53 protein-coding genes and 1 riboswitch (2 of these 54 cut by a window edge) are annotated in these 57671 nt (G+C 38.3%); of the genes, 45 read left to right on the forward strand and 8 right to left on the reverse strand.

Translation table 11 applies throughout. The features are described from left to right. From MLOOGBEN_RS17665 to MLOOGBEN_RS17695, 7 genes are all read left to right on the forward strand, one after another. A protein-coding gene (locus MLOOGBEN_RS17665) for a DMT family transporter (protein ID WP_179159591.1) crosses the window boundary here: on the forward strand, window positions 1-288 show its end. 636 nt of this gene lie to the left of the window's left edge; only the last 288 of its 924 coding nucleotides appear in the window; the start codon falls outside the window, past its left edge; its stop codon occupies window positions 286-288. A 136-nt stretch (window positions 289-424) separates the two neighbouring features. Then, complete coding sequence (locus MLOOGBEN_RS17670; protein WP_179159592.1) at window positions 425-2782, forward strand: FdhF/YdeP family oxidoreductase; 2358 nt, start codon at window positions 425-427, stop codon at window positions 2780-2782. A gap of 31 nt (window positions 2783-2813) precedes the next feature. Further along, the gene (gene fdhD / locus MLOOGBEN_RS17675; RefSeq protein WP_256989147.1) at window positions 2814-3632 is read left to right on the forward strand and encodes a formate dehydrogenase accessory sulfurtransferase FdhD; all 819 of its coding nucleotides are present in this window, start codon (window positions 2814-2816) and stop codon (window positions 3630-3632) included. Between the two features lie 278 nt (window positions 3633-3910). Continuing rightward, complete coding sequence (locus tag MLOOGBEN_RS17680; protein WP_256989148.1) at window positions 3911-4231, forward strand: ribonuclease E inhibitor RraB; 321 nt, start codon at window positions 3911-3913, stop codon at window positions 4229-4231. A 24-nt stretch (window positions 4232-4255) separates the two neighbouring features. Beyond that, complete coding sequence (locus tag MLOOGBEN_RS17685; RefSeq protein ID WP_179159595.1) at window positions 4256-4702, forward strand: DMT family transporter; 447 nt, start codon at window positions 4256-4258, stop codon at window positions 4700-4702. Between the two features lie 385 nt (window positions 4703-5087). Next, a complete protein-coding gene (locus MLOOGBEN_RS17690) occupies window positions 5088-5657 on the forward strand; it encodes a dihydrofolate reductase family protein (RefSeq protein ID WP_179159596.1) in 570 nt (189 codons plus the stop codon). Between the two features lie 62 nt (window positions 5658-5719). Beyond that, window positions 5720-6151: a DinB family protein gene (locus MLOOGBEN_RS17695; RefSeq protein WP_256989149.1), complete on the forward strand. Its 432-nt coding sequence runs from the start codon at window positions 5720-5722 to the stop codon at window positions 6149-6151. 65 nt (window positions 6152-6216) lie between these two features. Here the strand turns inward: MLOOGBEN_RS17695 and MLOOGBEN_RS17700 are convergent, their stop codons facing one another. After that, on the reverse strand, window positions 6217-6561 hold the full coding sequence (locus tag MLOOGBEN_RS17700) for a hypothetical protein (protein WP_179159598.1): 345 nt from the start codon (window positions 6559-6561) through the stop codon (window positions 6217-6219). A 342-nt stretch (window positions 6562-6903) separates the two neighbouring features. Here MLOOGBEN_RS17700 and MLOOGBEN_RS17705 point away from each other — a divergent pair, with 342 nt between their 5' ends. From MLOOGBEN_RS17705 to MLOOGBEN_RS17740, 7 genes are all read left to right on the forward strand, one after another. After that, a complete protein-coding gene (locus tag MLOOGBEN_RS17705) occupies window positions 6904-7710 on the forward strand; it encodes an RQC domain-containing protein (protein WP_218781237.1) in 807 nt (268 codons plus the stop codon). 178 nt (window positions 7711-7888) lie between these two features. Continuing rightward, entirely contained in the window at window positions 7889-9460 is a 1572-nt protein-coding gene (locus MLOOGBEN_RS17715; protein WP_179159751.1) for a spore germination protein, read from the forward strand. Between the two features lie 42 nt (window positions 9461-9502). Further along, a complete protein-coding gene (locus MLOOGBEN_RS17720; protein ID WP_179159599.1) occupies window positions 9503-10663 on the forward strand; it encodes a GerAB/ArcD/ProY family transporter in 1161 nt (386 codons plus the stop codon). Then, the gene (locus MLOOGBEN_RS17725) at window positions 10656-11852 is read left to right on the forward strand and encodes a Ger(x)C family spore germination protein (RefSeq protein ID WP_179159600.1); all 1197 of its coding nucleotides are present in this window, start codon (window positions 10656-10658) and stop codon (window positions 11850-11852) included. Before MLOOGBEN_RS17720 ends, MLOOGBEN_RS17725 begins: the two co-directional genes overlap by 8 nt. After that, window positions 11849-12073, forward strand: coding sequence for a hypothetical protein (locus MLOOGBEN_RS17730; protein ID WP_179159601.1), 225 nt, complete (start codon window positions 11849-11851; stop codon window positions 12071-12073). The genes MLOOGBEN_RS17725 and MLOOGBEN_RS17730 overlap by 4 nt, the downstream gene beginning before the upstream one ends. 43 nt (window positions 12074-12116) lie before the next feature. After that, window positions 12117-13226 carry a GerAB/ArcD/ProY family transporter gene (locus tag MLOOGBEN_RS17735; RefSeq protein ID WP_179159602.1) on the forward strand — a complete coding sequence of 370 codons (1110 nt, stop codon included), beginning with the start codon at window positions 12117-12119 and terminating at the stop codon, window positions 13224-13226. 235 nt (window positions 13227-13461) lie between these two features. Continuing rightward, window positions 13462-13689 (forward strand): hypothetical protein, encoded by a 228-nt coding sequence (locus MLOOGBEN_RS17740; RefSeq protein WP_179159603.1) that lies wholly within the window; start codon window positions 13462-13464, stop codon window positions 13687-13689. A gap of 123 nt (window positions 13690-13812) precedes the next feature. Here MLOOGBEN_RS17740 and ppsA read toward each other — a convergent pair whose 3' ends face one another. Beyond that, window positions 13813-16437 carry a phosphoenolpyruvate synthase gene (gene ppsA, locus MLOOGBEN_RS17745; RefSeq protein ID WP_179159604.1) on the reverse strand — a complete coding sequence of 875 codons (2625 nt, stop codon included), beginning with the start codon at window positions 16435-16437 and terminating at the stop codon, window positions 13813-13815. A 488-nt stretch (window positions 16438-16925) separates the two neighbouring features. On the opposite strand from ppsA, the gene MLOOGBEN_RS17750 reads away from it, so the two are divergent. Then, window positions 16926-18035 carry an FtsZ/tubulin family protein gene (locus MLOOGBEN_RS17750; RefSeq protein WP_179159605.1) on the forward strand — a complete coding sequence of 370 codons (1110 nt, stop codon included), beginning with the start codon at window positions 16926-16928 and terminating at the stop codon, window positions 18033-18035. Between the two features lie 510 nt (window positions 18036-18545). On the opposite strand, the gene MLOOGBEN_RS17755 is transcribed toward MLOOGBEN_RS17750, so the two are convergent. Then, a complete protein-coding gene (locus MLOOGBEN_RS17755; RefSeq protein ID WP_179159606.1) occupies window positions 18546-19445 on the reverse strand; it encodes a LysR family transcriptional regulator in 900 nt (299 codons plus the stop codon). A 192-nt stretch (window positions 19446-19637) separates the two neighbouring features. Here MLOOGBEN_RS17755 and MLOOGBEN_RS17760 point away from each other — a divergent pair, with 192 nt between their 5' ends. The 9 genes from MLOOGBEN_RS17760 (at window position 19638) to MLOOGBEN_RS17795 (ending at window position 28927) form a co-directional block, all read left to right on the forward strand. Further along, window positions 19638-21203 (forward strand): long-chain-fatty-acid--CoA ligase, encoded by a 1566-nt coding sequence (locus MLOOGBEN_RS17760; protein WP_179159607.1) that lies wholly within the window; start codon window positions 19638-19640, stop codon window positions 21201-21203. Window positions 21204-21239: 36 nt separating this feature from the next. Next, a complete protein-coding gene (locus MLOOGBEN_RS17765; RefSeq protein WP_179159608.1) occupies window positions 21240-22040 on the forward strand; it encodes an enoyl-CoA hydratase/isomerase family protein in 801 nt (266 codons plus the stop codon). A gap of 22 nt (window positions 22041-22062) precedes the next feature. Further along, complete coding sequence (locus MLOOGBEN_RS17770) at window positions 22063-22719, forward strand: carboxymuconolactone decarboxylase family protein (RefSeq protein ID WP_179159609.1); 657 nt, start codon at window positions 22063-22065, stop codon at window positions 22717-22719. Between the two features lie 41 nt (window positions 22720-22760). Beyond that, the gene (gene dctP, locus MLOOGBEN_RS17775) at window positions 22761-23837 is read left to right on the forward strand and encodes a TRAP transporter substrate-binding protein DctP (protein ID WP_179159610.1); all 1077 of its coding nucleotides are present in this window, start codon (window positions 22761-22763) and stop codon (window positions 23835-23837) included. A 118-nt stretch (window positions 23838-23955) separates the two neighbouring features. After that, entirely contained in the window at window positions 23956-24420 is a 465-nt protein-coding gene (locus tag MLOOGBEN_RS17780; protein WP_179159611.1) for a TRAP transporter small permease, read from the forward strand. A gap of 14 nt (window positions 24421-24434) precedes the next feature. Beyond that, complete coding sequence (locus tag MLOOGBEN_RS17785; protein ID WP_179159612.1) at window positions 24435-25745, forward strand: TRAP transporter large permease; 1311 nt, start codon at window positions 24435-24437, stop codon at window positions 25743-25745. Between the two features lie 261 nt (window positions 25746-26006). Then, window positions 26007-26096 (forward strand): putative holin-like toxin, encoded by a 90-nt coding sequence (locus MLOOGBEN_RS29735; RefSeq protein WP_368737798.1) that lies wholly within the window; start codon window positions 26007-26009, stop codon window positions 26094-26096. 591 nt (window positions 26097-26687) lie between these two features. Further along, complete coding sequence (locus MLOOGBEN_RS17790) at window positions 26688-26885, forward strand: DUF6199 family natural product biosynthesis protein (protein WP_179159613.1); 198 nt, start codon at window positions 26688-26690, stop codon at window positions 26883-26885. 254 nt (window positions 26886-27139) lie between these two features. After that, the gene (locus tag MLOOGBEN_RS17795) at window positions 27140-28927 is read left to right on the forward strand and encodes an acyltransferase family protein (protein WP_179159614.1); all 1788 of its coding nucleotides are present in this window, start codon (window positions 27140-27142) and stop codon (window positions 28925-28927) included. 75 nt (window positions 28928-29002) lie between these two features. On the opposite strand, the gene MLOOGBEN_RS17800 is transcribed toward MLOOGBEN_RS17795, so the two are convergent. Continuing rightward, window positions 29003-29308, reverse strand: coding sequence for a hypothetical protein (locus MLOOGBEN_RS17800; RefSeq protein ID WP_179159615.1), 306 nt, complete (start codon window positions 29306-29308; stop codon window positions 29003-29005). Window positions 29309-29755: 447 nt separating this feature from the next. Between MLOOGBEN_RS17800 and sstT the strand changes: the two genes are divergently transcribed. From sstT to MLOOGBEN_RS17815, 3 genes are all read left to right on the forward strand, one after another. After that, window positions 29756-30994 (forward strand): serine/threonine transporter SstT, encoded by a 1239-nt coding sequence (sstT, locus tag MLOOGBEN_RS17805; protein ID WP_179159616.1) that lies wholly within the window; start codon window positions 29756-29758, stop codon window positions 30992-30994. 144 nt (window positions 30995-31138) lie between these two features. Then, window positions 31139-31242: riboswitch (TPP riboswitch) on the forward strand. Between the two features lie 107 nt (window positions 31243-31349). Further along, window positions 31350-32036, forward strand: coding sequence for a thiaminase II (gene tenA, locus MLOOGBEN_RS17810; protein WP_179159617.1), 687 nt, complete (start codon window positions 31350-31352; stop codon window positions 32034-32036). Between the two features lie 126 nt (window positions 32037-32162). Further along, a complete protein-coding gene (locus MLOOGBEN_RS17815) occupies window positions 32163-32600 on the forward strand; it encodes a universal stress protein (protein WP_179159618.1) in 438 nt (145 codons plus the stop codon). Between the two features lie 45 nt (window positions 32601-32645). On the opposite strand, the gene MLOOGBEN_RS17820 is transcribed toward MLOOGBEN_RS17815, so the two are convergent. Next, window positions 32646-33230 carry an HAD-IA family hydrolase gene (locus MLOOGBEN_RS17820; RefSeq protein WP_256989151.1) on the reverse strand — a complete coding sequence of 195 codons (585 nt, stop codon included), beginning with the start codon at window positions 33228-33230 and terminating at the stop codon, window positions 32646-32648. A 221-nt stretch (window positions 33231-33451) separates the two neighbouring features. Here MLOOGBEN_RS17820 and MLOOGBEN_RS17825 point away from each other — a divergent pair, with 221 nt between their 5' ends. The 7 genes from MLOOGBEN_RS17825 to MLOOGBEN_RS17855 all read left to right on the forward strand — a co-directional run bounded on the left by MLOOGBEN_RS17825 (window position 33452) and on the right by MLOOGBEN_RS17855 (window position 42207). Next, window positions 33452-33886, forward strand: coding sequence for a hypothetical protein (locus MLOOGBEN_RS17825; RefSeq protein ID WP_179159619.1), 435 nt, complete (start codon window positions 33452-33454; stop codon window positions 33884-33886). Between the two features lie 57 nt (window positions 33887-33943). Beyond that, window positions 33944-34900 (forward strand): MBL fold metallo-hydrolase, encoded by a 957-nt coding sequence (locus tag MLOOGBEN_RS17830; protein ID WP_179159620.1) that lies wholly within the window; start codon window positions 33944-33946, stop codon window positions 34898-34900. Window positions 34901-35221: 321 nt separating this feature from the next. Next, window positions 35222-35548 (forward strand): heterocycloanthracin/sonorensin family bacteriocin, encoded by a 327-nt coding sequence (locus MLOOGBEN_RS17835; protein WP_179159621.1) that lies wholly within the window; start codon window positions 35222-35224, stop codon window positions 35546-35548. 169 nt (window positions 35549-35717) lie between these two features. After that, window positions 35718-37637 carry a putative thiazole-containing bacteriocin maturation protein gene (locus MLOOGBEN_RS17840; protein WP_179159622.1) on the forward strand — a complete coding sequence of 640 codons (1920 nt, stop codon included), beginning with the start codon at window positions 35718-35720 and terminating at the stop codon, window positions 37635-37637. Beyond that, window positions 37634-39580 carry a TOMM precursor leader peptide-binding protein gene (locus MLOOGBEN_RS17845; RefSeq protein ID WP_179159623.1) on the forward strand — a complete coding sequence of 649 codons (1947 nt, stop codon included), beginning with the start codon at window positions 37634-37636 and terminating at the stop codon, window positions 39578-39580. Before MLOOGBEN_RS17840 ends, MLOOGBEN_RS17845 begins: the two co-directional genes overlap by 4 nt. Before the next feature lie 24 nt (window positions 39581-39604). Continuing rightward, the gene (locus MLOOGBEN_RS17850) at window positions 39605-41179 is read left to right on the forward strand and encodes a SagB family peptide dehydrogenase (protein WP_179159624.1); all 1575 of its coding nucleotides are present in this window, start codon (window positions 39605-39607) and stop codon (window positions 41177-41179) included. A 113-nt stretch (window positions 41180-41292) separates the two neighbouring features. Beyond that, the gene (locus MLOOGBEN_RS17855) at window positions 41293-42207 is read left to right on the forward strand and encodes a patatin-like phospholipase family protein (RefSeq protein WP_179159625.1); all 915 of its coding nucleotides are present in this window, start codon (window positions 41293-41295) and stop codon (window positions 42205-42207) included. Between the two features lie 176 nt (window positions 42208-42383). On the opposite strand, the gene MLOOGBEN_RS17860 is transcribed toward MLOOGBEN_RS17855, so the two are convergent. Further along, window positions 42384-42944, reverse strand: a complete 561-nt coding sequence (locus MLOOGBEN_RS17860) for a MerR family transcriptional regulator (protein WP_179159626.1) — start codon at window positions 42942-42944, stop codon at window positions 42384-42386. A 259-nt stretch (window positions 42945-43203) separates the two neighbouring features. Here MLOOGBEN_RS17860 and MLOOGBEN_RS17865 point away from each other — a divergent pair, with 259 nt between their 5' ends. From MLOOGBEN_RS17865 to ftsZ, 3 genes are all read left to right on the forward strand, one after another. Beyond that, on the forward strand, window positions 43204-43374 hold the full coding sequence (locus tag MLOOGBEN_RS17865; RefSeq protein ID WP_179159627.1) for a hypothetical protein: 171 nt from the start codon (window positions 43204-43206) through the stop codon (window positions 43372-43374). Between the two features lie 171 nt (window positions 43375-43545). Continuing rightward, window positions 43546-46716, forward strand: a complete 3171-nt coding sequence (locus MLOOGBEN_RS17870; protein ID WP_179159628.1) for an ATP-binding cassette domain-containing protein — start codon at window positions 43546-43548, stop codon at window positions 46714-46716. Between the two features lie 549 nt (window positions 46717-47265). Then, the gene (gene ftsZ, locus MLOOGBEN_RS17875) at window positions 47266-48516 is read left to right on the forward strand and encodes a cell division protein FtsZ (RefSeq protein ID WP_179159629.1); all 1251 of its coding nucleotides are present in this window, start codon (window positions 47266-47268) and stop codon (window positions 48514-48516) included. Between the two features lie 80 nt (window positions 48517-48596). Here the strand turns inward: ftsZ and MLOOGBEN_RS17880 are convergent, their stop codons facing one another. After that, window positions 48597-48833 carry a hypothetical protein gene (locus MLOOGBEN_RS17880; protein WP_179159630.1) on the reverse strand — a complete coding sequence of 79 codons (237 nt, stop codon included), beginning with the start codon at window positions 48831-48833 and terminating at the stop codon, window positions 48597-48599. 314 nt (window positions 48834-49147) lie between these two features. Here MLOOGBEN_RS17880 and MLOOGBEN_RS17885 point away from each other — a divergent pair, with 314 nt between their 5' ends. The 4 genes from MLOOGBEN_RS17885 to MLOOGBEN_RS17895 all read left to right on the forward strand — a co-directional run bounded on the left by MLOOGBEN_RS17885 (window position 49148) and on the right by MLOOGBEN_RS17895 (window position 51460). Further along, window positions 49148-50044, forward strand: coding sequence for a TIGR01777 family oxidoreductase (locus MLOOGBEN_RS17885; RefSeq protein WP_179159631.1), 897 nt, complete (start codon window positions 49148-49150; stop codon window positions 50042-50044). Window positions 50045-50190: 146 nt separating this feature from the next. Continuing rightward, the gene (locus MLOOGBEN_RS29740; RefSeq protein WP_368737802.1) at window positions 50191-50247 is read left to right on the forward strand and encodes a hypothetical protein; all 57 of its coding nucleotides are present in this window, start codon (window positions 50191-50193) and stop codon (window positions 50245-50247) included. A 318-nt stretch (window positions 50248-50565) separates the two neighbouring features. Next, window positions 50566-50703 carry a hypothetical protein gene (locus MLOOGBEN_RS17890; RefSeq protein WP_179159632.1) on the forward strand — a complete coding sequence of 46 codons (138 nt, stop codon included), beginning with the start codon at window positions 50566-50568 and terminating at the stop codon, window positions 50701-50703. 340 nt (window positions 50704-51043) lie between these two features. After that, window positions 51044-51460: a DUF1284 domain-containing protein gene (locus MLOOGBEN_RS17895; protein ID WP_179159633.1), complete on the forward strand. Its 417-nt coding sequence runs from the start codon at window positions 51044-51046 to the stop codon at window positions 51458-51460. A gap of 513 nt (window positions 51461-51973) precedes the next feature. Here the strand turns inward: MLOOGBEN_RS17895 and MLOOGBEN_RS17900 are convergent. Continuing rightward, on the reverse strand, window positions 51974-52648 hold the full coding sequence (locus tag MLOOGBEN_RS17900) for a response regulator transcription factor (RefSeq protein WP_256989153.1): 675 nt from the start codon (window positions 52646-52648) through the stop codon (window positions 51974-51976). 166 nt (window positions 52649-52814) lie between these two features. On the opposite strand from MLOOGBEN_RS17900, the gene MLOOGBEN_RS17905 reads away from it, so the two are divergent. The 4 genes from MLOOGBEN_RS17905 to MLOOGBEN_RS17920 all read left to right on the forward strand — a co-directional run. Then, window positions 52815-53759, forward strand: coding sequence for an alpha/beta hydrolase (locus tag MLOOGBEN_RS17905; RefSeq protein ID WP_256989154.1), 945 nt, complete (start codon window positions 52815-52817; stop codon window positions 53757-53759). Window positions 53760-53805: 46 nt separating this feature from the next. Continuing rightward, complete coding sequence (locus tag MLOOGBEN_RS17910) at window positions 53806-55446, forward strand: flavin-containing monooxygenase (protein ID WP_256989155.1); 1641 nt, start codon at window positions 53806-53808, stop codon at window positions 55444-55446. Window positions 55447-55923: 477 nt separating this feature from the next. After that, entirely contained in the window at window positions 55924-57021 is a 1098-nt protein-coding gene (locus MLOOGBEN_RS17915) for an NAD(P)H-dependent flavin oxidoreductase (RefSeq protein WP_179159636.1), read from the forward strand. Between the two features lie 210 nt (window positions 57022-57231). After that, a protein-coding gene (locus tag MLOOGBEN_RS17920) for a copper resistance CopC family protein (RefSeq protein WP_179159637.1) crosses the window boundary here: on the forward strand, window positions 57232-57671 show its 5' portion. It continues 154 nt past the right edge of the window; the window shows 440 of its 594 coding nt (coding positions 1-440); the start codon lies at window positions 57232-57234; the stop codon falls past the right edge of the window.

Consider the following 57671-nt stretch of genomic DNA (forward strand, 5'->3'; position numbering starts at 1 on the left):
GGTGTTGCTTGGGGATTATTAATTTTCTCTGGTTTTGTTGCCACTGGATTAGGCTACTTAATTGTGAATTCTGCCATCCAACAGGTTGGAGCTGGAAATTCTGCCATCTTCCTAAATCTTTCTCCATTTTTCTCAGTGATCTCTGCCTATTTTGTTTTACATGAAAGTATTTATATGTCTCACTGGGCTGGATTTGGTTTAATCGTAATCGGTGTTCTACTAGGTGCTGAAATCGGGCAAGTCAAACCAAACAAAGAAAGTACAGTAGGAACCACCATAAAGGCATAGTATCTTAATTGGTACTTGACTTCGAGCCAGTTAAAGACTATCCACCTTGGAGAATTCCCCTAAGCATAAGAGGGACTCCTTGGTGGTTTCTTTATTGGATTCGTTAAACTTTTGAAAGTTTAAGGAGGAAATATAAATGGGAAATACACTACATCCAGGACCACAAAAAAAGGAAAAATTGCCTGCTCCTGAGCATTGGGTAAGTCCTATTCCTTTTGGACTCGGAAAAATAAAACCAAAACATATTCGTGATACGATGAAAATCGCTTGGGATAACCGAGATAATTTAGGCTATGCAGCCAATATTATAACAAAAGGTGTTTGTGACGGATGCGCACTTGGTGTGTCTGGTTTATATGATCAGACATTGGAGGGACTGCATGTTTGTACGACACGTATGAATGTACTTAGGTTAAATACAATGCCTGCCATTATGCCTGATATTCTTCATGCGGATATTGAGGAATTAAGAAAATATGATAGCACTGAGCTCCGTAAGCTTGGTCGGATACCCTATCCAATGATTCGCAGAAAAGGAGAACGGAATTTCTCCAGGATTAGTTGGGATGAAGCTATGGATTTCATAGCGGACAAAATGAAGAAGTTAAATCCAAAGCAATATTCGTTTTATTTAACTGCTCGTGGAATTACCAATGAAAGCTATTATGTTGCCGCAAAGGTAGCACGTTTTCTTGGGACCAATCATATTGATAACGCTTCCCGTATTTGTCACGCACCAAGTAAGACGGCCTTAAAACGTTCGATTGGTGTAGGGGCTTCCACCTCTAATTATTTGGATTGGATCGGAACCGATGTCTTATTGTTTTGGGGGAGTGTGGCTTCAAACTCTTCACCTGTATCTTCAAAATACATGCTTGAAGCAAAGAAGAAAGGCACCAAAATCATCGTTGTAAACCCATACCGGGAGCCAGCAATGGATAAATATTGGATTCCCTCAAATCCTGAGTCTGCACTATTCGGAACGAAAATTGCCGATGATTTCTACCAGGTCAATATCGGCGGCGATATTGCTTTTATGCACGGAATTATGAAGCATTGGTTTGATATGGAAGAAAATGAATACGGATCCGCAATAAATCATCAGTTTGTTAAAGAACATGTGAACGGGTTTGAAGAACTAACGAATAAAGTACAAGAGCAATGTTGGGAAGAAATTATTGAATCTTCAGGCGTTTCAAAAGGACGGATTATTGAATTAGCGGAACTATTAGCAAACAGCAAAAACGCTGTCTATGCTTGGGCCCTTGGACTAACTATGCACTCTTTTGCAACAGACAATATATCACAAGTGGCAAATTTGGCACTGCTTCGTGGCCATTTAGGGCGTAAAAATGCAGGTCTCATGCCATTCCGCGGACACTCAAGTGTTCAAGGGAGCGGCGAAATGGGGGCAGATCCCTTCGTGCTGCCTGGTGGTGGCTGGGATACCCAGAATGTAGATAGGATCGAAAAACTTTGGGGATTTGATCTTCCGAAATGGCAGGGAGATATCGTTGGGGTGACATTGGAAAACATTGTGCTTCCCGAAGACCATGAACGGAAAGTGAAGCTTTATTACTTATCTGGCGGTAACTTCATAGAGACGATGCCGGACCCAGACTTCATTGAATATGCCTTATCAGAGCTTGATGTTCGGGTGCACCAAGATATTATTCTAAATACCTCCACATTAGTCGATGCCAAGGAAGCAGTTATCGTACTACCAGCGAAAACCCGTTATGAGCAAGAGGATGGCGGGACCAGCACGTCTACTGAACGTATGGTTTATTACTCACCTGAAATTACAGGTAACAAAAACAAAATCGAAGAAGCACGTATTGAATGGAAGGTATACATTGACCTCGCAAAGCGAGTAAAACCTGTGACTGCACACTTGGTTGAATTTGCCGATGGTTTTGCGATTCGAGCAGAGATTGCGAAAGCAAACCCAGATTACGATGGAATCCAACACTTGAAAAAGCAAGGGGATGTTTTTCAGTGGGGCGGTGCTTGGTTATGTGAAGATGGAATTTGTCCAACGCCAGATGGTAGAGCAAACTTAATTCCAGTTGAAATTCCTGATCTAAATAAAAAGCCAGAACAGTTTATCATTACTTCCCGCCGGGGCAAACAGTTTAATTCGATGGTTTATAAAGAAGTTGACCCATTGAACGGTGCAGGCCGCTATGATGTACTAATGAGTCCTGTTGATGGTCAAAAATTAAGTATCGCTGAGGGAGAAGGAATCGTTGTTTACAACGGATTTGGTATCTTCCAAGGTACTGCGAAGTTCGTTGATATTGCACCTGGGAATTTAGAAGTGCACTTCCCAGAAGGTAACTTCTTGCTGCCGCGTGGCAGGTACGAGAAGTTTGCTGGAATCCCAGATTACAATATTACGGTAAATGTTGAAAAGGCCGAGCGGTATAACGCACGTAAAGACACTCAATATGCGGAAAAGCCTATTGCAGATCTTGAAACCGAAGTTGGTTAATAGAGTGAAAATATTGGGAGGGGGGACAATATTGTTAAAGGAAATTACAACTTCTCAAAACATTGTCAGGTATAATGGACAAAGCTTTTTCGAGGAAGAGGATGACATTGCGGTTGAAACAGCATTAACAATTATTCTAGATGGTAATGAGTTTGCCACTATGGTTTGTACTCCATCAGAATGGTACGAATTGGTGGTCGGCTTTCTTGCATCCGAGGGTGTTATTCGCTTTTATCAAGACATCGAATCCCTCCACATCGATGAAGAAAGGGGATTCGCATATGTTGAACTTTTGAAAAAACATTGTATTCAAAAGGATTTACACTCAAAGCGATTTATTGGTTCTTGCTGCGGAAAAGGACGGCAATTTTACTTTCATAATGACATGAAGACCGCAAAGACAGTGATGACGAAATTGACAATTACACCGGAACAATGCAGGGACCTAATGAAGCAGCTGCAGGAGAGTTCATCACATTTCCAACAAACCGGTGGTGTTCATAATGCTGCATTATGCACCAGTGATGGAATCGTTGTATCTAGAACAGATATTGGACGCCATAACGCCCTAGATAAACTATTTGGTTATTGTATAATGAATCGAATTCCATTAAAGGATAAAATCATTGCCTTCAGTGGTCGAATTTCTTCTGAAGTTTTATTAAAGGCAGCTAAGATTGGTGTTGGAATTATCCTCACTAAATCGGCTCCTACCAATTTAGCCTTAGATTTAGCAGAGGAACTTGGCATTACGGCAGTTGGGTTTATACGGGGAAACGGATTCAATGTATACACCCATCAGGAACGGATTCAAGGGTTTGAATATAATCGGCCATCTTCTATCTTATAATTATTTATCCGTTCTATTTGAATACAAAAGACGGCACTTTTATATTCATAGAAAGTTTCGACATTTATATTTTTCTATGTAACGGTGCGAGTATAATGGCACCGTTTTTTTATTTAGAATATATTTGGGATTTTAACAATCCTTGAATTTTTTGTACTTCCCGAATTGCCGTTGTTGCTTTTATTTTTTTTGAACAATAAAGATTTATGGTTGGTCGAAAAGAAATAAGTGAATTATAATGAAAAGAATAAATGTACTAGAATATGGAGGAAAAACGAATGAAATTTCCAAATGATGCTGATGGAGATGCTTTACATAGTCTATATAAAGATGGATTAGATTTTAAAAAACAACAATCAGTTGACTTTTTTGTTGCCGTGCCTGATAAAGCAACAGGTGAAGAATTAAATCAAGTACTAAAAGGAGAAGGATTCAATTGTTTCTTAGAGCAAGACGACGAAACGGAAGAGTGGGCATGTTGTTGCTCTAAAAGAATGTTATTAAATTATAATGAATTAATTAAAATACAGAATAAATTAAATAACTTAAGTAAACCACATGGTGGGTATTCTGACGGTTGGGGCGTTTTTGTAGACTAAAAGGATTATCAAGGTGGTAAAAAGATGCAGATGTTTATTTACTTATTATTAGCCATAATTGGCGGGACTTTTATAGGAACACAAGCGGGGATAAATGGTGTTTTAGGCAAAAAAATTGGCGTAATTGAAGGCAGTTTTGTTTCGTTTTTTATCGGAACAATCATTCTCTTATTACTTGCTATTTTTCTAGGTAAAGGAGATTTATTAAAAGTAACAACCGTTCCGAAATGGCAGCTAATAGGTGGAGCCCTTGGTGTTGGATATGTAACGATTATGGTCGCCGTAGTACCCAAAATTGGAGTAGCTTCAGCTATAACAGCTGTAATTGTTGGACAGTTATTAATAAGCGTGACACTTGATCACTTTGGGATCTTCATCAAACAACCGATACCCATTGATTGGTACCGCGTTACAGGTTTAGTTTTATTACTTATCTCGCTATTTTTGATATTCAAGGGGAATATTAAATAGTTTTGATAATACCTTTTCATGTTATGTATTATAAGGTAAATGGTGCGGTGGTCTGTATAAGAGCGAGACTGATATATATAAATCAAGGCTCTATTAAAACTGAATGTTGATTTCACTGTGTTTAGAAAATAAGCGGAGAATTTCCGTTTAAATTAGGAAATAACTATATATCCTTAAAAATAAGCGGAGAATTTCCGCTTATTGTATCCAAATCCATCGATTTTGTCTTATTTAATGCAGTTAACCGGAATACCTCCGCTTATATCACCTTCTTACGCTTGCTCTATATATAATAGCCGGAAATTCTCCGCCTATGAATTCTCAACCCTACACGAAAATCAACCATGAATAATCACAGAGCCAAAATCAAATAGGAGGTAAAGCCATGTCTATTGAGGTAAAACAAAGAAAAATAATTTTAGATTTAGCTGTTTCGTTAGATGGATTTATTGAAGGGAAAAATGGAGAAATTGATTGGTGCATTATGGATTCGGAAATGGGGTTTACTGATTTCTTACATCAAATTGATACAATTTTATATGGGAGAAAGAGCTACGAGTTATGGGGGCAATATACACCAGAAACAGAAGTGGCGGAAACTGAAAGTGAATTGTGGGAGTTAGTACACAGTAAACAGAAATATGTGTTTTCCAGAACGCAAAAAGGGACAGATGATAAAGTAATATTTATAAATGACCAGATTCTTGAAGAAATCAATACATTAAAGAATACGCCTGGTAAAGACATCTGGTTATATGGGGGAGCCAGTCTAATTACTACTTTTATTAAATTAGGGCTTGTGGATGAATTTAGATTATCTGTTCACCCTGTAGTCTTGGGAGAAGGTAAACCGTTGTTTATGGATATTCAAGAGAGGGTAAATTTGAAATTGGTTAACACCAAATCATTCTCCTCAGGAGTTGTCCAGCTAATCTATCATTTGAATAGGGATTAATAATATTTCGCCTATAAATTTTTAGATAAGGGATGGTGCTTTTTTTGGAAACACTCCAATCGATGTTAAAGCATTTACATTGGGCTAATCAACGGATTCTTGAAACCTTACAAAACGGTGCGATGGAGAACAAGCAGGCAAATAATCTCTTCTCACATATTCTTCATGCAGAAAAAGTTTGGTTTACTAGATTAATTGGCGCGAATAGTTCACATTTACCGATCTGGGCAGAGGTTAGTTTAGAATCCTGTGTAGAGATGGTTAATCAAAATCATCAAAACTACGCTGATTTACTTTCAAAGTTATCCAATACGGACCTTGATCGAGCATTCTCCTATAAAAATAGTAAAGGTACAGAGTTTCACAATACAATTAGAGAAATCCTATCTCATGTCGCTCTTCACGGTCAGTACCATCGAGGACAGATTAATCAACTTCTAAGAACAGCAGCACTCGAACCTATTAATGTTGACTTTATTACGTTTAAAAGGTGATGTGTAGTTATAGCAAAATAAAAGAGGCATCGATTCCTTCCGATGCCTCTTAAACATAACAAGTATTATTTTTGTATTGCTTCTGCATTCGGTGTTTTTATAAATGAAAATTTAATTAAACCAAGGATTAAAAATAACATACTGATTGCCCAAAGAACCCCGGATATACCAAGACGCAAAGATATTTCTTCTGATGCCATTGGATGATTTACATCAAAACTGATTGCACTTATGGCTTGGCTGACAGCCCAGCTGAAGAATAGTAAAAATCCTATTACCAATGTATAGGCCATGCGATATGGTTTCCGTTTTTTTGAAAACAACAATACTAACACGATCATAAATGTAACACCTATTATGATAGAGAAACCACCTATTAACATTCCCATTGTTTCCTGTTCCATCGGCATTACTATTTACACCCCCAAAATACCATTATTGTTAATATTAACATAAAATTCCATTACCATAAAAATTTTTCATTTGAATGAGACCCTTGTAGAGAAGTAGGAGACTAATATAAAAATTGAGGACCTTTATAGGAATTTAATGATAAAATTAATTACTAGAATAATTAGGGAGTGTGAAACACTATTGGGTTAGTAGCTGGATTCATAGTTGAATATTTAAAAAAGGGTTTTCCACTGGCGATTACAGGGTAAAATCCTTTTTGTCTTCCGGTTAAAACAATATTATCCCGGCAATACATGTAATAGAAAATGACATGATTTTAGATTAAATGGGGGAGAGGAATGGGTAAAAAAGTAAAGCGAGTTGGATACGAACTTAATGCTGATGGAATAGAGTCTTTGCCTGATAGTGAAATTAAATCAATTTTACGGGGAGCAGACGATTTGATTATGAGCGGAGGCCGTGCGATGCTTGCTAAAATCTTAGCGGGTTCAAAGGACAAAAAGCTTCTGGAGCTAAACTTGGATCAAAGTCCTGTCTACGGGGCATTTAAAGGTATTTCTCAAAAAGAAATTCTTGCAAAAATTGACTGGATGATTTTGCAAGATTATTTAGAAATTGAATATAATTACAGACTTCCACTGCTTGTTTTTACGGAAAAGGGCTGGGAGATTGAACGGGAGATCTATGCAGACGAACTAATGGAAAAGTTGATAGAAGCCGCCGAAAATCATACATATGAATTTGTTGAAACATTAAAAGAGAGAAACAGGGGTATGATTCTCTTGTTGTTAGATAAAATTGCAGAATCAGGCAATAAGGAATTAATCACCATACTTAAAGCATGGCAAATGATAGAATTTAAAAAGGTTAAAGCAAAAATCCAGGAAGTTATGGATGTATTAGAGAATGGAAAAGATCAACCTAAAACGGAAAACAAACAAGAGGTTATCTCGTTTGGTGCAAATAAAAAATGGTTTGCCATCCCAGCGGCTATTCGCAAAGAACTTGAACGTAATGTTTGGTGCAGTCATTGTACGGAAGTTGTACAAATTGTAGACTATATCGTCAAAGATTCACCACCAGGGATTGTCTTAGAAGGTAAATGTCGAAAATGCGGTAAGGATGCCGCAAGATTTATCGAATAAAAAATGAGTGCCAGTACCAATCAGTTGATCGGTGCCAGGCACTCATTTTAGTTTAAAAAACCATAAGAACCGTCCCCATGGTCCCTATTTATATTTTCCTTTTTAGGTATAAAATTCCTTTTAAAAACAAACCTATTAGATAAGGTTTTAAACGATTTTACGGGGAAAAAGGGTGAAGATGATGAGGGGTATGAGATGGAAGCTTTCGAAAGCTAAAATGGCGACAAAAGCCTCAGCTGAGAGAACATTTACTCAAAAACAGGATCTGCTAGCTGATAACTTAATAGGAAATGAAAACAGGCTCCGATCTATTTATAAAGATTGTTCAGATGTTATCTTTCGCTCTTTTTTCATAGGTAGAAAAGATAAGGCACTTTTGATTTATATTGATGGTCTGTCGAATATACAAGAATTAGATGACAATGTTCTTTCTCCACTGATGCAGATAACAGAGGAGGAATTGTTTAACATAAAGAGTTTAATTGAAACAAAAATATCTGTATCCAGTGTCAAAGAAGTCAGTACATTTTCTGAGGTCCTAAAAGAAATTTCCTCAGGAAATCCAGTGATACTGATAGATAAGAGGAAAACAGGTTTTTCACTCGGACTCCCTAAATGGGAGACGCGTTCAATTGAAGAAGCGTCAGCAGAGATGGTTGTCAAGGGACCTCGTGAAGCATTTGTTGAAACTTTAAGGGTAAATACATCGTTACTCCGAAGAAAAATAAGAAGCCCCGAACTAAAAATTCAATCTATGGAAATTGGCCGTTACACCAAAACAAATGTTGTGATTTCCTATTTGGAGGGAGTAGCGGACAAGGAATTAATTGAAGAAGCAAAAAACCGATTAAGCAGGATAGACATTGACGGAATATTGGAAAGTGGCATGATCGAAGAATTTATAGAAGATAACCCGTATTCTCCTTTCCCACAGGTTTTGTCAACCGAGCGTCCAGATGTCGTGATCGCGGCTTTACTTGAAGGGCGTGTGGCTATACTCGTTGACGGAACTCCCTTTTCAATCATTTTGCCTACGACTTTATATTCTTTGTTACAATCAGCTGAGGATTATTATGGACGATTCATGATTGGGACAGTGATACGCTGGCTTCGTTACCTTTTCCTTGTGATTTCTTTACTTTTGCCCGCTTTGTATGTGGCCGTGATCACCTACCACCAGGAGATGGTTCCGACTACACTTTTGATTAGTATGGCTGCTTCACGTGAGCGGATTCCATTTCCAGCTCTCGTTGAGGTATTAATCATGGAGATCACATTTGAAGCACTTCGTGAAGCTGGACTAAGACTTCCTAAGCAAGTTGGAGCAGCGGTAAGTATAGTAGGGGCACTCGTTATAGGAGAAGCAGCTGTTTCTGCTGGAATTGTTTCTGCTCCGATGGTGATTGTCGTCTCGATTACAGGAATAGCTTCATTTACGATTCCACGCTATTCAGCTGCTATCGCGATTCGAATGCTGCGCTTTCCGATGGTTTTATTGGCTGGAACGCTTGGACTACTTGGTATAATGCTCGGGATTATTACCATTATCATTCACTTATGTACGCTGCGTTCTTTTGGTGTACCATACCTTAGCCCAATGGCTCCAATGCAAGGCGGGGAGTTGAAGGATGTTCTTTTTCGTGCACCATGGTGGAAGATGAATTCAAGACCTCACTTTACTGGGAGGCATAACAAAAATCGACAATCCCCTGGGCAGAAGCCTGATCCCACTATAGGGGACGAAAAATAGTGAATTGTGTCTTTCATGAATGAATGAATGAGGTGAAACAAGATGATTGAAAAAGGAAGAATAAGCTCTTTGCAGATGGCTATCATGATGCTGCCGACTATTATTGCTACGGGCATTCTCTTAGTGCCAGCTATTACTGGGAAATTTGCAAAACAAGACATGTGGATGTCACCGGTTTGGGCTTCATTAGCTGGCTTTCTTATTGTCTATATTGCCTATCATTTACATACCCACTATCCAAAAGAGACGGTCATCCAATACAGTGTGAAAATTATCGGGGCAGTTCCAGGAAAAGTCGTAGGCTTTCTTTACTTATTCTTTTATTTACATATAAACGGAATGGTTTTAAGAGAATACGGAGAGTTTGTCGTGGGGAATTTTCTGATAAAAACACCTATGCTCGTCGTGATTGGAAGTATGGCATTTGTTTGTGCGCTCGCAGTACGCGGCGGAATTGAAGTATTAGCAAGAACTGCACAAATTTTTGTACCGGTAGTAATCATTTTACTCTTTTTTATTGCCATTCTCCTTCTACCTGATCTAGAACCTAAAAAGATGTTTCCAATAATGGAAAAAGGCGTGCTGCCCTCTTTAATGGGGGCAATCGTACCCTCATCTTGGTTCACTGAATTTTTTCTACTGTCTTTCTTACTTCCATTTTTAGGACAAAGAGAGAAAGGATTAAAATGGGGCATAATCGCAGTGTTTGCGGTAATGCTTCTGATGGTGATAACAAGTTTAGTTTCACTTCTTTTATTTGGGGGAATCACAGCTACGTTCACTTATCCGGTTTTTAGTGCTGTACGGTATATCAGCATAGCCGATTTTCTTCAACATCTTGAGTCAATCGTGATGGCGATTTGGGTTGCGGGCACATTTGTGAAAGTTTCTGTTTTTTTTTATGTTCTAGTGATTGGCACCGCCCAATGGTTAGATCTGTCTGATTATCGATCGCTTGTTCTGCCGATAGGGTTTTTATTGGTGACAGTTAGTTTTTGGGTGGCACCAGATTTACAAACTTTAGCTCTTTTCCTTAGTACTAGTAGTCCTTTTTATTTATTTTTAATCCAATTCCTTCTACCAACGCTACTGTTAATTGTTTCCGTTATTCGGAAAAAAAATCGCCGAAATCGGGAAAAGGTTCCCAGTAACATAAACAATCTCACGGCAGCGGTACCTGAAAGTGGGAAGATGAATGAATAAAATGTTTTTAATCAAAGCAAAGAAAATGACTCTAATCTTTACTTTCTGTCTTTTTCCCCTGTTGCTTACAGGCTGCTGGGACCGTGTAGAAATCAATGATTTAGCAATTGTGTTGGCAACAGGTATTGATCTAAGCGAGGAAGGAGAAATTGAGCTTTCCGTTCAGTTGGCCATTCCAAAGGCAATGGGAGGAGGGCAGGGATCAAGTGGTGGCCAAGGGGGGGATCAGCCGACGACAGTTGAAAGAGTAACTGGCAGAACGATCTTCGATTGCCACTCCAAGCTTCAAACAAGTGCTTCCCGCCGTCTTTTTTGGGGACATAACCGAGTGGTCATTATTGGGGAGAAATTAGCTGAAGATGGGATTCAGAAACACATAGATTTTTTTGCCCGTCACCCAGAACCGCGGCTCAGAGCGTATGTATTTGTCAGTAAAGGCAAGCCAACTGATATTTTGAAAGTAGTTCCTGATTTTGATGACAGTTCATCTGAAGTCGCAAGAGAAATAGCAAAATTTGAGATTGGAATGAGCGTGACCTTGAAAGAATTAATAGAGATGTTAAGTGGGGATGCAGGAAATACGGCACTGCCTTGGATTGAAGTTGAAAAGGAAGTTCAAGGGAAAGGAGGGGTACAAGTGAATGGAACGGCTGTTTTTAAGAAGGATAAAATGATTGGTCGAATGGATGAGGAGCTATCACGAGGGATATTATGGCTAAGAAATGAAATTAAATTGGCTGCCGTAACCATCAAACCAGAAGATGCTGAAGGTCAGATTTCATTTGATCTCCTTCGTTCTCGTACGGAGTTGATCCCGAAAATTGAAAACGATAACTGGAAAATGACGATTAAGGTTACAACAGAAGATGATGCAGTGGAAAATGAAACGAAGTTAAATCTAATGAATCCAGAGGTTGTGAAAAAGCTTCAAAGACAAATGGAAGCTGAAATCAAAGAGCGAATTCGCTTGGCACTTGAACAGGTTCAAAAAGAGATGAAGGTTGATATTTTGGGTTTTGCAGATATATTTCACCGTCAATATCCAGATCAGTGGTCAAAAGTAAAGGATCAGTGGGAGGAGAAATTTCCGGAAATAAATATTGAAATTCAAGCGAAGGCGTATATAAAGAGACCTGGTTTGTCCACTTCACCTCAGGGGATATCGGAAGAAGAGGTACGAGAAAAATGAATATAGCGTCAGTATTCGGGATTACTGTTGTGGTTATTCTTATGGCATTATATGAATGGCCGAAAATGGAAAAAAACAAAAAAAGGGAAAAACGGACCTTTATAGTGTTAACGATGGCAGGATGGCTGTTGGCTGTCCTTCTCGTTTATTTTCCGGATATGCCGGGACCCAATCAATTTATTGATAAGATTTTTAGGCCTCTAGGAATGCTGCTTCAATAATATGTAATAGAAATTTTATTACCTTAATGAATAGGTGAAGAAAATGATTGAAAAAGGAAAGATTTCAGCCCAACAGATGGGAATCATGATGTACCCTGTAATCGTTGGGACAGGAATCATATCTGTTCCGGCAGCTACGGCGAAATATGCCCATAACGACCTCTGGCTCTCGCCGTTTTGGGCATCCTTCTTAGGTTTTATTCCAATTTATATCGCCTTTCAGCTACATAAGTTTTATCCAAAGCAAACCATTATTCAATACAGTGAACAAATTACTGGAAGAATCCTTGGTAAGATTCTCGGATTTATATATTTGGTCTTTTATATACAAATGAATGGCGGGGGGATTAGAATTTATTCGGAGTTCATTAATGGAGCTTTTTTACCAAAAACACCGCAAATTTTGGTTAGTTTAACGATGGTTCTCGTTTGTTCCTTTGCCGTAAGGGGAGGGATAGAAGTATTGGCTAGGGTTGCCCAGTTTTTCATTCCACTTTATGTATTATCTATAGTAATCCTTATCATATTGCTTCTTCCTGAATTAGATTATAAAAATATGTTGCCAATTTTGGAGAATGGGCTTATGCCGTCATTAAAGGGATCTATCGTACCAGGCGGATGGTTTGCTGAATTTTTACTCGTTGCATTTCTATTTCCCTATTTATCTGACACTGAAAAAGGAAGAAAATGGGGAAAAATCTCTGTATTTTCTGTCTTGATCACATTTATCGTAACAAACTTTCTTATTCTTTTTCTATTTGGGGGAACTACATCAAGGTATTTATATCCACTATTCTCAGCATCTCGGTATATTAGTGTTGCTGGCTTCTTGGAACATCTAGAGTCAATCCTCATGGCGATGTGGGTAGCGGGGACGTTCATCAAATTCTCAGTCGTCTTATATGCCATTGTATTATGTGCGGCTCAATTGCTGAACTTATCCGATTACCGGCCAATTGTATTTCCGTTAGGTTTTCTGAATATATTGTTCTCCATGTGGGGAACTCCTAACAAAATGGTTGAAAGCGAGTATAATTTTATCGTATTCCCTATTTATTCTTTTTTTGTACAAATCCTTATTCCACTAATGCTGCTTATAATAGCAGTTTTACGGAAGAAAAGGTATCCTACTTCCAGGGGTTCTGGGAGTTGAACGTGGAAAAGTGAAATGGAATAAGGTCTTTCCCCAATAATGAAATCAAAAAGATTTTCCGGGGACCTGAGTGCCAGTACCAATCAGTTGATCGGTGCCAAGCACTCATTTTAGTTTAAAAAAACCATTAGAACCTTCCCCATGGTCACCCTTGGTCACATGGTCATGAAACCTTATTCTGTTGAATATAATTTAACAAGTTGTGATTGTGTAATAGGGAGGGACGGTAGGTAATTTGGATAAGTTAAGATATAGGCAATTGAAGGCATTTGTAGAATTAGATTATAAGGGCAGACATGATGATATTCCTCAATTCCATTTTCATCGAGAAGATTTAAAATGGTTATTTGAAATGGCAGAAAAAGCAGAGATTTATGAGCGATCCTTAAGAACAATCGCACAAGATAATGGGAAGGAATCTAATGAATTAATTGAAATGGCAAGTAAGGCATTAAGAATTTAGAGGCACTTTTTAAGGTTTAAAATGAAACAAAACATGCAGCATTTAGTATCATTTCAATAGCAGCACCGCTCTTGGTAATCACATGAGCGGTGCTATTATTTTATATTTAGACTTATTCAGCGATTACAATATTTCGATATACCCATCTGTTCCATGTACACGAATTCGCTGCCCATCTTTTATTAGTTTGGTAGCATTTTCCACTCCAACAACTGCCGGTAAGCCATATTCACGTGCGATAACTGCTCCATGGGTCATCAGTCCGCCAACTTCTGTGACGAGACCTTTTATGGATACAAATAACGGTGTCCAGCCAGGGTCTGTAAAAGAGGTGACTAAAATATCTCCATCTTCTAAATCAGCATCTTCCATGTTTAAGATGACACGTGCCCGTCCCTCTATTACTCCGGAAGAAACAGGCAGGCCTACGATCGCCTGTGCTGGGAGATTTTCTCGTTTGTACTGTCCTGTAATGATTTCACCATCAGATGTGATCACACGTGGGGGAGTTAGTTTTTTATAAAATTTATACTCATCTTTTCGTTTGTTGATAATCTGTCTAGTCGCAAGCTCTGCTTGCTGCTCGACCATGCAACCCGGGTAATCCAGTTTGTTTGTACGTACGACTTCTTGAAGCTCTTCAAAAGTGAGATAGTAGATATCCTCTTTTTCATGAATAAGCTTGGATTGCACAAGTTGTTCGGCTTCTTTCAGTAAAGCCTGCTTATAAACGAAGTAGCGATTAATCATACCGTATTTAGGATATTCACGATATCCGATGGAATTCCGTAGCAGACGAATCATTTGTTTTGCCTCTTCGGCTTTTTGTTCACCATCCGGTAATTGCTTCAATCGATCTACTAACTCTTGTTCTTTTTCCAAAGCAACTTGCAGCCCATGCTCAAATTTTCGTTTGCCAGCACCAGGCTCATCTGTTTTAATGTTACTGAGAATCAATGGGACAAGTGTTAAAGGTTTTTCACTCCAACGTGTTTTCGTCAAATCGATTTCTCCTGCACATCGCATGCCGTATTTCTTGAGATAAGCGATTATTGCATCGTGGCTTTCCTGTCCACCATCAAACTTGACCAGTTCATCCAAAAAGGTATCATCTTTTACCTGCTGTAAATAAGCAATTACTTCTGGATAAGGACGAATCACATCTGCAACATCCAATAACGCCAGACCCATTTCCGAAGTAATATTGTTTGATACAGATAGAGTAAGTGTGTCTGCTGCGTTTTTTTCACCTAACCACTCGTTCATTTTTTCATTGATCCATGATGAAGCATTGAAAGCAGCCATGATCACAGCAGAACTTTGAGGGTCAAATAAAATCTTCTTTAATTGCTGGATATCTTCAAGAATGAAATCTAATAAATCCGTTCCTGATTTCGTTTGGATGTTTTGTTTTAACTCATCTATTGATGCTTGATTACTCTTAATTAAATCAGAAACAATGGTCGGAATGTTTTCAATTTCTGCCAGCATATTTGTATTGTTTCTGCTTGGACTCGGTGCTTTTCTATCATTTGATACTGATTTTACGAAATCTCCGCGCTCTAAAACAGTCATCAGTGCGTCTTTTATGAGCGGATCGTATTGACCCAGAGTATTTACTACCATTTCCAACATAGGTGTGACATCAACAAACAACCTTCCACCAGCTGTACGCATCGGTGCAGGAGTCGTTAACAGGTAAAAAGACAATCCCAATGGACTCATGGGGTCGGTCATCATTTGTTGATGGCCAACAGATACATAGACGTGCTTTTCTTGATCGTTCACTTCGGGAATGGGGTATAAGGTAGTAATGGGACGACTTTGGACGATATAAAAGGTATCATCAACCAAACACCATTCAATATCCTGTGGGCTGCCAAAATAAGCTTCGATCTGTCTTCCAATCCGTGCCAGTTGTAAAATTTGATTTTCGGTAAGTGTTTGAGTTTTTTGTTGATCAGGATCAATCTGCTTTGTCTCTGTTCCGCCTTCTTTTACTCCATAGATAGCCAATTTTTTGGCTGCTATCCGTTTATCGACAATTTTATCTTCCTGTACTTTATAACAATCGGGGGAGACCAAGCCAGAGACCAACGCTTCTCCAAGTCCAAAACTGGCATCGATGGATAGAATCTTTCGGTTTGAAGTAACCGGGTCAGCGGTAAATAATACCCCTGATGCCTGTGGGAAAACCATTTTTTGAACGATAACGGATAAATAAACTTGTCTGTGGTCAAAGCCGTTGTGCATACGATAGATGACCGCACGATCCGTAAACAGAGAAGCCCAGCATTTGCTGATATGCTCCAAGATTGCTTCTGGTCCGATGATATTTAAATAAGTGTCTTGCTGACCAGCAAACGAGGCATGTGGTAAATCCTCCGCAGTCGCACTAGAACGCACGGCATAAGCATGTTCATCGCCAAACTGGGAGAGATAGTGAGTAACTTCTTTCACAACATCGGATGGAATGTCTACTTCTATAATGAGTTGTCTAATTTTCCTGCAGATTTCACCTATTTGATTTCGATCCTCTACTTTTAACAGTGTTAGTTGATCCAACATTGCTTGAAATGTTTCGTTTTGTTCGATGGCTTTCTGATATCCCAGTGTTGTTACACAAAATCCTTCTGGTACTTGGATTCCTTTAATTTTTGATAATTTTCCTAAATTTAACCCTTTTCCGCCAACGAGCGAAAGTTGTGTATTTTCCATTTCCAGAAAACCAAGAACCAATGAACTCATTCTACATCTCTCCTAAGTAATCGTTTTACTTAAATCGAATCAATGATTCCTCCAACCAAATCTAAAGTTCTATTGCATTTTAGCAGTAGTAAAGTGGAATAAACAGTCTATTTTGCCCATATATTATCTGTTATAATTAAAGTAGGAAGAGTTCAATCTTCAAAAAAATTGCTATACCTTACCAGACAGTAACCCTGTTGCCCCGGTACATCCCTTTGAAACTAACTCACATACTATAACCCCAAATGAATATGTTTAAATCACTTTTTTTCATTATTTTTGAATATATGATGCCAATTGACAGTGCTAGTACTGTCATGAAAATAGATATGGCTAATATAAAGGGCAGCTACCGATATTGGTCATAATCTCTCCATCACGATAGTAAAAATGGTATAAGGATTGTTTTTTCCATAACAAAGATGTGGTAAAAAATTCTTCTAAATTTTCAACTGAGATAAGCTTTTAGCTTAGAAGGAGGAGTTTTGGTGAAATCAATTGGAATCTTGGGTGTAGGTCAAGCCGGTGGGAATATAGCGGAAATTGCATCAGCCTTGAATTTTCCTACAGCTCTCATTAATACGAATCAAAGAGATGGTGTTGTAAATACTCGAGTAGAAAAAAAGTTTTTTGTTCCAGGATACAATGGTGCCGGTCAGGATCGTTCATTAGGATTACGTGCGCTTCAAGAAAATTATAAGGAGATTATTGATTTTGTTAACAGCTCCTTTAAAAACATCAAACTCCTATTAGTGGCTTTTTCAACGGACGGAGGCACGGGTTCTGGGATGAGTCCGATGTTAATTGATCTGTTAATCGATCAACTGCCTGGTATCAAAGTGGGAGCGATAGCGGTTATCCCTGAACGGAATGTATTAGCGGGAAATCGCATTAATACCGCGGAGTGCATCGAGGAACTTTCCAATATCGAAGGCATTTCTTCTGTATTCCTCGTCGATAACGATCAAATGCGTAAATTGAAACCACAATCCAGTAAACACGAAATTTACCTTTCTGCTAATCTTCAAGCTATAGAGTCTATTAACCATCTTCTGAAAATAACGAAGAAGAGTTCCTTCTTTGGAAATTTTGATGAAACAGACTTAATGAATATCCTTGGATCCAGAGGTGTCACGATTATTTCTTCCGCTCCTATTACGGAAGCGAAAAATACCTCGGAGGTCTCAAAGAAAGTACAGGTTTCATGGGAGAACTCGATTTTCTGCCCTGTTGAATCACAAGGAGTCATTCGTGCTGGGCTAATCTATGAAGGGCCAGAGAGTATTTCAAAGCTGATAAATGTACCATCCATCTTTGAAAGGGTGGGGGAACCGCTGCAATTATTTGAAGGAACGTATATCTCGGAATCCGACCCTACCATCACAACCATCCTTGCTGGACTATCCTTCCCAACTCGCCGGATGCTCGCGGTAGAGGAATCAATAGAAAAGAATAAAGAACGCTTACAGAACCTTGTGAAAAAAGAAGATACTCAAAATTACGAGTCTGGAATCCGTTGGGCCTCCAACTTAAAACTGATCAAACAGGAAAGAAAGCCAGTATCGATGACTTCCAAATTAAATAAGTATCAAAAGTAGTAACCATGAGTGAAAAAAACACAGTCTCCGAAAGACATTACGAATGCTTTTCCTAGATTTACGTTAGCCATAGTGATTTAACCAAAAAAAATAATCCAACCTTGAGTTAACGGCTCTGGTGGATCATCCCTTAAACAAAGCCGATCCCATTAAGGGACCGTTTATTGCCGGACCGAACATGTTTACACCATGTTCGGTTTTTTAAATTTATTCAATACTAATTTTATAATAACCGAAATGAGATAAAACAATTGTATTAGGCCGAACACTAAAACATGAGAATAACATACTTAAAACGATAATAAATGTAATTCGCATTATTATTGAGAAACTCCCTATTAACATTCCCATCGTATCCTGCTCCATGGGCATTTCTATTTACACCACCTATTGATTATATGGCAAAAATTTATACTTAAGTGGTATTCCTTGAATACATTGAGATGTTTAATCCGTAATTTGTTTCATATTCATTCATTTCTTTCCCGCTTCCAACTCCACCAACTATTTCTATGATAAGTTATTGACTTCTTTAAACAATTCATCATATACACCTAGAAAGGTGTCTACAAGTGGTGAATCTTCATTTTTTCTCCAGGCTAACGAAAGATCCATAGTTGCCGTATCATCTATAAGTGGCCTGAATACAACCCCTGGGTTACCATAGTCAAGTGCCATATTCGTAACAAGAGAAACTCCCAAACCTGTGGAAATAAGGGTAAGAATCGTAAATATTCCTTCCGCTTCTTGGATAACATTTGGACTGAAACCTGCCCGATTGCAGATAGAAATAATGGTATCATAATATCCTGGCTCATTTTTCCGATGAGTCATGACAAAAGGTTCATTTTTAAGTTCTTTAATATCTAATGGTGATGTATCCATTGCTAAGGGATGGCTTGAGGGTAAGGCTGCTACAAAAGGAGCATAGCCAACTAACCGAGAATTCAATATGCTGCTGTCAATCGGTGGGCAAACAAAACCGAGTTTTATCTTATTATCATATAAGTATTGGAATTGATTTACCGAAGACAGAAATTGTAAAACGACTTCTACTTTTGGATATCTAGAACGATACGTTCGAATTAAATTTAATATAAGTTTATTCAAAAATCCTGTGTAACCTATTATTAATTGACCTTTTTCTCCTTGATGGATTTTTCGAACATCCATAATGGTTCGATCAAGTTTATTCATAATATCATACGATTGTTCAAGAAAAAACTTACCTGCAGGTGTTAATTCCGTACTCCGTTTTGTCCTATAGAATAACTCCACACCCAGCTCTTTTTCTAATTGTGCAATTTGTTGACTGAGGGGTGGCTGACTCATATTTAATCTTTTAGCTGCTCTGCCAAAATGGAGTTCCTCCGCAACTGCAACGAAATATTGTATATGTCTAAACTCCATCATGATCTCCTTATTTTCGTAGAATAATATTTTTTGAATATTAATACTATTATATCATATATTAGACCATTAATAGAGGGAGTGGTAGTATCAATGTAATAAAAGAATAATTATTCAGATTTTTCTAACGATTAAACCGTGAGGTAAATCTAGCTTACTGTCAAAAATATTTATACAAAGGGGAGGACTCCGGTGTATCAAACTATCTTAACGTTAAACGATTTCTTCAACAATCTGTTTCAAAATCATGGAGACAGAATGGCTGTCCATTTTCCATCTCAATCCTTTACCTATCGTGAATTACACAGAAAAGCAAACAGGGTTGCTCATGGATTGATAAACTGTGGGGTAATAAATAATACCAGGGTTGCTCTGCTTTTATCCAACACTCCTGAATATCTGATAAGTGAAGTAGGAATCTACTTTGCAGGTGGAACAAAAGTCCCCTTAAACAACATGTTGGGGGAGAATGAGATTCTTTACATCTTAAATGACTCTGACGCAGAAGTCTTAATCGTTGAAGAACCATTTTTTTCTGTTATTCAAAATATCCAAATGGAATTGCCAAAAATCAAAACCATTGTTGGAGTTGGCAGTAAAGAAAATTTACCGGATTCATTCATTTCATGGGAATCTTTTCAATCTAATGAATCAGAGGCTGTGTTAACAGTTTCAACTAACCCTGCTGATCTCTCATTAATCCTTTATACAGGTGGAACCACTGGACAGCCCAAAGGAGTCGTACATAATCACCAAGGAAGCGTTTTAACTTACCTCTCAATAGCAATTGAGACGAATATGCAAGAAGATGAAAAAATCCTATTGACAACACCACTCCCGCATGCAGCTGGACTTTATTTATACGCAGGTATGATAAAAGGAGCACAAATATATATAGAAAGTAAATTTGATCCTGAGAACGTATTGGAACATATTGAAAAAAATAAGCTTACGTTCCTAAGTACTGTACCTACCACACTGTATCGTTTGTTTGATTTTATGGAAGATAAACAATTTGATGTTAGCTCCATTCGCACCATTCAATATGGAACAGCACCGATAGCAGCAGATCGATTAGGGCAGGGCTTAGAAATGTTTGGTCAAGTATTTCTTCAAATTTATGGATTGACTGAGACTCAAAGTGCTGCAACCTGGCTAAAGAAAGCGGATCACCGAACCGATGAGGAATATCAAAAAATATTACAGAGCTGTGGTAAATCGGCGATTATGAGTAGAATTAAAATTGTTGATGAAAATGGAAATGAAGTCAGCCGCGGTGAAGAGGGTGAAATTTCTGTCAAAGCTCTGACAAATTTGATAGGTTATCATAAACTTCCTGAAAAAACAGCTGAAACCCTACAAGATGGCTGGTTACATACTGGAGATGTGGGGGTGATGGACGAGAAAGGATACGTTTATCTGCTGGATAGGAAAAAAGATATGATCATTAGCGGAGGCATGAATGTTTATTCTTCGGAAGTTGAGAATGTCATCCAAAAACACCCCGAGGTACGTCAAGTAGCCGTTATTGGTATTCCAGACACGGATTGGGGAGAGGCTGTCACAGCCTTTATTATTCCTAAAAATAATGCAATAGATGCTGAAAACATTATGCACTATTGTAAGAAAAACCTATCAAAATATAAGGTTCCAAAAGCGATTAATATAGTCGAAGCTCTGCCATTAACCCCTTACGGAAAAGTGGATAAAAAAGCGTTACGGGCACCATACTGGGAATTCGCAAGTAGAAAAATTTAAGCGTTTACAAAATTTTGATATTTAAGGGGGATGCTGATGGAAGCCTACAAGACTATTTTAGTAGAACGAAACAAACCGGTAGTAAAGATTACGTTTAATAGACCGGATAAAGCGAATGCAATGAATAAACAAATGAATGAAGAATTGGATGAAATTATTTCTGAGATACGAAGAAATTCAGATTATAAATTCATTGTATTTACTGGGAATGGAAAGATCTTTTCAGCGGGTGCAGATATGAATGAGCTATTGAACGAAATAGAAGATCATTCTTTAAGTTCTTCTTTTATTCGGGAAGATCAAATTGCACGACATGAGTTTTTAAGAAAATTTGATGCACTCGATCAAATTACCATTGCATCGATAAATGGACCGATGTACGGTGCTGGCTTCGCCTTAGCGATGGTTTGCGATTTTCGTATTATGGCAGATAACGCAACAGCTTGTCTTCCAGAAGTGGAACGGGGGTTATTCTTTTCTGGTGGAGGTACACCGCGATTAGTCAATCTAATAGGACCAGCGAAAGCAAAGGAATTAATCATGTTATGTGAAGTAATAAATGCTGCCGAAGCTGAAAAAATTGGCTTGGTTAATAAAGTAGTACCGTCTCAGGAATTAACGTATGCTACGGATGAATTAATAAATAAGTTGAACAGGAATCCTTTTTCAGCCATAAGGGTAACAAAAAAAATAGTCAATGCAGCAACTCCGAGATTTGAAAATCTACTTTTCTATGAGCCAGAATTACAAGAACATATGATGCTGCACGGAGAGGCTAGGAATGAAATCGATAAATTTGTTGCCATTCAGAAAGAAAAAAGTACTCAAAAATATTAAATAAAAAAGGGAGGAAGCAAATATGAGTTATGAATCTTTATACCAAAAATCATATTTTTCACGTTTAGGAGAATTTAGCGACTTAACACCTGATACTTTTAAATATTTTATCAGATTTGATCATTATGCCTTAAAGGGAGGTGCCATTCCTGCAAAATTAAAGGAGTTAATTGCGATAGCTGTCGCCCATACCACTGGATGTCCCTACTGCATTGACCTGCATGTACAAAAAGCAAAATCTTTAGAGACTTCTAAAGAAGAAATGGCTGAAGCCATAATGGTAGCAACTGCCTTAAAAGCGGGATCAGCGCTAGCACATGGGGTGAACGCTCTCAACAGTTATGATAATATTGACGATGAAGAGTTGTATAAAAAATCATATTTTAATAGATTAAAAGAGTTTTCCAATTTAAATGGGAATGTTTTCAAAGCCTTTGTGGATTTTGATCAACAAGCTTTGAAACCTGGCTTACTCAGTGTTAAGGAAAAGGAACTAATAGCGGTTGCTGTGGCCCATACCACTGGATGTCCTTATTGCATTGATATTCATACAAAGGGCGCAAAAAGAGAAAAAGCGGTTAAGGAAGAAGTTGCTGAGGCGATTATGGTCGCAACAGCATTAAAAGCGGGTTCTGCTTTGGCTCATGGCGTGAATGCTTTAAATGCTTTTGATGAATAAAATGTCTTTCCCAATTTTTTATTAAAAGGAGAAAAACAATCATGTCAAAAAAACTTTTCTTATTGATTGCCCTAATGTTGAGTATTTCACTTGCTTTACTTGGTTGTGGGAAATCTGCTACTAGTTCAGAAAAAACATCAGGAGATGATGATGTATACAAACTTAGCTTTAATGTTCAAATTCCAGCTACCCATAAGTTTCATACAGATGTTGTTAAACCATGGGCGGACCTAGTAGAAAAAGAAACCAATGGCAGAGTTCAAATTGAAATCTATAATAGTGGTGCTCTTGGAACGCTTGCTACCGCTTATGATGATATTAAGGGCGGTCTATATGATATTGGATATGTAAGCCCATTGTTACATCTTGATAGTGATTTGTACCCGCTTACGATAGGTGATTTACCTTTTGGTATTACTGATAGTGGAGTTAAGGCGAGGGTTTTAGGTAAGCTTAAAGACAAATATATGATGGATGCATTTAATGAATCGACTCTCCTTTCAATATCGTCTACGGATTCCTATCAGCTATATAGTAAAGAACCTGTAGAGTCTATTACAGATGTTGAGGACACTAAGATCATCGTTCAAGGGGCAGAGAGAATCGAAACCGTTAAAGGATGGGATGCAGTACCTGTATCGCTTGGCCTGGAACAAATCTATGAATCATTAGAAAAAAATACCGTTGATCAAACAACGTATACATCGGTTGGTGCGCTTGGACTTAAATTATATGAGGTAGCTCCTTACTTAACTAAAATTGATTTAGGCGCAACAACTCTTGTGTTTCTACAAAATTCTGACTCGCTTAATAAAATGCCTGATGATCTTAAGCAACTTTTTGTTGAAGAGTTGGGTCCTAAATTAGGAGAAATGACTGGGGAAATGTACAAAAGTGAAGCAGAGAAAGCTATGAATGAATATGGTGAGAAAGTTAAAGGTCAAGGTGGTAAAGTCATTACTTTAGATAATGCTAAATTAAATGAATTTAAAAAACCTTCCAAGAAAATATGGGATGCTTGGGCAAAAGAGGCTAATAAAAAGGAATATCCAGGCGATGAAATATTGGAGGAATTTAAGAACTTAATAATAGAAGAGGGCGGCACTCTACCTTATTAAACATATTTATAATATTTACGAACTAAAAACTAGATAGGGATCTTTTGAATATGATTAACAAGATTATTCAAAAGATCCTACTATATTTTCTGAATTTCTAATGAAAGAAGGCAGAGTAATGGACTATATTTTAAAATTTATACAGTTTATTACCAACATTAACAAATGGATTGCTTATTTCACATTAGTTGTTATGATGGTAGCTGTTACTTTTTTTTCTATTTCTAGGAGTTCAGGTCAACCAGTTATTGGAGATATAGAGTTAGTTCAGTTTACAATGGTGATCCTAATAATGGGGTCATTGGCCATAACGGAACAATCTAATTCACATATTTCAATCGGACTCATTGTTGATAAATTTTCTCCACGTATACAAGCGGCAATAAACTGTATTTCTCAATTATTAACACTCTTGTTTTGTTTTTTAGTTTGTTGGGTTTTTATTTCTAAAATGAACTTTATACAGACTTCTGATTTGCTAAAAATTCCCTTTTATCCCGTAAAGATTTTATTAATTATCGGGTTCATTGGCTGGGGGCTAGAAGCAATTCTAAGATTGTATAAATCAATTCGGAGCTTTTAATAAGGAGTGAGATAATGTCAGTAGAAGCCGTTGGAGTAATAGTAATTATTTCTGTTTTTGTCCTTATGTTTCTAAGGATCCCCATTGCCATTGGTATGGCAATTCCTGCAAGTTTAGCAATCTTCTATTTAAAAGGATGGGACACACTAATAACAGCTATTGATAGTATCGTATGGTATCAAAGTTATAGTTATACACTTAGTACAATCCCATTATTTGTCTTGATGGGGCAGTTTTTATATACCTCTGGAATTAGTGAGGAGTTGTTTGATACCTTTCGGAAGTGGTTTGGTAGATTAAAAGGAGGATTGGGACTTGCGACTATCGGTTCGTCTGCTATGTTTGCTGCAGCCTCAGGTTCAAGCGTTGCCAACACTGGGACGATGGGTGTTATTGCGTCAAAGGAAATGCTGAAAGCAGGTTATAGTAAAAGTTTAACAGGTGGTTCGATCGTTGCTGGTGGTGCTTTAGGCATATTGATCCCGCCAAGTACCACTTTTATTATTTATGGGATGATAACAGAACAATCCATTGGTGCGCTGCTAACAGCAGGAGTCATTCCAGGAATATTGTTGACCATTTTTTTCATGCTAACTATTGTGATCGTTGTTATTGTAAAGCCAAGTATGGTTTCAAATGCAGTTGAACCAAGTGTAAGTTGGAAAGAGCGATTTATTTCACTAAAGTCTAATATTAGTATAATTATCATGTTTATAGTCGTTGTAGGTGGTCTTTATCTAGGTTTTTTCACAGCTACTGAAGCAGCTGGGGTAGGGGCTTTAGGTGCATTTCTGATTGGCATTATACGTAAAAAATTAACCTTAAAAGGTTTTTCTGAAGCCATTATCAGTACAATCAAGACTACAGGATTTATGTTTGCTATTCTTTTGGGCGCATTTATTTTAAATTATGTTTTGGTGATCACTCGCCTTCCATACATGCTAGCAGAATTCCTATTTGATAAGAATCTTTCCCCAACCATGATATTTATCCTAATCATTGTTATGTATATTGTTTTAGGGGCACTCATGGATACCTTAGCTATGATGGTTGTAACCATTCCTATTCTTATGCCAGTACTACAAATGGCAGGATTTGATTTAGTTTGGTTTGGGGTAATCGTTGTCCTTGTAGTAGAAATGGCGTTAATTTCACCACCTGTTGGTATGAATTGTTTTGTGTTAAAAGGGGTTTCAGAGGATCTAGAATTGGTAGATATCTTTAAAGGGGCCTTAATATTCATAATACCAATCCTACTTCTAATCGTACTAGTTTACATTTTCCCAGAGATTGCTCTATTCTTACCAAATACCATGCGGTCGTAAGGAAGAATATATACCCCGGATTCATGAATGAATCTGGTGCTTTTTATACCACAAATATTATTAGAGAATTAAGATTATAAAATATTTATGTTTGAAATGGTTTAAAATATTGTATGGTTCCTGCTGCAGTTTTTATAATAAATAAATTATTGATAAAACAAAGAACATTTGTTCTGTATTTGGTTATTATGATATACTAATAGTGCAATAGAATAGGATATCTCAAGGGTGGTCGGCACACCTCCAATTAGAAAGGAGGTGATGCTGAATGACAGTTTTGAAACGTTCATGATTACGATTGCTTTTGCTAGTTTAATCGTAGCGATACTGTCATTTAACCAAAAAAAATAAGCCACCCTTGAGTTAGAGGCTCAGGTGGATTATCCTTCAAAGAATACCGATCCCCATTAGGGACCGTCAATTGCTGGACCGAACATGTTTACTCCATGTTCGGTCTTTTTAATTTATTCAATACTTAATTTTATTATAACCGAAAGGAATAAAAATAAAAGTACTTATTTTATTTCATCTTGTTAAATGAGAAAAAGAGATATCCCATTTTTAAGATTCCAAGGTACCTTGTACATTTTTCTATTTAGATGGAGTTTAAGTCACTATTCTCAAGGTGTACTTTCTGATATCCAGATACTGCAATCTTTATGAACGCTCGACCAACTTGTCCTGTAGCCCCTAAAATAAGGACCTTCATATTTACAAGCCTCCCATAATTACTAATTTACTTGAAAAATAGATATATTCATTTTTACTATTGATTGGTTCACACTAACATCGTATAGGGTTTTACAAATATGTAAAATTTGAAGTAAATGTATACATGGCCAAAGTTCTTTTAGGGAAAATTTCTCTTTTATTTAAAGATGAACTAAATACGTGTTTTGACGTATGTTTTAGTATAGGGGAATTTTAAAGGGGGATGTAAATTTGTTAGCGCTTGGAATATTTCTAATCATTATAGGTGTTAGTATGGTTATTGAACCTTCACTTTTTTGGTTATTGACCGAAAGGTGGAAATCCAATGATGGCACAGAGCCTTCCAGGTTGTATAGTTTGTCAACCATGTTTGGCGGTATCATTATTACGGTTGTCGGTTTCTGTTCGGTTATTGTCGCTTTCCTTTAACCATTTCACCTCTTCTTAAAAAAGCAAGACCTCCGGGCTTATTAGCACAGGGGTCTTGTTCATTTTTTTAGGGCCATTTTCCCGAACTGTATAAAAGAGTGTGAAATGTTCCTATAGACTATGCTTAAAATTCATAGACTTTTACTTAAAAGCATACTCATTAATAGTAATCGACCCTTAAGGCGGAATAGAAAATGCACATGTTTTTCAACGTATACCCATCTTTTTTCTAAAATGAATTTGGAGAGGATGCAATGTCAATCTCAAGCAACAATAAACGCAGATATATGCCGGGGATTGATGGACTTAGAGCTGTTGCTGTCATGGGTGTTATTCTCTACCATCTCAATATCCCTTGGTTTCAGGGCGGGTTTTCAGGTGTAACGGTTTTCTTTGTTTTGTCAGGTTACTTGATCACAGACATTCTTATTGATGAATGGAATAAAACGAATAAAATTGACTACCTTCGCTTTATGATTCGCCGTTTTCGCAGACTGGCTCCTGCCGTATTGGTGATGATTTTTACCGTTACCTTATGGGTGATATTTTCGAATCATCCTTCGTTTGACAAATTACGCTCAGATTTTTTGCCTTCACTTCTTTATATGACAAATTGGTGGTACATTATCCATGAAGTTTCCTATTTTGAAAGCTTCGGTCCTGCATCACCCTTTACGCACCTATGGTCACTGGCCATTGAGGAGCAATTTTATCTAATATGGCCGCTGCTGATGATTCTTGGTTCTACTTTTATAAAAAAGAAAAGGTTTCGTGTGTTGGCTGTACTGGCCGGGGTCGTCATTTCTGCTTGGTTAATGGCATTCCTTTATATACCTGGAGAGGATCCTTCCCGTGTCTATTATGGAACAGACACAAGAGCTTTTTCACTTCTTCTAGGAGCAGCACTTGCCTTCGTTTGGCCAAGCCAGAGATTATCTAAAACTTTACCAAGGCATGCTAGTATCGTTCTTGAGATTGTAGGAATAACAAGTTTATTGCTGATTATCACACTATTTGTGGTTACATCGCAATTTGACCCGTTTCATTATCAGGGTGGCATGCTTCTATTATCTATATTTACCACTTTAGTAGTAGCGGCATTAGCTCATCCAGCTAGTAAGCTCGCAAAATGGCTCAGTGTAAAGCCTCTCCAATGGATGGGGGTTCGATCCTATGGCATTTATTTGTGGCATTACCCGTTTATTATCTTAACAACACCGATTGTGAATACAGATGGATTAAACCTTTGGAGAATCACCTTACAGATATTTTTCACATTGATACTATCAGAGTTATCCTATCGATTTGTGGAAGTACCGATTCGGGCGGGGAAGTTAAAAACGCTTCTAACAGGTTTAAAAGGTCTGCCAATCAATCATCAAAGGATCGTTTTAGGAAGCTGTGCTGCATTGCTTGCATCATTTGTAGGAATATGTGTGGTATTTGCTTCGAAAACAACTGTCGTGGTTCCGCATCAAGAAGCCTTAACAATAGAAGCATTCAATGAAATAGAATTTAACGATGATGATCCAGCCAAAGTGCCTGAAGCTGAAGAGGAAATAACGAAACCAGAGCCTGATTTGAAGACCATTACGGTTATTGGAGACTCGATTCTTCATGAAGTCGCTCCATACTTTAAAAACCATTACCCCGAAGCGACAATTGATTACCGTGTCGGCCGGCAAATGTCAGAGGTGCCAGAGGTGATTAAGATGCTGGAGGGAAGTGGGCAATTAGGGGAGTATGTATTTATCCAGCTTGGCACCAATGGGTCTTTTGTTAAAACAGACTTAGTAAATTTAATCAAAGGTCTGGAAAATAAAAAAGTATATTTAGTAAATTGCCGCGTACCTAGGCCATGGGAAACGAATGTGAACCAAACCTTAGAAGAAGTTGTTAAAAGTGTACCCAATACTGTTCTCGTAGATTGGTATAGTGCCAGTGAGGGTCATCCAGAGTATTTTGCACAGGATGGCGTTCATTTAACGAGAACAGGTGGAGAAACATACGCTAACCTACTAGTCGAACAAATGGAAGAGTAACCATAATACCTCCAAGTATTAACATCAAAAAGAACCTCAGAACTGAAGCTGAGGTTCTTTTTGATGAAAAAATTCCTATTTCTTTTCGACTTTTACTAATCCTTTACCGACATTATCTTTTTCAAAATACACAGTGACCATATCACCAACTGTTATTTTTACACTTGAATCAATGATTTCAGCTGAAAAAACAATCTTGGTTCCATCTTCACTCTTTCCGTAGTATTGATTGTCGATAATTTCCGTAATTTTATAATCAACTAATTTGTATTCAGAGGAATCATTGCTTTGATTGATCACTGGGCTGGTTTGGGATTTTACTATAAATAATACGAATAATATGGTTATAAGAATGGCAAGGACGATGACTCTTTTTATCATTTTTTACACAACCTCCTTTATGTATTTTATGAGATGGGGGGAGAAAGTAAATCCTCCCATTTTCCTCTAGACTTTCTACCTATTCCCAAAATAATTTCTATAATATGTCAGCACAGGATGATAGATAGTTTGTGTATTTGTTAAAAACGAACATTAAAAGTTTATGAAATGCTTACATACATTAAAAAACGAACGAGATATCAAAAATAATAATTAATATTCACTTTTTATTGATTTATGACTTTACACTTGTTATACTAATCTTACAAATTAGCTATTGTAATATATCTAAATATTCATTATAATTCTATTTGTTAGAATTTATAATTTCCAAGAGGGGAAGAGGATACCTTAAATTGTTATAAATATATGGGCGAACTTTCAGCTCCCTAATCGGTACTTTGTAACGGTGATAAGTTGTCTAATACGAGATGGAGGGGTACATCTATGAAAAATCTATTGAAAAAGTGGAATCAAATTAGTCTGGTAAAACAAATATCTATTGGTTTATTGATTGGTATTATCCTGGCGGTTGCGATTCCAGAAGTGGCAAAACCAGTTGTCATTTTAGGCTCATTATTTGTTGGTGCTTTAAAAGCTATTGCACCAGTATTGGTACTCTTCCTGGTAATGTCTGCTATTGCTCAACATAAGAGTGGTCAGCAAACGAATATGAAATCGATAATTTCCCTATATCTATTAGGAACGTTTCTAGCTGGATTAATTGCGGTTGTTGTAAGCTTTATTTTCCCTGTTAATATCACACTTACGAAGGGTGCCGAGGATTTGGTGGCTCCGGGCGGTGTGGTAGAAGTTCTCAAAACTTTACTGCTGAATGTTGTTGATAACCCAGTTAATGCCATTGCAAATGCAAATTATATCGGTATTTTAGCATGGGCAATCGTCCTTGGTTTAGCTTTAAAAAATGCTCCTGATTCGACAAAAACAATGATTTCTAATTTTTCAGATGCCGTATCCAAAATGGTTACATGGGTTATCAAGCTTGCACCATTAGGAATCATGGGTCTAGTGATTGATTCCATTACAACAAACGGACTCGAGTCTCTATTAAGCTATGGAAAATTACTTGTTGTTTTGATTGGATGTATGCTCTTTGTAGCGTTCGTTGTCAATCCGCTCATCGTATTTGTGAATGTCCGTCAGAACCCATACCCGCTTGTATTCAAGTGTGTAAAGGAAAGTGGAATTACTGCATTCTTCACACGCAGCTCTGCGGCCAACATTCCGGTAAATATGAAATTGTGTGAAAAACTAGATTTAGATAAAGATACTTATTCCGTTTCCATTCCATTAGGTGCAACGGTCAATATGGCTGGTGCTGCCGTTACGATTTCTGTTTTAACACTAGCTGCTGTTCATACACTAGGTATTCATGTGGACATTCCTACAGCCATTATCCTAAGCGTATTAGCTGCTGTAGCTGCTTGCGGTGCTTCAGGGGTTGCGGGCGGCTCACTATTATTGATTCCTTTAGCATGTAGCTTATTTGGAATCTCCAATGATGTTGCGATGCAGGTAGTGGGAGTAGGCTTTATCATCGGAGTTTTACAAGATTCTTTTGAAACAGCACTTAACTCCTCTACAGACGTTCTTTTCACAGCAACAGCTGATTATAAGAAGAAGCTTAAAGAAGGCAAAAGAGTAGATATCAAAAAAGTAGCATAATGATTATCCCTTTTGTGCAGACAGGCAGGAACCTGTCTCACAGGAGGGATTTTTTTATGGGAAAAGTGGATGATCTTTTAAGCTTAGATGTAAATTAATTGACTTTACTAAAAACTGAGTGTAGAGTGAAAATTAAATTAATAGGAAGACCACTAGGGGAGCCGATTTGTGGCTGAGACAAGAGTTATCTTGGACCCTTTGAACCTGATCTAGTTCATACTAGCGTAGGAAAGTGGAGTCTGTGTTTGGATAAATCATTATTCAGCCGCTCCATTTTTGGGGCGGTTTTTTCGTGTTTTGATCTTCAGCCGCCCTTTCGTGTCTTCTCTGTTAAACCAATAAGGGGGATAATATTATGAGTTTTTCAGCAGAATTAAGAAAAGAAGCAAATCCAATCTTTCAAGCGATTTTTGACCATCCTTTTGTTCAGGGAATTGCCAAGGGGGAATTAAAAAGCGAGCAATTGATTCATTATGTGAAACAGGACTTTGAATATTTGAATTCTTTTATACGAATCTATGGAATTGCAGTCTCCAAATGTGAGAGTCGTGAAGAAATGGAGATGTTTAATAAGCAGATTTCTTTTATCTTAAACAGTGAAATCCATCCACATAATAACTTTTGCCAAGTAGCGGGTGTTCCTTACGAGGAATTACATGGATTTCCATTATCTCCATCAGCACATCAGTATATCCGTCATATGCTAACAGTTGCACACGAAGGAACATTAGGGGAAATTCTTGCAGTGTTATTGCCGTGTCCGTGGACGTATTGGGAAATTGGGAAGAAATTATTAACTAAGGTGAATCCAGATCCTTCACACCCTTTTTATGAATGGATCAGTTTTTATGGTACTATTACCGATTCGATAACCATTAAGTTTTGTGCCCGTCTAGATGAGTGGGCAAAGGGAGCAACAGAGAGGGAAAAGGAAAAGATGAAGGAACATTTCTTAATCAGTTGTCAGCTTGAATATATGTTTTGGGATATGGCCTATAAACTTGAAGAATGGCCAGTGAAAATGATGGAATCGGTGAAATAATGTCCTGTACAGAGATTTTTTATTTAATTGGAACAAAGTTGTCACTATCTCGGCACCACAAATAAAAATGACAGACGTATAATAAAAGTAGGAAATAAAGTTATTATTCTTGAGAGGATGAGAGTAATGTTAACGGATTATTCAAGAATCGTAGTAGCATATGACCATTCTGATTTAAGTAAAAAAGCATTGAAAATGGCAATGAATCTGGCAAAACAAGATATGAAAATTGAATTAGTAGTTTTTATGGTCACACAGCCTGTAAGACCAATGGTTTACACATATGGTTATGCATTTGAGGCAATCCAGGACTCGCAGCGTGAGGAAGTTAATGCCATACGTAAAGAAATTGACGAAGAAATTCAATCGCTGCCGAATAAGACGAAATCAGTGGTAATGGAAGGTAACCCTGGAGTAATGATTGTTGAGTTTGTAAAGCAAAATGATGCCGATCTTGTCGTAATGGGAAGCAGAGGATTAAGCGGACTGAAGGAACTATTCTTGGGAAGCGTCAGCCATTATGTCGTACAAAAGGCACCATGCCCAGTGTTTATTGTAAAATAAATCACTATTATAAAAAAAGCTTGTAGAAAAGTCGATGAGACCATTCTACAAGCTTTTTTTTTTGAGGATAGAAGCAATAAAATCCTCGTAGGTTTCTAAATGAACATCAGCTTCGATGTTTTGATTTTGAAAGGCAACTGTTTTAATCCCTAATTTTCTTGCCGGAAGTAAATCTAATTCCCTATCTCCAACTACCAAATCAATTTGATGATTTTTCAAGACATACTCATAAGAAGAAGGATGAGGTTTTCTGTCAAATCCTTGTTCTTCAACGGAGACAATTTCTTTAAAGTAGCGGGTTAAGTGATATTTCTCCAGAAGATACATCGTAGATTCCATATCACGATGGGTCACAATAATATTGTTATCAGCAGCTGATAAAACTTCCTCTAAATGCTCAAAAGGCTTACTGTGTTCTTTTGAGTACTGTTTATCAATACGCTTATATTCTGCTCGTTTATCCTTGTCAATCCCATAATGTTTAAAGGCAGTTAAGGAATCAATCTTTAGCCATTTTAAAACTTCAACAGCTTCAAGGTCCTGCTGACTTAATTCTATAAAACCCTCAACCAGTGCTGGATATGTATCAAAAAGTGTTCCATCAAAATCCCATAATATATTCAATTTCATCCTTCACTCCTATCGTCTAATCCTAAGCACTTTCAAAAATATTACTGTATCATGATTTTATCGATAATTCCAATGTGACACCTAGGAGTGAATCGTTTTATTCTATCTCTATTAAAATTTGATTAATTGCTTTAAAGATTTAAGAATTATGTGTAAGATTGATAAGTATAGAGAAAATTCAAAATACGATGAAGTAGTTCTTAAAGGGAAGTGTACATAACATGCTTAAAATCTGGAATATCGAGAAAATCATTGAAGATACATTAAATATGCACCATTTAGAGATAGACTATGAAATTAATAATAAACTACCTGTACCTATGAGTTACAACGTTTCAACAAATACGATTAAATTTAATTACCTTCAAGTTAACGGGTATATTAGCAAAATCAGAATGAAAGAGACAGATGAAAATCTTGTTAAAATAATTCTGTATCATGTAATTGGTTATTACTTGGATTTTAAGAAAAATAAACATGATCTTAGGACTCTCAAGTATGGTGAAGACGATGAAATAGCAAAGTTAAAATCTCAAATAGAGATGAATGCTTGGATTTATGGGAGAAAATTGGTCCCGGAGGAGCTCTTACAGTCTTATGATCAAGTAAGAGAATTAGATAAAGCGCTAATAAACGGTCAATTAACGAACATTTAATAAATAACTACACTTAGAATAAATTGGAACATACAAGAAAAGAGGTGGTACTAAATAGTGGATCAGTTTCCAACGCTAACGAAAATCTCGGAGGACATTTATCAGCTTGTCGTTCGGTATCCGTTTGGTATGTATGAAATGAACAGCTTCTTGTTTAAAGGAGAAAACGGCTTTACGATTGTTGATACTGGCAGTGAAGCAAAAGAATCTATCGATATTTGGGAGAAAATGTTAGCTTCGGGAATGAAAATCGAGAAATTAGTCTTAACCCATGCCCATCCAGATCATATTGGACTAGCTAGATGGTTTCAAGAACATCATCATGTACCTGTCTTTATTTCAAGTTTAGGTAATAAAGAAATTCAGAGGAAACGAACTCATGATAACGAAAATTGGATTCTCAATTTTTTAAAGACACATGGTGGCCCTGAAATCCCTCGGAATATGTGGAACTCAGAAGATGCTGCCTATGAATTTGAACCAGATGGACTTTTTGAAAACCAGCAAACTATCAAGCTGGGGAACCAAATGTATGAAACGATATGGACGCCAGGGCATTCTTCGGATCATTTCTGTTTTTATAATCAAAATCAGCAGGTGATGATCACTGGGGACCATATTTTAGCGGGACTTTCTCCCATCATTGCTCTTTGGTCAGAAAACGACCTAAATCCAATAAAAGATAATTTTGCCTCTTTGGAAAAATTAAAAGCTTATCCTGTCAAACTAGCACTCCCAGGTCATGGGGAACTCATTTACAACTTGAATGATCGGATAGACGACATGATCACAGGTCACAAACATCGTTTGCATCAGATTTTACAATTTGTTAGGAATGAAGGAAAAACATCATGGCAAGTTTGTCAGGAAATATACGGAACTCTTAGTTCAACCAAATTTTTTGCTCCATTTTTGGCCACCATTACTCGACTCATTTACCTTGAAAAGAGTGGTGAGGTACATAGTGAGTTTAGGGACGGAAAATTGGTTTTTCGTTCCAATGTCAAAAAATGATAAATGATTCGAAATGAACAGGTGCAAAGCCCTGCAAACAAGTAATTTAAATACTTGTTTTGTCAGGGATTTTTTAGTTGCGGGAAAGAGTACAAATGTTCGATATATGAATTAAGGAGAGTGATCCATTTAATTGCTCTCCTTTAATTTTAAGCACTTTCTCAATATAGGCTTTTGTAATAGTAGCAATACCCACCCATTGTACATATTTTGTTGGGAAAGGTTTTTAAAAACGCAGGGTATATATCTATTTTCAGGTTTGTTCTGTTCCCAATTCAAGTTGCTGCTGCCCTTGTTTAAATATATGAGGAGGTAATAAAAATGAATGATTTCCAAAGTCAACTCCAGGGGTTAAATCTTGGCGATTTCCAAGCGACCCAAGCAGTTCCTTATGACCAAACACAATACTATAGTGACCAGGATCGAATTTTCCTAGGTGTGGGTGGTTTTGGCCGATGTTCTAGCTGTTTTAGTTGCTTTAGCTGTTTTAACTGCTTTAATTGCTTCCACAATTGCTTTAATTGCTTCCACAATTGCGGCGGACATCGCTGCCATAATTGCGGCGGTGGTCATCGCTGTGGAGGACATCGTTGTGGTGGCGGAGGCGGACATCGTTGTGGTGGCGGAGGCCATCGTTGCGGCGGTTGATCGTTTTAGGTTTATAACGAAAACTCCAGTTCCATTTGAAGAGGAGAAGAGTCCCTGCAATAGTTGTAGGGGCTCTTCTTTACAACAATTAACATAAGGGACAAATTAAGTTACATAGGATGATAGTGATGATAAATATGAGAAAAAGCTTCGGCTAAGGAGGAGCGCAATGACGAATATGAACCCTTCTATGCGTATGAAAGTGAAAAGGGACACGTTTTTTCTCCCTGATCCAAACAGTGGTGTGTTTTTTCGGAACAATGTAAGCTCGTTCCGTATGGAAGGCAGTATGATCGATCAATGGGTTGAAAAGCTGATCCCCATGTTTAATGGCGAATACACCTTGGAGTATTTGACAAACGGTTTGCCGGTGGCCTACCGAGATAGAGTGTTTGAAATTGCAGAAGCATTATATCGAAATGGGTTTGTTCGAGATGTGAGCCAAGACCGTCCGCATCAATTGAAGGAACAGGTTCTAAAAAAGTATGCCTCACAAATTGAATTTGTGGATAATTTGCTTGATTCGGGTGGGTTCCGTTTTCAGAACTATCGTCAAGCGAAAGTGTTAGCGGTAGGCTCTGGTCCTTTTTTTGTGTCGTTGGTTGCCTCATTACTTGATTCCGGATTGCCCAAATTCCAAACGTTGATTACTGACAGTGTTCAGACCAACAGACAACGGTTGAGCGAACTCGTGGCACACGCCCTTAAAACAGACGCCGATGTGGAGATAGAGGAGGTCACACTAAACAAGGATGGGGAAAGTTCTTGGGAGGAAATAGTGAAACCGTTTGATTATATTTTATATGTGGCAGAACAGTGTGATGTAGAGGAACTCCGACTTCTACATAGGGTTTGCAGGGAAGAGAAGAAAGTGTTTCTGCCTGCTATCTCTTTAGAGCAGGCAGGTTTAGCGGGTCCGTTCGTGCAACCAGACTCAGAGGCGTGCTGGGAGTCTGCATGGTGCCGTATTCACAAATCGGCTCTCTTCAAAGACCAGAAAATTTCAACATCCTCTGCTACACCCTTAGCAATGCTGGCGAATGTCATCGTATTTGAGTTGTTTAAAGACGTTACGGGTGTGAGCGAAAAGGAACAGAGGAATCAATTCTTTCTTCTAGATTTGGAAACGTTAGAAGGAAACTGGCATTCTTTTATGCCTCATCCGCTGGTGACAGGACAAACATCTTCTAGATTGGTTGAAGATATAGATATGCGACTAGCACTAGAAACCGAAAGAGAAGATCAGGGTAAATTACTCCTTACCTTTAACCATTTGACATCTAAGGTATCCGGAATTTTTCACATTTGGGAGGAGGGTGATTTAAAGCAGCTGCCATTGGCTCAGTGCCGAGTTCAGCCAGTCAACCCATTGGCATATAGGCCAGCTGATCTATTGGGTGATATTGTCTGTACTGGCCTGACACATGAGGAGGCAAGAAGGGAAGCGGGTTTGTCGGGGATTGAAGCGTATGTATCACAACTAGTCGGATCGCTCGATCTACCTCTGGAAGTGGAGGTGGGAACAGGTGAAACATTCTCGGAAAGTGTTTGCAGGGGATTGCAAAGATTCTTGGACGAGGAGTTGATCAAACAAAGCCTTGAAGAGGATTATTCCGTCTTCCCGGTGCAGTTAAGTACAGTAGAAGATGAACGCTGTCAGTATTATTTGCAGGCTCTGACGACGTTGCGGGGAGCACCGACTATAGGAATTGGCGAGGAAGTGTTTGGATTCCCTGTTGTGTGGATTGGTACCAATGACGGATGGTACGGCAGTGTCGATTTGGATATCACAATGGCATTACGAAATGCGCTGCAACAGGCAATTTTCAATGTGCAAAATGAAGAGGAATTCGTTATGGCACGATCCTTGGAGGTTTCATCCATGATTCTGGATGAAAAAGTGCCGCTAAACATTGAAATTCCTGCCTGTGAAGAGAGAATACAATCCGAGAACTTTCTGAATGCTATGGAAATCTTAGGACGGAACGGAAAGCAGTTGCTTGTATATGAACTAGAACTGGAACCTTTTTTGAAAGAGGGATTGGCAGGGATATTTGGGGTATTGGTTCAAGAGGAGGGATTAACGTGAGTGCTGTCATGTTGGTTGTAGGAGAAGGGCTGCTGGCAGACCACATATGTAAGGGACTTTCATCACAATACTTGGTATTTCGCCAAACCAATTTCGGGGCAATCGTACCCGGAAGGATTGATTTGGCCTTGGTTTTACATGATGCATGGAATCCCTCTGTTCATCAAAAAGCAGAAGAGGTGTTTCATCGAACCAATACTCCCTGGCTGAGAGGTTTTGTTTCTTTTGGTGAGGGCGTAATAGGACCACTTGTTCGCCCGGGTACACCAGGGTGCTCTCAATGTACGGATATGAGGCGTCTAATGACAGGCCACGACCGGAAAGAGATGTGGGAAATACAAAAAAGGTTGGAGTTAACAGGAGGAGTGCAGCAGGAAGCTTGGGCAACACGGACGGTTCTTTTACACTTAGCCCACCTGGTCGCATCGGAGGTCCAAAGAATTGTCCACGGTGATCAGGCCCAATCTAAAGGAAAGGTATGTTTTATCAATCTGAAAACGTTGAAGAGTTCCTGGCACAGGTTTCTGCCCGTCCCATTGTGTAAGGTTTGTAGTCAATTACCTGAAGATTCACCAGCCATGGCTCGAATTTCTCTGCAGCAAAGTCCGAAGGTTACCAGCGACAGTTATCGCAGCCGTTCGTTAGATGACCTGAATGAGATTCTCGCTAATGACTATCTTGATCAACGAACAGGCCTTTTGAATGATAAAATGGTTAACCTCGTACACACATTTGCTGATGTAAGTGTCAATTTGCCTTTATTCGAGGGGGACGAACGGACAGCAGGTCGTACCAATTCATTTGCGGTAAGTGAGTTAACGGCCATTTTAGAAGGGCTGGAGCGGTACTGTGGACTTGAGCCCCGTGGAAAACGGACAGTGGTTCACGACAGTTATAACAATTTGAAAAATCAAGCACTCAATCCGATTGAGGTTGGTGTACACGCAAAAGAAAAGTATGAGCGACCTGGTTTTCCATTTACAGAATTTGATCCAGATCGCCAGATTGATTGGGTATGGGGATATTCGTTTTTGCAAGAGCGACCGATTCTGGTTCCAGAGCTACTTGCCTATTATAGCTTGGGCTGCGGTTCACGAGGCTTTGTCTATGAAACTTCCAATGGATGTGCACTGGGCGGAAGTCTAGAAGAGGCCATTCTCTACGGTATTTTAGAAGTAGTGGAACGTGATTCGTTCCTGATGACTTGGTATGCGCAGATGTCTCTCCCTCGTCTTGATCCAGCCTCCATTGAAGACCAAGAGCTTCAGTTAATGATAGAAAGGATGCGTGCAGTCGCGGAATATGATCTATATTTATATAACTCTACGATGGAGCATGGAATTCCAAGTATTTTGGCCATAGCGAAAAACAGAAAGGAAAAAGGGATGAATCTTATCTGTGCGGCCGGATCTCATTTGGACCCAGTACGGGCCGTGAAAACAGCGGTTCACGAGTTAGCTGGTATGATGTTGTCATTGGATGAGAAATTAGAGGCGAACCAGGAGGAGTATGTACGAATGCTGCATGATTCTTCCTTGGTGCAACAAATGGATGATCATGGAATGCTGTACGGTTTGCCACAAGCAGCAGAGCGCCTGCAGTTTTTGCTGGACGATCGTCGTCCATTTCGATCTTTTAATGAGGAATTCAAGTGGAAGTCTACACATTTAGATCTTACTGATGATCTTCAGGATATGGTCCAGGTGTTTCGCCAATTAAATCTCGATGTCATTGTGGTTGACCAAACGACTCCGGAAACGGCTCGAAACGGACTGTATTGTGTAAAAGTGCTAATACCGGGGATGCTGCCGATGACATTCGGACATCACCTTACACGCGTAACAGGGCTGGAGAGGGTATTCAGGGTACCTATGGAACTTGGATATTCGCAAGAACCGCTAACCGCTGAACAGCTTAATCCGCATCCTCATCCGTTTCCATAAGCGCATCACTAGGAGGACCTGAGTATGAGTCTAGATGAGTTTCTGCACAATTTGCATTTTGACATTGAGAAGGCAAGCATTCCAAATTGGGAAGTGGATTGGGAGGATAAACCACTTCCTTTTAAGCTATACCGCGGATTACCTGTAGTCCCATTATCCCTAGAAGTACCACTGACACTTGAAGAACTGAAGCAACCCTTTATGCCTGACCTGCGTATAATCGGGGATTTTCTTTGGTATGTTTACGGCCTTACTCAAATTAGCCAATCTGTCTTTAGTTTGGATGCTACAGACCATTCAGACGTCATGCAATCGTACAGAAGGTTTGCTCCCTCGGGTGGAGCACTGTATCCAAACGAATTATACGTTTATTTAAAAATCGAGGATTTGCCAATTGGGGTATATCATTACGATGTGGCACACCATCGCTTAGTATTGCTGCGGGAAGGAAATTTTGATTCCTATATTGCCAAGGCTCTTGGGAATCGATGTGACATTTCAGCATGTTTTGGAACGGTTTTTGTATCGACCATGTTTTGGAAAAACTTTTATAAATACAATAACTTTGCCTACCGACTGCAGGGATTGGATGCAGGTGTGTTGATGGGACAGTTGCTGGAAGTATCGAAACGGTTTGGCTTCGAAACGGGGGTATACTTCCAATTTCTAGATCGGGCCATGAATCATTTGCTTGGTTTATCTGAGAAGGAGGAGACCGTCTATTCGGTCATTCCCCTATCGGTTGAACCTACCATTTGGTCCGCTAGCGGGAGCGAAAAGGACAGAATAGTTTCTGCAGCGGGGTTGTGCAGTGAATTGACACAGATTCAACCAAACCACTTCGTCCGGTCACAGAGGGTTAAAGAGTACCCGATGTTAACGAAGTTAAATGAAGCATCCATGCTGAATTCTACAACTTTGTTTTCATTAATCGAGGCACAGGAGAATGGGAATTGTGAGGGCCAAGCGGTGGGTCTGCCACATGTGGAGAGGTTGTCGTATGATTTGGGATCTGTTTGTCGAAAGCGATTTTCTCCAGATATGGATTTCATTTTGGGAAAGGTAAGTCAACTCGAATTGGCAAATCTGTTACACGAGGCAACGCAGTCCTTTTTGTATCGAAATGATTTGGTTTCTGTGGATCAGAGGCACGAGCCACGTGTCTTGCTTAATGTCTGTTTGTATAATGTTGAAGGAATTCCTAATGGTGCGTACCACTATGACAGCACTGCTCATGCATTACATCTGGTTCAGCTTGGAGATCATCGACTCCTGCTGCAATCTGGTATGTCGTTAAATAATGTAAATTTGCTACAAGTACCACTGTGCCTGCATGTCACAGGAGTTAAGGATTACTATGCACCTACACTCGGATACAGAGGATACCGAATCCAACAAATGGAGGCAGGTATGCTCGTGCAACGATTACTATTATCGGCAGGAGCCAGTGGAATGGGAGGGCACCCGCTCCTCGGATATGATTCCAATATGTGTGATGAGCTTTACAAGATGGACTCACAAGGAAAAACCAGCTTAATCCAAATCCCAATCGGTCCCTATCGACAACGCCCTTGGCTAATGGGAGGGTTAAATAGCTAGTAGCTTTACTAATTCCAATGTCGGGATTATTCTTTAATTTAAGGATGTTGATTATTGTTCCCTGGACTCTAAAGTAAAGTGAAATTTAAGAATCTTATAGAGGAGGTAAATAGTTGAAGGCAGATGCTGTTTTTGAAGGTGGTGGAGCCAGGGGAATTGCATTTGTTGGAGCGATTCAAGCGATGGAAGAGGAACAGGTAGAATGGCAAAGAATAGCTGGAACATCAGCAGGAGCCGTAATCGCTGCTCTTTTGGCAAGCGGCTATAAAAGCTATGAGATTAGAAATCATCTTAAAGAACTTGATTTTTCAAAACTTCGCGGCAGGACGATCTTGAATCGAATTCCCATTTTTGGCAGCTTACTTGGACTAGTGTTTAATCTTGGAATCTATAAAAATGATTATTTGGAAACATGGATGGATTCACTTCTTTTAGAAAAGGGAATTAAGACATTTGCAGATCTTCCAGAGGGAAAGTTAAAGATTATTGCTTCAGATGTATCGAATGGCCAAATGCTTATTTTGCCAGATGATTTGGATCGCTATAGGGAGACTCCTGCTGATCTAAAAGTTTCAACTGCCGTGATGATGAGTGCCTCACTACCATTTTTCTACCGTCCGGTTATATGGAAATCAAAAGACCGTAATAAATCCTACATTTTAGATGGTGGTTTACTTAGTAATTTTCCAATTTGGCTATTTGATACGGATAACCCTCGGTTTCCAACGTTTGGCTTTCGTTTTGTGAAAGATAAAGTTAACATAAATGCCGTTATACCAACGCCCCTTCACCTTTTCAAAAATATATTTAAAACGATGCTTCAAGCCCATGATTTACGACATTTGAACGAAGAAACAAATGAACGTACGATTAAAATTCCGTCTGGGAACATCAACACAACTGATTTTGAATTGAATGAGGCTGAAATTGATTTTCTCTATAAATCAGGCTATACTTCCACAAAAAACTTTTTGGCAAAGTGGGATTTTGAACAACATAAGATCAAAAGAATGCAAAAAGAGCAATAAGGAATTAATGAAGTATCACCATAAGCAAAACTCCAATTTACAACATTAAGGAAATACAAATATTAAAAGCCCAATTTCTTAGCATTAAATTGAGAAAGTGGGCTTTTTTCACTACTCCAGAAAAGGTCCAATATATCAACCCAAAGTCTGATTTGTGCCTAATCACTTTATGACAATCATTTCCACCATTTCCACCATTTCTTTTGATGGGCTGCTGCAATTTGCTGTCTTGTTTCTTCCAACATCATTTTGCTATTTTCCACCAACAATTGCTCTGAACGTTCTGTATACTTGACTATTTGGTTGATCTTTTCCTCTAGATAAGCCTCCCTTACGGCTTTCTCCTTCAGAAGCTTGATTAAATCCATGTTAATTTGCTCCAAGTGTTCAATGCGATCCAACAGCTCATCTAGGTTATTATTCTGAATCTGAGTTATTTTATGTTCAGGTGGATTATGTAATGGTTCTTCTTGCGTAGGTGCTTCCGTTTTATTTTCTTCAGAAATCGCTGCCATAACAGCCTGTGCTGAAAGTTCCAGCGTCATATCCTCTTGCTTACTGATTTCAATTAATTTACGGATAGCGGTAATATCCTTATCAAAATATCCTCTGTGGCCTCTATGATTGCGGTGAATCTGATATTCGTGTCCTTCTAATAGAGTGGCATACTTTCGTAATGTATGGCTATCGATTCCAAGCAATTCTTGTACGTGACTAGGTGAATATATTTCCGACAAATCAATACACCTCCGCTATTAGACATCTTAATGTAAGTCTCTTTGCAAGATACAGCCATTATACCAAGCTATTTTTAATAAATTGTCGAACCAGCAGATAGTAAACGATTTGTAATTAGACTGTTAACTCCTATTAATATAAGAAACAACGAATCATAAAAAATTTCATTCAATTTAATTTTTCGTGATGTATATCACATCGGAGCAGTGTAGGTATCCCTTAAAATAAACGTAAGTTACTAACAAAGGGGGAAATAAAATGTTTCTTACTTGGTTGATGTGTATCGGTTATTTTATAGGTTCTTATTATATTACCGTTGTTATTTTTGATAAACTTAAAGAGAGAGATGAAGCTGATTTAGCTCAGTTAGAATCTCAACTTCAAAACATGACCTTGAATACTACACAATCTTTGAATCAAGCAGTTTAGTTTTACAAAGGTAAAACAAATATAATATAAAAAGCCAAAAGGCATCTGATATATTCAGGTGCCTTTTGGTTTCTTATAGAAAATTGAAAACGTTTTTACTATAACTACTGTATTAACTAGCAGGTATGCTATTATTATTAAATGAAATTGAGAGAATGGAGAGGGTAGCTATTGAAAATTAGTTCATTAATTGCAAACAATATTAACAAATTGGATGCAGTAATACCTGAAGATCGTTCATTAGGGATTGCGGGTTTGTCTGGCTCAGGGAAAACGACTTTTTGCCAAACCATTGGAGAGGAATCCAAGAAGCGTCTTGTTTCCTTATTGCCCAAGGCTGAATATCAGTATCTATTTTCCACTATTATGGAGACGAACTTCAGTGCAATCAATATGGAAGATATGCCTTTAGTGCTATTCCTCGGAAAATCATCGATATCTTCTAATCCACGTTCCACGATTGGAACACATACGGGTGTTTTTAGAGAGATACGCGAGACGCTTGCGGAAAAGTATAATCTATCTCCAGAAGTTTTTTCTTTTAATAATGCATTGGGCTGGTGTCCAGATTGTAAAGGACGCGGTACCACCAAAAATGTCGAATGTCCAAAGTGTAAGGGCGGACGTTATAATCAAGAAGTTGAGCAGTATAAGCTGGAATTATTCGAACAGGCACATAGTATTTCCGACATCAACAACTTAAGCATTGAATCCATTCTTTCACTCGCAGAAGATTTAAATCTTAGTGAAGGTAAAATACATATTCTCAAAAATATTGCCAATATGAATATCGGCTACTTAACCTTAAATCTGATCATGGGTACCTTGTCTGGCGGAGAAATTACCCGGCTTTACCTGGCTGAATTCATGGCTGCAAGTGAAAATACGGTTATTATTATTGATGAAATCTCCGTGGGTCTTGATCACGAAACATTACTGAAGATCTTAGGTCCGATAAGACAATTAGGCTTTAAGAATCAAATTTGGCTCATTGACCATTCTGACACGGTGCTTGATGTAAGTGACGAACGATTGTTCTTTGGACCAGGCAGTGGTAAATACGGAGGTAAAATTGTAGAAGAATCCCCACGTCCACAACCAATCGTTTGGGAACGAAATCCGGCACCGCCAACAGAATACTACCAATTTAAAGATCTTTACTTCCGTAATATTCAAATGGCTGAAATTCAGATTCCCCAAAATAGACTTGTTACCTTTACAGGTGAGTCTGGAAGTGGTAAATCCACGCTGGTCAATGAGTGTATTGCAAAAGATTTTCTAAAGCGATATCCAAAAGACAAATTGGTGATCGTAGGGCAGGATCGAAATCAATCGATTACCAGCCGTTCAACTGTTGCGACCTTTCTTGATATAAAAAGAAAGCTGACAAAATACAGTGAAGATATTGATGATATTTTTCAGCGTTCGATTGAAGATATCATTGATGAACTGCCGAATGAAGATATCGCTCATAAACGCTTGAGCCTATTAATTAAACTGGGCCTGGGTTATTTGACCTTAGAGAGAAAAACACAAACATTGTCGACTGGTGAATTTCAATGTGTTCATTTAGTATCTGAACTGTTTGCTAACATTAGAAACCCACATACACTGTTTATTTTCGATGAGCCTTCAAAAGGACTATCACAAAACATCTTAAACCAATTTATCGACAGTGTAAGGGTCATTCTGCAGGATGAATCTGTCTCCATCATGATGATCGAACATAATGCCTATATGCTTGATAGCTCAGATTATATTATTGATTTTGGAAAAAGACAGCTAGAGCCAGTTCATCATCTGGATGTTTTAAGTCATGATGATTATTATCGTCAAAAGTCTAGTGATGATCTTGCTGCTTCATTCCAAATTTCTTCAACTCTCACTATTCAAAAGGGCATTAACTATGTAGAGGAAAATCATATTGCTTATTTTAAAAAAGCAGAAAACGTTTATAAGGGCGGTATTTTAAAAAGCTTATCATCCATGGCCCGTTTGATTTATGGTGAATACGAAAGTGATACCATTGCACCTGTTATCGCCATTGACCTTGAAAGACACTTGTATAGTCAATATAGTTTTCTCTATGAAATTGGCGGTTTGATTAATCATATCGTCGCTTCACATCACACCAATAAAGATACAAGAAGCTTTGATTTCTACAATCAAGATAATCATTGTCCATGCTGTTCGGGCCGCCGGGAAATCGAAAAGTTTGATATTGATGTTGTGATTCAAGATAAAACTGTGCCTTTCTGGGATGGATTATTACATCCAGACGTAATGGAGGTTCTAAAATGGTACCAATATCCAAAATTGCAATTTCTCTTTGATGAGATTAAGAATGAGCTTGGTCAGGATATTAGTAAGAGCTTTAATGAGATGACAGAAGCGGAAAAGCATACTTTTTTATATGGGTATTGGGAAAAGTCCTTTTACGATAAAGCGGGCAAGGCTTCAAGAACCTGGGAAGGCTTTAATCTCATAATTGGCAGGTATATGTTTATTTCGAAATCGATTATTAAGGAACAGATGAAAGAATCGAAAGAGATGATTACCTGTCCAGTTTGCCAAGGAACTGTGCTAAAGCATCATAAGAAACTAAAATTTGGCAACAGTGATATTCGAGAAATTATCCAAATGCCACTTGATCAGGCTATCGAAGCAGTAGGGAAGTTACCAGAACTTGAAAAACTTAAAGCTATTGTTGGTGGAGAGATGGCGCTCACTGAAGATGTATCCTTATTACCTAGGGAAACACAAGCAGCATTGAAGATGCTTGAACTCGAACTAGCAAGCTTTGTTGGTTACGAAGTGGTTTTACAAAACGCCTTACCGTTTTGGGACAAGATAAAAAACAATATCGAAGCCATTAGCATCAAGAATCTCGTTACCATTTGTGATTTCGCAGCTATTACCGAAACCCGAGAAAGTATTATTGATAAATATTTCACCAATGGAAAATACAAGAAACTAACGTATGTCTATGAGGCGCTTGGTTACAAAAAAATTGTTACCCAAATTAATAAAATTAAAGCCGCTCATAAATGTCCTTTCTGTAATGGAAAGAAGGTTATTTCCGAGGATGGCCTTCATGATGGAGTCCACAAACTATCGGTTCCATGTGTAAGCTGCCATGCGAGCGGGATCAATGACGAAGGTCGAAAGGAAATTGTCGAAGGTATCGATGTCCAAACATGGCTATCGGGTACAGTAAAAGACGTTGTTACAGAAAACTTACTTACCGAGGAAGTTCGTGACATTCCCATTTTCAATCGAATCCGCGAGTTAAATAAACGAGATATGATGGCGGTATACCAGGCACTTGAGCAAAATAATTAAAGGGAACATGGTAAAAAAACTCATTTGCACTTTAAAGCAAATGAGTTTTACCATTTATTTAATAAATAAATCAAAACCGATTGTAATCAACCATCCCACACAAAGAGTAACTGAAAGATATGTACCAACATAAAGTAATAATTCCGCCATACATCCTCCTTCTCTTCATTTTCCAATTTCCACTAAGACAAAGTCATTATATCAAGGCGTTTTTAAAAATTTGTCGAACCAAGGGACAGCAATCCATTTGTAAATAGACTGTAAACTTTCCTTAATAATAGAAATAGTTTGAATATAAACAGGACCAAACTCCCCCGAAAAGGAAAATTATGACTGCTTTTATCAATGTTGAGGAGTGTGCTTTTTCCCATTTTTTAGCCTTAAATAATAGGTAACACTTAACTAGACAATGAAATTAATGTTCCGTAGACTAAACACTATATCATTTTTCTACTAATTTTTTTGGGGGTACGGGTATCTAACCTCCTAATCTACTAAACCAATATTAGACGAAGGTTAGTAGTATTTTGATAACAGGGAGGAAAGAGAATGTTAGAATTTGACACAAATATAGACCATTTAGCCAATATTAAAGTTATAGGTGTTGGTGGAGGAGGCAATAACGCTGTCAACCGCATGATCGAGGATGGGGTTGGCGGGGTTGAATTTATTGCTGTCAACACTGATTCACAAGCCATTAAACAATCAAGTGCAGCGATCAAGATGCAAATCGGTTCCTCTTTGACCAGGGGTTTAGGAGCAGGGGCAAATCCGGAAATAGGTAGAAAAGCGGTCGAGGAAAGCAAAAATCAAATCGAAGAAGTCTTAGCTGGGGCAGACATGGTTTTTGTTACAGCTGGAATGGGCGGCGGTACTGGAACAGGTGCAGCACCGGCCATCGCTAGAATTGCACGAAAGATGGGCGCACTGACAATCGGGGTGGTAACACGTCCTTTCAAGTTCGAAGGCTTCAAGCGTGCAAAAAACGCTGAAAGTGGAATAAGTGCCATGAGGGAAGCGGTGGACACCTTAATTATCATTCCCAACGATCGATTATTGGAAATTGTAGATAAAAAAACACCGATGATTGATGCCTTTCGTGAAGCGGATAATGTCCTGCGTCAGGGTGTACAAGGGATTTCCGATTTAATTGCAGTTCCTGGTTTAATCAACCTCGATTTTGCAGATGTAAAAACGGTCATGTCCCATAAAGGAACGGCCTTAATGGGTATTGGTATTGCGAATGGCAGTAATCGTGCGGCCGAAGCAGCAGAGAAAGCCCTAAACAGTCCATTACTGGAGACATCTATCAATGGGGCTCATGGTGTCATAATGAACATAACAGGCGGCAACAATCTAAGTCTTTTTGAAGTTCAAGAAGCAGCCGAAATCGTGGCATCCGCTTCTAACGAAGAATTAAATATGATCTTTGGTTCCGTGATTAACGAAAACCTAACAGATGAAATTATTGTAACCGTAATTGCTACTGGATTCACGGAGCAAGAGAATACCGATTTACATAAACCTGCCCAGATACCAGTGGAAGAAAAGTCGATTACCTATCAAAGAGAACAACACTATGATTATCATCAAAGAGAACAGCATTATGAACCTCATCAAGGAGAACAAGAATATGAACCTTATCAAAGAGATCAAGACTATGAACCTTATCAACCTGAACCTATCAACTATGTAGTAGAGGAACAGCCTTATAAGCAGCAATCAGAAGAACAAGATGATTCTAGTGATATTCCAACATTCTTACGTAATCGAAAAAAGCGCTTACGTTCTTTTCGATGATTGAACCAAATTGAATTTGCACTTAAAAAAACGCTTGGATTTTCCAAGCGTTTTTCTATACCGTTTTATTACTGATAAAATTACGCCATTGGCAGGCTTTTAAATTTTGTAACTGTCTCTACAAATTCTTCTTGACCGTCAATAACCTTATACACTCTAGCCTCATCAAAATGAACGGTTTTCCAAGAGCGTAACTCACCATCTCGATATCCTCTAGCCATGAAGTTTTCCAATGACTTCTTTGTAGCTCCTTGGTAGTAGGTTTTTCCGATAAAAGTACCTTTAAAATATTTGTGAATCATATAAGTATCAAACATTGCTTTATCCTCCAATTTTTAACAGAGTAATTATTTACTAGAATAATTCGTTTATGAAAAGGTAATTAAATATATTTGCAACATCGCTATGTTGTTTACAAGAGGAATAATATCATCAAAATTAGTGAGAGTCTGTGAATATTTTGTGAAACATTTCACGAAAGGTGTGGTGTTTTTTTCCAGAAGTATAAATAACCAGATACATGGACAATTCGAGGTTTTTATACATGCGATTATTTTTGGAAATTCTGAAAATATATAGGTAGTAATGGTATAATTTTCTAAATAGAAGAGAGTTATTATGGAGGGGAAAAATGAAAATTGTCGTAGCTGGAGGATCTGGTTTCATTGGTCAGACGTTAACACAATTGCTGCTAGCTGAAGGGCATAGTGTTGTAATATTAACTAGGAAGGAAAGAAAATCTTCCGGAAAGATTGAATTTGTAAGGTGGCTGGATGAAGGGGTTTTACCTGAAAAAGAAATAAGGCATGCAGATGCGTTTATTAACTTGGCTGGTGTGTCCATTAACGACGGAAGATGGAGTAAAAGCCATCAAAAACAAATCTATGAAAGTAGGATGACTGCAACAGATGAGTTACTTAGAATCATTTCCTTACTTCAAGAAAAGCCTTCTGTCCTGGTAAATGCCAGTGCGATTGGGATTTATCCATCCTCAAAAAATGCTGCCTACACTGAAAATTCATTGGAAACGGCAACTGATTTTTTAGGGAGGACCGTACAGGACTGGGAAAACAAAGCTCAGCAAGTAGAGAGAGATTCCATTCGTGCCGTTTTTATGAGATTTGGTGTTGTGCTTGGGAAAGAGGAAGGTGCACTGCCACTTATGGCGATGCCGTATCGATTATTTGTCGGCGGAAAAGTGGGTACAGGTGAACAATGGGTATCTTGGGTGCATGTTACAGATGTAGTACGCACGATTCTCTTTGCAATAACTAGTGACCAATTAAGTGGACCAGTCAATGTAACAGCTCCAAATCCACTTCGAATGAACGAATTTGGTAAAAGTATTGGTTCTGTTTTACAACGACCACACTGGCTTCCCGTACCTTCATTCGCTATGAAAATGGTGCTGGGGCAAAAAAGTGCCCTTGTTCTGGAAGGACAGCATGTTATCCCTCAAGTTTTACAAGAGAACGGGTTTGAATTCAAGTTCCCAACACTCCGCTTGGCCTTAGAGGATTTACTTTAAAAAGTAAGTTACGAATGTATGTTCTTATTTAATGTGTTTTATGCTATACTTAAATGGCAATAGCTAAGGTTGTCTCAAAGGCGGTTGGCAAGCTCCCATCGGAAAGGGGGTGTTGCTGTTTGACGATTTTCGAAACGTTCATGATTATGATTGGTTTTGCTAGTTTAATCGTAGCCATCCTGACGTTTGGTCAAAAAAAATAATCCACCCTTGAGTTTTGGAGGCTCAGGTGGATTATTTAATCTCATTAACAGTCGACCCTTTTGCGGGTACCGTCTATTGCAGGACCTGACATGTAGCAGCATGTCGGTCTTTTTATTTTATGTTCGTACTTATATTTATATTATAACGAAATATAGGAAAAAAGAAACATAAATGAATATTTTTGATGAACTGAGAACCTGCAGAATGCGCCTCTTTCTAAATTTATCATTCAATTAATAAAAAATTCATGCACATTTTTGAACTTACAACATATAGTAACTTCTGTGAGAATTTTTTATTGGAAGGAAGAAAAACATATGAATAACGATGTAGTTAAACAATCTACTAAAATCGAGAGTAATGTTGGAGGAAATGGATATAAGGTTATTGAAATTAACGTAACTGATCCATCTGAAAATTCTTTTGCGGTGGTTACTCCTGTTAAAATGAAATAGGAGACTACATTAAAACCTTAAGAAAAAAAGTTTTAATGCCAGCTTGTACAGGATAGTCAGGAGCCTGAGAAACCGGAGCACAAGCTTCGATGGAGGCGTCGTGGGCATCGGTAATTGAACAAGCTAATAGAATTCAATAAAAGAAATGGCTCAGTATAGAAAAATGAACCATTTCTTTTATTACATAAACAGGTACAAAACACTGTACAAATTTGAGTACATATTCGGCTTCAATTTCAGGAAACCGAGGAGGAAGTAGTAAAAAATCAAAAGTATCAAGTTATAACAATATCTCATTTATTAAAGAGTAGATTATGAGGAAAAAGAAGGGGTGGAAGTTATGTTTAAGCTGCGAGGTCACCATCTGTTTTGCCTACTTGGTTATAGGGGAATGGGATATTCTGAAGAATATGTCATCAATATGACGCATTTGCATCAAACTTTAAGAAACAATCCCAAGACGTTAATTAAACTAGTAAAAGGACCTGATCAGTTGTGCGAAAAATACCCCAACTCAGGTAAATACCACTGCCAAGATGCTAGTATCTATGAAAGAGATGCGGCCATTTTAGAGAGAATGGGCCTTAAGATCGGACAAATTTTGAAATGGGAGGACATTGAGTCAGGTATTCGAAATTTTGTCGTTCCCGCTGATATTCAAATTGTTTGTGAAACTTGTTCCTGGCGGTCATATGGAGTTTGTGAGGAAGGTATCCAAGAGATTCATTCTGGGAAGAGCTTGAGGGAAGTGAAATAAGCCCTTCCCGTTGACTTAAGCCCCAGTTTGTATTTTAATTGCTTTAGTCTAAAAGAATAAGATGGAACGCCTAATGCGGTGAAAATCGCACTTTGGGTGTAGAGCAGTGGAAAAGATGAAGATTACTTCAATGTATTACCTATTGCTATTGTCTCTGTTAAAACTGAATGTTGATTTCACTGTATTTTTTTAGTTAGGTGGTTTCGCAAAGATTGTTTTTTTTATTATTGGTTAATAACGTTTTTTGCTTAAGTCGCCCTGGTTCGGACACCATGACTCTTAGATTCATCAAGCTTGTCTGAAGTTGCCACAGGTTCGGACACCATGACTCTTAAGTTCATCAAACTTGTCCGAAGTAGCGATTAATTTAGAGTAATTTGTACAGAAAGCAACAAAGTTTACGAAAAGAGCCTTGAGTTAATAGTTAAACCTCTACGAACACAAAATTTTTTGTAGTCGTAGAGGTTTAACTTTTCAATATAAAAATGATTCTATTAAGTAAGCGCTTCCACCCTAAGAAATAATCCCTTTTCTTAAAAGTACACCCACCGCATGGGAACGGTTTTGAGCACCCAGTTTTTTGATCGCAGATTTTACATATTGCTTTACGGTTAGTTCACTAATATCCATCGTGGCTGCCATTTCCTTCATGCTTTCTCCCCACGAAATCTTCCTCATTACCTCTAATTCTCTTTTGCTTAGGTTTGGTGATTCTTTTAATTCTTCGGACTGCTCCATATACTTTCCAACCATTCTCCCATAGTCAGTGAGTGAGGAGAGGGTTTGTTCGTCTAGTAATGCATCCTCGGAAAATTCCGTCGTACAAATATAGCCAATGACGATTGAACTGAAACTAATCGGGACAACAGCCATAGAGTTTATATTCGACGTAAGAATATACTTACTGCTTGTTTGTTTTAAAAATTCAATTCCAGAACAATATTTTGCTTTCCTCTCTAAAATCGCAGTATGGATGATAGGCAAAGTACGAACATTATCGCGAATTTCGTTAATATAGACGATGCCGGTTGAATTTAACATTAAAACTCCTTCCCCAAGATAACCTAATGGAGAATAGCGAAATAGATAAGCATTTCGTACAGGGTAGAGAGACATGTAGACTTCAAGAATCTTATACAGTTTTTCTTCATGACATGCTGCTTCTTCAAGTTGTACAATCTTTTCCATCAAGGTATGCTGCGATGGCAAACTATCATCTCCTTTTGGGGGATTGGACACCTATAAAATTAGGAATATTCAAATTATACAAAAGATTGTAACATTTAGATAGTACTAATAGGTGCTAATCCCTAAAAAGGATTTAAATCTTTTTACAAGGAAAGGAAGATGACCAATGGCAAATTTAAAACCACAGTCACTTATGTATTTAGAAGCGTTTAAGCAAATGCCGCCGATTGCTTCATTAGAACCACAAACAGTCAGAGATATGTTTGCTATGGCACCCCCAGTAGAGGTAGAGCTTGCACCACTTTCGAAGATTGAAGACAGACTTGTCCCAGTTGATGGTGCAGAAATAAATGTCCGAATCTATACCCCGGAAGGTCAAGGTCCATTCCCGATCTTTGTTTATTACCATGGCGGAGGATGGGTAATTGGTGATATTGCTATATCGGATGCTAGCTGCAGAATGCTTGCGAACAAAACTGGGAGAATTGTGGTTTCAGTAGATTATCGCCTTGCACCGGAACATAAGTTTCCTGTTCCTGTTGAGGATTCGTACTCAGCTCTGCAATGGGTAAGTGAAAATGCTGCGTCCTTAAATGGAAACGCTTCCAACATTGTTGTAGGTGGTGATAGTGCTGGAGGGAATCTTGCTGCTGCTATGACCTTGAAATCAAGAGATAAAAATGGACCTGCTATTGCTGGCCAGGTGCTAATTTATCCAGTAACCGCACTAAGCTATGATTCTCAATCCTATCAGGACTTTAAAGAAGGATTTGGTTTAGATAGAGACCTAATGATTTGGTTTGGAAATTATTATATCCGAAACGAAGAGGATGCAAAAAATGTTCTTGTTGCACCGATTCTTGAAGAGGATTTGCGTAATCTTCCGCCTGCTTATGTACTAACAGCAGAGTTTGACGTATTAAGAGATGAAGGGGAAGCCTATGCCGAGCGTCTTAAGGAAGCTGGAGTTACCGTTGAGACTTCACGCGAGGAAGGCTTAATCCATGGATTCTTCACAAATATGGCTGTTTTCCCTGATGATATCAAAGGTGCAATCGATAAATTTGCTGCATTTTTGAGTAAAGTTGACCAAGAGGTAAGTAGAGTCTAATTTTCATAGAAGAAAAATCTGAACCTTAATTTAGGAGGGAATGCTTTTGACATCTGCAAAAGAGACTAATTTTGATGCGGTAGTAATTGGTGCAGGCTTTTCAGGAATGTATATGCTTTATCGTTTACGTGAATTAGGATTATCGACTCGTGTTTATGAAGCAGCAGATGGTGTTGGCGGCACCTGGTATTGGAACCGTTATCCAGGAGCACGCTGTGATTCTGAGAGTATCTACTATAATTATACTTTTTCCGAAGAGCTATACCGCGAGTGGACATGGTCCTCTCGATATCCAGAGCAGCCCGAAATCTTAAAATATCTTAACTTTGTCGCTGATAAGTTTGAGTTGAGACCTGATATTCAGTTTAATACTCGCGTTCATGCAGCACAATATGACGAAGAGAATAAGATTTGGCAGATTACTCTAAATGATGGAAGCACTGTTACTGCGAAGTACTTTATTACTGGAGTAGGTTGTCTTTCTGCTTCGAATCTTCCTAAATTTAATGGCTTAGAAAACTTCAAAGGAGACTATTATCACACTGGACATTGGCCACATACAAAAGTTGATTTCACGGGCAAAACAGTTGGTATTATTGGAACTGGTTCGAGCGGCGTTCAGGCGATTCCTGCTATCGCAAAAGAGGCTGCCCATTTAACTGTTTTCCAACGGACACCGCAGTATAGTGCTCCAGCGAGAAATCATCCGTATGATCCTGAATATATACGTCAAGCAAAAGAAAATTTCCAAGAAATCAAGCGGCAAATGCGCGAGTCTACTGGAGGAGCGCCTGGTGACATACCGGCGAAATCCGCGCTTGAGGTAACACCTGAAGAACGTCTGGAGAAATATGAGGAAGCATGGCGAATTGGCGGCCAAGGAATTTTCACCTCATACTATGACATTACCGTCAATGAGGAGGCAAACAAAACGGCTTCCGAATTCATCCGTTCAAAAATTCGCGCGATTGTTCAAAAGCCTGATGTTGCTGATAAGCTGATGCCTTCGTATTACTACGGAACAAAGCGTCCAATCATCGACACCGATTACTATGAAACCTATAATCGAGACAATGTTTCTTTAGTAGATGTTAAGAAGAATCCAATTGAAGAAATTACAGAAAAAGGGCTGCGTACGACTGAAGGCGAGTATGAGGTTGATGTCCTTGTTTTTGCTACCGGTTTTGATGGCATGACAGGTCCATTGTTAAAAATGGATATCCGTGGTAAAGACGGAGTATCGTTGAAGGAAAAATGGAATGGGGGAGAAAATACAAGAACCTACCTAGGTGTTGCGAATGCCGGATTCCCTAATTTCTTCATGATTACCGGACCAGAAAGTCCTTCCGTTTTGAGTAACATGCCGGTTTCCATAGAGCAGCATGTAGAGTGGATCTCCGATTGTATTGAATATATGTGTGAAAATAATATGGAAACAATTGAAGCAAACGCTGAAGCCGAGGAAGCCTGGAGTAAGCATTGCGGAGAGGTCGCGAATGCAACGCTCTTCTCAAAGGCAGATTCCTGGTACACAGGTGCCAACATCCCTGGAAAGACGCGTAGATTTTTAATCTACTTAGGTGGTGTCGGAGCATACCGTGAGAAATGTGCTGAAATCGCAGCCAATGGATACGAAGGCTTCCATTTTGAAAAAGCTCCGGCTCCTATTCAAGGTAGTATTAAATAGAAAGATTGGCGTAATGAGATTGTAGTTTGTACAATCCTTCATTAAAATACCAGGCGTGAATTCCTAAGTGAATTCACGCCTAAAACTATTTTTCAACTAATGATCCTTCCGTAGCGTTTTTTACTCTTTATAAAAATCATTTTGATATTTATTGTATAAAGCTGTTAACCTTACCATTATTTTCACCAATATAGTAAACTTATATTATGTTTGTATTTGATGCACTTTACGAGAGATTTGGTTAAGAGAATACGAAAAGATAAAAAGTTTAACTGAGGTGAATTGCTGTGTTATGGGATAAGCCCAAATGCTTGGTTTGTGATACAGAAATTAAGGAAGATGAAATGGTTTATTGTAAAATGCGCTATCCTAAGCGAAAAGGATTTACCGAAATAAAAGCTTACTTAAGAAACGAAGCCAAATTCATTTGTGAAGAATGCTTTAATAAAAAATAATAGATTACTAGAGGTGTAAGGGATGATTAAAAATATAATGACAAAGCTTTTAAAAATTGAGGTTCCGATTATCCAAGCCCCTATGGCAGGAGGAGTAACATCTTCAAAATTAGTGGCGGAGGTTTCAAATTCCGGAGGCCTTGGAATGATTGGAGCCGGCTACATGACAGCGGGCCAAATCCGTGAGCAGATCAGAGAAATAAAGCAGGTAACATCCAATCCCTTTGGTATAAATCTTTTTGTTCCTAACGAATTTACCTATACTGAAAATGAAATTAAATCAGCAGCTAAACTTTTACAGCCCATTTGTGAGCAATTACATATAGACCAAAATGATAGAATGGAAATTCCAACATCTAATCATTTATTTGAAACATTTAATGAACAAATCAAAATTGTCATTGAAGAAAAACTCCCTGTGTGTTCATTTACTTTTGGTGTTCCTTCCATTGAAGTGATTGCTGAGTTAAAACACCATAACATTATTCTAATGGGAACAGCAACCACTGTGGAGGAAGCGCTAGAAATTGAAAAGTTAGGGATGGATATAGTTGTTGTCCAAGGCAGTGAAGCGGGTGGCCATCGGGGGAACTTTAGGGGTGAAGACCAAGCGAGTTTAATAGGTTTAATGTCATTGATTCCACAGGTTGTTGATCATGTTAGTATTCCTGTGATTGGTGCTGGAGGAATTATGGATGGGAGAGGGCTGATGGCCGCCCTATGCTTGGGAGCAAAGGGCGTTCAAATGGGTACAGCTTTCTTAACCTGCATAGAAAGTGGCGCTCATAAAGTTTATAAAGAAGCGATTCTTCACGCAAAAGAAGACCAAACGGTGTTAACACGATCGTTCTCAGGCAAATGGGCAAGAGGAATTAATAATAAATTTATTGCCGACTTGAAGAATCATGAAGAGTCTTTACCCAATTTTCCTGTTCAAAATACTCTAACCCAACATATTCGAAAAGCTGCTTCTTCCCAAAATAACCCAGATTTCCTTTCACTCTGGTCTGGTCAAAGTCCTAGATTAGCCAAAAATCAAACCGTGGAAGCTTTAATGAAAGATATTATATCTGAAGCAACAAATATAAATAAACACCTTACAAATATAACAGTTGATTAGTGATTCTAACGACGTGCGATTGTTCTAAATGGACAATCGCCCTTTTTTATCTAGTCAAGGACTATCTGTGAAACTTTTGTGAAATTGTTCATAGGCATTAAAACCACATACTCAACGTGTTAATATGAATATGCTAGGATTCAATTACTAGATTAATCATAAATCGATTATATTAATAACATCATGTATAAGAACGAAAGGAGCTTTACCTTGAAAAAAATCATTTTATTCTTGTTTTGTACCTTGCTGATTGTACCTTCATTAGTAAGTGCACACACAAGTTTATCTTCATCTAATCCATCAGAAGGACAAGTTGTAACAGAGAACCTTGAACAAATTATTCTTACGTTTGGTACTTCTATCGAGGAATTAAGCACGATGGATTTGGTTAAGGACGGAAATAAAATTCCATTAGAAGAAATCAAAGTTGAAAATATGCAATTGACTGGAACACTTGCAAAACCATTAGAGAATGGCTCTTACATAATCCAATGGACGATTGTCGGGGAAGATGGCCATCCGATAAAAGGTGAAATTAATTTTGTTGTTCAAATGGATCAAAATGAAGTAGAGGAAAATCCTGTTACTCCCGAGGAGAGCGAAGCAAATCTAGAGGATGACAGTCAGATTGATCAAATAGGACAAAATAG

It is taken from the genome of Bacillus sp. EB106-08-02-XG196, from assembly GCF_013396335.1.
Lineage (GTDB): Bacteria > Bacillota > Bacilli > Bacillales > Cytobacillaceae > Neobacillus.

Coding starts and splice junctions, on each gene's coding strand:
- MLOOGBEN_RS17670 (WP_179159592.1), top strand. CDS start 425: ATGGGAAATACACTACATCCAGGACCACAAAAAAAGGAAAAATTGCCT.
- MLOOGBEN_RS17680 (WP_256989148.1), top strand. CDS start 3,911: ATGAAATTTCCAAATGATGCTGATGGAGATGCTTTACATAGTCTATAT.
- MLOOGBEN_RS17685 (WP_179159595.1), top strand. CDS start 4,256: ATGCAGATGTTTATTTACTTATTATTAGCCATAATTGGCGGGACTTTT.
- MLOOGBEN_RS17690 (WP_179159596.1), top strand. CDS start 5,088: ATGTCTATTGAGGTAAAACAAAGAAAAATAATTTTAGATTTAGCTGTT.
- MLOOGBEN_RS17695 (WP_256989149.1), top strand. CDS start 5,720: ATGTTAAAGCATTTACATTGGGCTAATCAACGGATTCTTGAAACCTTA.
- MLOOGBEN_RS17700 (WP_179159598.1), bottom strand. CDS start 6,561: ATGCCGATGGAACAGGAAACAATGGGAATGTTAATAGGTGGTTTCTCT.
- MLOOGBEN_RS17705 (WP_218781237.1), top strand. CDS start 6,904: ATGGGTAAAAAAGTAAAGCGAGTTGGATACGAACTTAATGCTGATGGA.
- MLOOGBEN_RS17715 (WP_179159751.1), top strand. CDS start 7,889: ATGATGAGGGGTATGAGATGGAAGCTTTCGAAAGCTAAAATGGCGACA.
- MLOOGBEN_RS17720 (WP_179159599.1), top strand. CDS start 9,503: ATGATTGAAAAAGGAAGAATAAGCTCTTTGCAGATGGCTATCATGATG.
- MLOOGBEN_RS17725 (WP_179159600.1), top strand. CDS start 10,656: ATGAATAAAATGTTTTTAATCAAAGCAAAGAAAATGACTCTAATCTTT.
- MLOOGBEN_RS17730 (WP_179159601.1), top strand. CDS start 11,849: ATGAATATAGCGTCAGTATTCGGGATTACTGTTGTGGTTATTCTTATG.
- MLOOGBEN_RS17735 (WP_179159602.1), top strand. CDS start 12,117: ATGATTGAAAAAGGAAAGATTTCAGCCCAACAGATGGGAATCATGATG.
- ppsA (WP_179159604.1), bottom strand. CDS start 16,437: ATGAGTTCATTGGTTCTTGGTTTTCTGGAAATGGAAAATACACAACTT.
- MLOOGBEN_RS17755 (WP_179159606.1), bottom strand. CDS start 19,445: ATGGAGTTTAGACATATACAATATTTCGTTGCAGTTGCGGAGGAACTC.
- MLOOGBEN_RS17765 (WP_179159608.1), top strand. CDS start 21,240: ATGGAAGCCTACAAGACTATTTTAGTAGAACGAAACAAACCGGTAGTA.
- MLOOGBEN_RS17770 (WP_179159609.1), top strand. CDS start 22,063: ATGAGTTATGAATCTTTATACCAAAAATCATATTTTTCACGTTTAGGA.
- dctP (WP_179159610.1), top strand. CDS start 22,761: ATGTCAAAAAAACTTTTCTTATTGATTGCCCTAATGTTGAGTATTTCA.
- MLOOGBEN_RS17780 (WP_179159611.1), top strand. CDS start 23,956: ATGGACTATATTTTAAAATTTATACAGTTTATTACCAACATTAACAAA.
- MLOOGBEN_RS17785 (WP_179159612.1), top strand. CDS start 24,435: ATGTCAGTAGAAGCCGTTGGAGTAATAGTAATTATTTCTGTTTTTGTC.
- MLOOGBEN_RS29735 (WP_368737798.1), top strand. CDS start 26,007: ATGCTGAATGACAGTTTTGAAACGTTCATGATTACGATTGCTTTTGCT.
- MLOOGBEN_RS17795 (WP_179159614.1), top strand. CDS start 27,140: ATGTCAATCTCAAGCAACAATAAACGCAGATATATGCCGGGGATTGAT.
- MLOOGBEN_RS17800 (WP_179159615.1), bottom strand. CDS start 29,308: ATGATAAAAAGAGTCATCGTCCTTGCCATTCTTATAACCATATTATTC.
- sstT (WP_179159616.1), top strand. CDS start 29,756: ATGAAAAATCTATTGAAAAAGTGGAATCAAATTAGTCTGGTAAAACAA.
- tenA (WP_179159617.1), top strand. CDS start 31,350: ATGAGTTTTTCAGCAGAATTAAGAAAAGAAGCAAATCCAATCTTTCAA.
- MLOOGBEN_RS17815 (WP_179159618.1), top strand. CDS start 32,163: ATGTTAACGGATTATTCAAGAATCGTAGTAGCATATGACCATTCTGAT.
- MLOOGBEN_RS17820 (WP_256989151.1), bottom strand. CDS start 33,230: ATGAAATTGAATATATTATGGGATTTTGATGGAACACTTTTTGATACA.
- MLOOGBEN_RS17825 (WP_179159619.1), top strand. CDS start 33,452: ATGCTTAAAATCTGGAATATCGAGAAAATCATTGAAGATACATTAAAT.
- MLOOGBEN_RS17835 (WP_179159621.1), top strand. CDS start 35,222: ATGAATGATTTCCAAAGTCAACTCCAGGGGTTAAATCTTGGCGATTTC.
- MLOOGBEN_RS17840 (WP_179159622.1), top strand. CDS start 35,718: ATGACGAATATGAACCCTTCTATGCGTATGAAAGTGAAAAGGGACACG.
- MLOOGBEN_RS17850 (WP_179159624.1), top strand. CDS start 39,605: ATGAGTCTAGATGAGTTTCTGCACAATTTGCATTTTGACATTGAGAAG.
- MLOOGBEN_RS17865 (WP_179159627.1), top strand. CDS start 43,204: ATGTTTCTTACTTGGTTGATGTGTATCGGTTATTTTATAGGTTCTTAT.
- ftsZ (WP_179159629.1), top strand. CDS start 47,266: ATGTTAGAATTTGACACAAATATAGACCATTTAGCCAATATTAAAGTT.
- MLOOGBEN_RS17880 (WP_179159630.1), bottom strand. CDS start 48,833: ATGTTTGATACTTATATGATTCACAAATATTTTAAAGGTACTTTTATC.
- MLOOGBEN_RS17885 (WP_179159631.1), top strand. CDS start 49,148: ATGAAAATTGTCGTAGCTGGAGGATCTGGTTTCATTGGTCAGACGTTA.
- MLOOGBEN_RS17890 (WP_179159632.1), top strand. CDS start 50,566: ATGAATAACGATGTAGTTAAACAATCTACTAAAATCGAGAGTAATGTT.
- MLOOGBEN_RS17895 (WP_179159633.1), top strand. CDS start 51,044: ATGTTTAAGCTGCGAGGTCACCATCTGTTTTGCCTACTTGGTTATAGG.
- MLOOGBEN_RS17900 (WP_256989153.1), bottom strand. CDS start 52,648: ATGGAAAAGATTGTACAACTTGAAGAAGCAGCATGTCATGAAGAAAAA.
- MLOOGBEN_RS17905 (WP_256989154.1), top strand. CDS start 52,815: ATGGCAAATTTAAAACCACAGTCACTTATGTATTTAGAAGCGTTTAAG.
- MLOOGBEN_RS17915 (WP_179159636.1), top strand. CDS start 55,924: ATGATTAAAAATATAATGACAAAGCTTTTAAAAATTGAGGTTCCGATT.